This is a genomic window from Pseudomonas sp. 3HC3 (assembly GCF_044904505.1).
GTDB classification, from domain to species: domain Bacteria; phylum Pseudomonadota; class Gammaproteobacteria; order Pseudomonadales; family Pseudomonadaceae; genus Aquipseudomonas; species Aquipseudomonas putida_Y.
The window spans coordinates 57,672-113,883 of the sequence record NZ_JADDRH010000017.1 but is presented as its reverse complement, the minus strand read 5'-3'; the positions used below and the strand labels follow the sequence as shown (position 1 = coordinate 113,883).

Here is a 56,212-nt window from a genome sequence, read left to right as displayed (position 1 = left end):
GTTGAACAGGTAGGTCATGGGTGGATCCTCCGTACTGGAGTGGACAGCGTATCCAGCGGCTGGCCGGCAAAGTTGGACGAAAGCGGGGTTGGGTTGGACTATCCAAGGCACCTGTACCGGCCCTTTCGCGGCTAAAGCCGCTCCTGCAGGGATAGCGTCAAACCGGGGGGCAATACCGTCCCCCCGTAGGAGCGGCTTTAGCCGCGAAGAGGCCGGTACCGTCAATACACTCCCAGGCTCAGCCCGCAGTCTTCAGCTCGATGCGATACAGCTTCCCAAGCAGCAGCGAGTAAGACAGTGTGCCCATCAACGCCACACCACCGATGAACCAGAACGCCATGGCGAAAGAGCCACTGGCGTGCACGATCGCGCCGATCACGATCGGTGTGACGATGCCGCCGATGTTCGCCGCCAGGCTGGTAATGCCGCCGGTCAGGCCGATCAGCTCCTTTGGCGCCACTTCCGACACGGCAGCCCACGACGACGAGGCGATGCCTTGGGCGAAGAACGCCAGTGTCAGCACGGCGATGCACAGCACATTGGAGTCGGTGAAGTTCACCAGCACGATCGACATGCCCAGCATTGAGCCCACCACCAGTGGCAGCTTGCGGGCGAACGACAGCGAGTAGCCCTTGCGAATCAGCAGGTCGGAGACGATGCCCGCCAGGAGGATGCCGGCCGTGGCACCAATGAACGGCATGACCGCGAAGATGCCGACCTTGATCAACGTCAGCTGACGCTCTTCGATCAGATAGGTGGGGAACCAGGTGAGGAAGAAGTACAGCGCCGAAGTGCTGGCGAACTTGCCCAGGCAGATCGCCCAGATCTGGCGATAGCGGAACAGTTCGGCAACCTGGCGCCAGTCGAAGCGGGTACGTTCCTGGCTGCTTTTCACCAGGCCGCCGCCGTGCTCGATATAGGCCAGTTCTTCCTTGCTGACCTTCTTGCAATTGAGCGGGTCGCGATACAGGAACAGCCACACTGCACCGAACAGGATGCCGACCAGACCGGTGCTGTAGAACACGTGGCGCCAGTCATAGGTGGTCGCCAGCCACAGGAGCGCGCCGGTGAACAGTGCGGTGCCCAGGTACTGGCCACATACGTAGATGCTGCTGGCCATGCCGCGCTCGCGAGCGGGGAACCATACCGTAACCGCACGGCTGTTGGCCGGGAAGGCCGGGGCCTCCATGGCGCCGACCGCCAGGCGCAGGCCGAACAGCGAGGCGAAGCCACTGGCCAGGCCCTGGGCCACGGTGACCGCCGACCAGCTGATCAGCGACACGCCGTAGGTCAGGCGCGAGCCGAAGCGGTCGGCAATGAAGCCTGCCGGTACCAGGGCCAACGCGTAGGTCCAGGCGAAGGCGGAAAAAATCAGGCCCATCTCGACCTTGTCCAGGCCCAGGTCTTTGGCCATGAAAGGTGCTGCGATGGAAATGTTCACCCGGTCGACGTAGTTGATGATGGTCGCCACCAGCAGCAGCGACAGCATGAACCAGCGGCGGCGGGTAGGCAGGCGCTGGGCAGGGGCCGCGTCCAGCGTGTACGACGACGCGGCGCGAGGGGTAGGCGTGCTCGACATGAGTCGACCTCGTTTGTTGTTGTTGGTAGAGGTTGGGCTGCAGTCCCTTTTCTAAGGTGGTCGTACAACGCGGTGAATGCAACGGGGTATTTAGACCGTTTTTTTCATTGGAGGCGGGGCAGTGCTGTGCTGTCCAAGAAATTTCGCAGCCGGGGTTTTGCCTGAAATATTGGCTGAATAGCTCATTCTCAGAGGGCTGCGTGGATTTGCGGTTGCGCAGGTTTTTGCATAAGGGGTTAAATTGCAGAGTTTGGACGTCGTACAACTTAAAGCGCCCGTATTCCGGAGATTGCCCATGCCCCCCAAGCGCGAGGTTCCGACCTATGTCATGCAGCAGCGCAGCGAGCTGATGGATTTCTACATCCGCGACCAGCGCGGGCGTCCCGCCGAGACCGCGCCGCATCGTCATGAGTACTTCCAGATCCAGGTCAATCTCGGCGGCGACACGGTGCAACACATCGGCAGCGTGCAACGCCCATTCAGACGCAACACCCTGGCCTTCATCCTGCCGCACCGGGTGCATGTAATACCGCATCCGGCGGACAGCGACTTCGTGGTGATCAATTTCTCCCAGACGTTCCTGCTGCCGCACCTGGCCTGCGACCCGATGGACCTGGAGGAAGTGTCGATCCTGCAGGCGCCGGAGCTGTCGCCGTTCCGCTTTCAGGAGCATCTCGACTTCCACCTGAGTGAGCCGGACTTTGCCGAGGTACGGCAAACCCTCGAGCGCATGCGTGCGCTGGATGCCAACCGCCGTTTCGGCACCCGCGAAATCCTCAAAGGCCTGTTGCTGCAGCTGATCGGCCAGGTCTGTGGCCTGTATGCCGAGCCGCTGCGCGAACTGGCCGACAGCAACGCGGCCCAGCTCAGCCGCCGTGCCGCGCTGGGCCGCATGAGCGACTACCTGCGCCGGCATATCGACGACCCCGATCTGAACCTGCAGAAAGTCGCCGCCGCCACCTACCTGTCGCCGACCTACCTGACCCACTGGCTGCGCAAGGAAATCGGCAAGACCTTCAGCGAGCTGGTGCTGGAGCGGCGCATGCACGCCGCACGCAACTACCTGCTCAACGGCAGCCGCCCGGTGGGCGAGGTGGCGCGGCTTTGTGGCTTTGCGGACGAAGCTTACTTCTCTCGACGTTTCCGCCAGATCCACGGCCTGCCACCTGGCCAGTTCCGCCGCCAGCAACGCGACCCGGATACGCCGCAGGCGGCAATGCTTTAAGCCTGCCCGCTTCTGCCGTGGCGTACTACTGGTCCGGTTTCAGAGAGAGGGCGAGCAGGCAGGGGAGTCGGTAGCCCTGCTGTACGTCTTGCCCGCTCACCAGCATGCGCTGGTTGTCGGTATCGATTACCATCGAGTCGGTGTGAGTGATGAAGCCAAATTCCCCAAACAACGCTCCAAACTGACCGTAGCCATAAGGGGAGGCGAAACGAGTGTCAAGTTGGCCGCTTGAGTGGTAGCGCACCGCCATGTCGAAGGCATAGAAACCACCGTAACCGATCAGGCCACCCTCGGCTTCTTCAATATGGCTCCACCCGCCGTCGATGTGAAAACGCACTACCTGGCCCTGATTGAACTCAAGAGCAGGCTTACCTTCATAATCCAACCGGTAGAGGGTCGGTTTGCCGCTATCGTCGTCTTCCGAGTAGTGCTGGCCGTATAACGTGATGCGTTTGCTGCTGTCCTCTATGGAAAAGCCGTTATTGAGAATCCACGCGTCTGACCAGTGGTGACCCCCCTCGCCGAATGCGTCATCAAGTACCCCCGCCAGCGACAGGCCACTGGTTACTCCATACCAGTCCGGACCGCGTCGCAACGTAGTCGATATCACGATGCGCTGCACGCCGGCGGCTGGGGATATGACGGCAATGCCGTCAAGCGCGTGCGATGAACTTTCGGGAATCAGAGTGCTCAAGGCCAGCAGCCCATCTTCACCGAAACCGTGGTCCTTTCCACCGTGAGCGTCCAGGGCGACAACCACTGCTTTGAGCCCCCCCGCTTCGGATCTGACCGCAGTCGCCACCACCCCTTCCTGGTGGCAGGCCAGCCTCTCCAGCAGCAGATCCACACCGAACAAAGCGCGACTGTCGATATAGCCCTTCCCTTGACCAAAGCTCGGATCGGCTTCGCCTTGGGCTGTCAGCTTCCACAAGTGAGTGGTTGATTGCTCATGAGGCGCCACAGTCACCAGCAGATTGCCCGACATGTCTTCCGCTACCGCATTGGCGTCCAGATAGAAACCCGTGGACAACGTGTTGAAGTCGACCATACCGCTGCCATTGAACGTGATGTCAAGCTTTCCACTTGCGTCCAGGCAGGCAATGAAAACACTGTGTAGCCCATCGGGATCGGCTTTCTGGCCAGTCACGTAGAAACGGTCCGGCCGCACTTTGCTCCTCAGCACGCTGGTCGCTGCCCCTAAGGTGCCCGGGTCGCTTTTGGTGAAGTGGCCATGGCCGTTGTCGCCATAGCGGGTATCGATGGGGGCCTTGGGCTGCTGCTGAACAGCCTTGCGATACGGGTGCGCTGAATGGATTGAAGGGAAGTGATTCTTGACTCGGATCATGGCGTTGAGCTCCATTCACAATAAAACCGCTGAACGCCTATTGAGCGATGTTTCGGCAGGATCGGCTACTGGCAGAAGTGACAGGTGCGTCAACGATCTGGACATGCAGGGCAGCCAGGCCAGGGCGGCCGATATCCTGTCGAGCACTTAAGTCTTGATACGCGTTAATGCTGCGTTGAAAACAGCCTCGGGATGTCGGTTTACAGCCCGTAAACTCCGCTTCCTCGGCTGTTTTCGCATTGCCTGAACTTCGTCTCAAGACTTTTATGCAGTCTCTGGTGAAGTGCCAGTTCGTCTCATTTTTGTTGCTTCAATGAGAGAGCAATGACACAAGGGGTGGAACCCGTCTGTATTTCCCGCCCCGCTACGAGTAGACGTTGGCTTTCTGACATTACCGTCGCGGAATAGCTGTTACTATAGAATCCTGGTTCCGGCACGGTTGCCGTAAAAACACCGTAACCATTCGGCGGCACGAATGTAGTATCGAGTTGGCCGTCCAGACGGTAACGCACCGCCATGCCGCGAGTGAAAAATGAACCATAACCTACCAGTTTTCCATCGGCCTCTGTCATATAGTCCCAGCCACCCTGAATGGGGAACAATACGACACGACCCTCGTTGAATTCTTTAGCAGGTTTTCCTGTGTAGTCTAGCCGATAGATCATGGGAGTACTGGTCCCCTCGGACCACAACTCGCCGTGGACGGTGATGCGCTGACTGGCGTTATTTAGCGTGAAACCATAAATGATAAGGCCAGGCTTTGGCCAATAGACCCCGTTGTCAGCGAAGCGCTGGTCGAGCTCTCCGGACAATGTCAGTGCTGCGATTCCGTTTACGCTCCCCGAATCGGTGAAATAGCGAGTGGAGATGATGATGCGCACCTTCTCACCAACCTCCAGCATTTTAGGCGCCCAAATGACATATCGGAGGTTCGGAATAAGATCTTGCATCTTGAGGATGCCTAGCTTACCAAAGCTCTCGCGTGGGACACCTTCATGGGTGACCACGAAAAGGATTGGAGCGTCTTCGAGGGAACCTGAGAAGATATAGTCGTTCTTGTAAATGGTGAATTCGTAGAGCCTGATATCTTTAAAATTGAAAAAATTATTTAGGATGATGTAGCCGTTGTTGCTGCCGAAATCAGTGTCTGGCTTTCCGTTTGGCTTAAGCTTCCACAGGTGGGTGAAGCCTTGGGTTAGATCATTCATAGTGAGCAGGATGTGACCCTCCGCATCCTCGGCCATGTGCAGGTAACTATGATAATCAAAAACTGTGCTCAGGTCAGTCAGATAGACAAGACCTGTTTTGTTGAAAGACGTATCCAGCTCGCCATCTTTCAAGGTGCGCGCAATGAAAGGTTTCGTGCCGTTGTGGACGCCTCTCAAGTAAGTTCGCTCGGGATAGTAGTTACTTGCCAGGATTTGCGATACCGCGTTTCTATGATCCACGATAGGCTCGCCGATGTGAAGGTGACCTTTGTCGGCATAGGTTACGTCAATGGGCGCCTTGAGTTCCTGACGCTCGCCTTGATAATCACGGGGGGTGTGTTGAGTCTGAGTCTGGGCAAAAAAAACCATATTCGGATGCATGATATGACCTGTCACTTGGGGGAGTGGTTTTTGCGATCTCATTTAATGCGATCCGGATGGTTGCGGGTACTGGCAAAAATGATAGGCGTTGGTGGTCGATGGATAACGATCCGGTCTTGGCGCTTGGGCTGCAACGGGGGGCACCGGCTGGGGGGAACTGCTCAATGGCAGCTGCCCCCCGGTGGACGAGGTGGCGCGGCTTAGTGGCTTTGCCGACGAAGCCTGCTTTTCTCGGCATTTCCGCCGGATCCACGGCCTGCCGCCCGGGCCATCTCGCCACAAGCAACGCGACCCGGATACGCTGCAGGCGGTAATGCTTTAAGCCTGCCCGCTTCTACCGTGGCGCCCTAATGGACCGTTTTCAAAGAGAGGGCGAGCAGGCAGGGAAGTCGGTAGCCCTGCTGTACGTCTTCCCCGCTCACCACCATGCGCTGGTTCTCGGTATCGACTACTATCGAATTCTCGGCAGTATAGAAACCATACTGCTGCGAAAACGCGCCAAACTGACCGTAGCCGTGGGGGGAGACGAAGCGAGTGTCGAGTTGGCCGTCTGATTGGTAGCGCACTGCCAGGTTGAAGTCAAAGAAGCTACCGTACCCGATTAGCCCCCCCTCGGTTTCTTCAATATGGGCCCACTCGCCGTCGATGCCGAAACGCACTACCTGCCCTTGGTTGAACTCGCGGGCAGGCTCGCCAGCATAGTCCAGCCGGTAGAGGGTCGCTTGGCTGCGATCGTCGTCGATCGAGTAGTGCTGGCCGTACAACGTGATGCGCTGGCTGCTGTCTTCTACCGTGAAGCCGCTATTGATGATCCCTTCGTCTGACCAGTGGTGGCCCACCTCGCCGAATTTGTCGTCGAGACGCCCCGTCAGCGACAGGCCACTGGTTACTGAATACCAGCCCGAATCGCTTTTCATGTAAGTGCAGATCACGATGCGCTGCACCCCGGCTGTTGGGGATATGACGGCAATGCCTTCAAGGCTGTGCAGTGAGCCTTCGGGAATCAGATTGCTCAACGCCAGCAGCCCATTTTCACCGAACTGGGGGTCCCTTCTACCATTGCTGTCCAGGGCGACAACCACTGCTTTGAAATCCCCTGCTTCGTATCGAGCCGCGGACGCTACCAACCCATCCTGGTGGCAGGCCACTTTGTCCAGCACAAGATCTGCACCGAACAAGGCACGGGTGTCGATATAGCCCTTTCCTTGACCAAAGCCCAGATCGGGTTCGCCTTTCGCAATCAGCTTCCACAAATGAGTGGTACTTTCCCCAAAAAGCTCCACAGTCACCAGCAGATTGCCCGTCACGTCCTCTACTACTCCAGTGGCGTACCGGTAGCGATCCGTGGTCAGCGTGGTGAAATTGACCATGCCGCTACCATTGAACGTGGTGTCAAGCTTTCCATGCGCGTCCAGGCAGGCAATGAAAACACTGTGTAGCCCATCGGGATCGGTTTGATGCCCTGTCACATAGAACCGGGCCGGACGCACTTTGCTCCTCAGTACGCTTGTCGTCGACCCCAGGTAGCCGCGGCCGCTTTGGGTGAAGTGGCCATGGCCTTTGTCGCCATAACTGAGATCGATGGGGGCCACGGGTTGCTGCTGAAGAGCCTCGGGAGAAGGCGGCACTGGTTGGGTAGAAGGGGAGTGCTTCTTGAATCGGATCATGGCGTTGGGCTCCATTCACACTAAAACCGCTGAACGCCTATTGAGCGATGCTTGGCCAGGATCGGCTACTGGCAGAAGTGACAGGTGCGCCACCGGCCTGGATATGCAGGGGCAGGTGTGTACGGTGCGGCAGACCTGGATACGCCGCAGGTAGCGATGCGGTAAGCTTGCTGCCATGAACCTCGACACCCGCATCAAATACCGCCACCTGCTGTGCTTCCTGGAGATTGCCCGGCAGGGCAGCCTGGCGAGGGCGGCCGATATCCTGTCGATCAGCCAGCCGGCGATTTCCAAGACCCTCAAAGAGCTTGAGGACCTGCTCGAGGCGCGCCTGTTCGAGCGCAGCCGGCAGGGTGTCGAGCTGACCCCGGCCGGCACCCGCTTCATGCGTTACGCCGGGCCCAGTGTGCAGGCACTGCGCGATGGCGTCAGCAGCCTGCGCGGTGAAGCGCGGGCGCCGTCGCAGGTGCGCATTGGCGTGCTGTCCACGGTCGAAGGCCTGCTCATGCCTGAGGTGCTGTGCCGCCTGCATCAGCGCCATGAAGCGCTGGTGATCAGCGTGGTCACCGGGGTCAGCGCGCAGTTGCTTGGTCAACTTCACCTGGGGGAGCTGGAGCTGGTGGTGGGGCGCATGACCGACAGTCCGCAAATCCAGGGGTTGTCGTTCGAGCACCTGTACAGCGAGTCGATGAGCCTGGTGGTGCGCCCGGGTCACCCGCTGCTGGCCAGCACGCCCGTGGAGCGGGGGCAGGTGGGGCGTTACCCGCTGGTGCTGCCACCCGTCGGCACCACCATCCGCCAGCACGCCGACAGCCTGTTTGTGCAATGCGGCATCCAGATGCCGGCGCAGCGGCTGGAAACCCTGTCGCTGGCCCTGAGCCGGCGCTACCTGCTGGGCAGTGATGGCCTGTGGGTGGCGCCGCGTGATGCCGTGCTGCTCGACCTGCGCCGTGGTGAACTGGTCGAGCTTGACCTGGGTGTGCGCGAGCCGGGAGGGTCGGTGGGGATTTGCCGCAATGCCGCCTTGCCGTTGAGTTTGCCGGGGCAGTGGGTGGGCGAGGTGCTGCGGGAGGTGGCGGGGGAATATCGAGAGGGTCGGTATCCTTGAGGTTTTCCGAGGCCTGCCTGCCCTGATATTTCCGCCCTCAGAACCCGCAGAAATAAAAGGCCACAAAAGCCCGGCGAGCCCGGCACAAAGGGTCAATACTGGCCAATGGCTGCAACGCTTCGATGAAGAAGCTTTTAACGACTGAACTTCCTTACGAAAACCCGCTCCTATGCCGGTAGCCATTGGTCATGGCCGCCTGCTAAGCTCGCGGCTTTACCCTGATTGCCCTTATGGCGCATGAACAAGGAAATAGCATGAAACAGCATCGTTTGGCGGCTGCGGTTGCCCTGGTAGGCCTGGTACTGGCTGGCTGCGATCAACAAGCCAGCAGCCCCGAGCTGAAGACTCCGGCGCAGAAAGCCTCCTACGGTATCGGCCTGAACATGGGCAAGAGCCTGGCTCAGGAAGGCATGGAAGACCTTGATTCGAAAGCAGTCGCCCTCGGCATCGAAGACGCCGTTAGCAAGAAAGAACAACGCATCAAGGACGAAGAGCTGGTAGAAGCGTTCACCGCATTGCAGAAACGCGCCGAGGAGCGCCTGGCCAAGGCCAGCGAAGAAGCCGCCTCCGCCGGCAAGAAGTTCCTCGAAGAAAACGCCAAGAAGCCAGGCGTGGTCACCACTGCTTCGGGCCTGCAGTACGAAGTGGTCAAGAAGGCCGACGGCCCGCAGCCCAAGCCGACTGACGTGGTCACTGTCCACTACGAAGGCAAGCTGATCGATGGCAAGGTGTTCGACAGCTCCGTCGAACGTGGCAGCCCGATCGACCTGCCGGTCAGCGGTGTGATCCCTGGTTGGGTCGAAGGTTTGCAGCTGATGCACGTCGGCGAGAAGTACAAGTTGTTCATCCCGGCTGAACTGGCCTATGGCGCACAAAGCCCAAGCCCGCTGATCCCGGCCAACTCGGTACTGGTGTTCGATCTGGAACTGATCGCCATCAAGGACCCGGCCCAGTTGCAAGGCGCCGAGCCGCAAGCCGAAGCCCCTGAAGAAGCACCTGCCAAGTAACATTGGCTAGTTGTCGAAAACGCCCCACATTGATGGGGCGTTTTCGTTTGTGCCGATTGGACGAACCAGCAACAGCTGATACTGTCCGAAGAAATGCAGCGTGAAGAAGTAGGATGTTTCTGACGCAAATCGTTTGCGGCGCAGGTAGCCATGGCGTGAAACGACTGTGTAAAAAACGCCCGATCTGACTGGGCCCCTTGCCTGGCAGGCACCTGGGGTCGGAAACCTCGCCCTGTTCACAAGGTTATCCACAATAAATGTGGATAACCTTTTCCTCTCGGAGGCTCCATGAGCGCACCCTGGAATTTTGCCCGTTTCCTGCCATTGGCCGAGCGCCTGCTCAGCCGCGGTCGGTTGCCGGCCTTGCTGTTCGCGGTAGCGCGCAAAGGCCCGCGCCTCGGCCAACTGCGCGAAGACGTGAAGCTGCTGCAGTCGCTGTGCCTGGCCTGGTGGAGGGGGGAGTACCGCGCCATCAGCCCCAAGGCACTGGTCACTGTCGTGGCTGGCCTGCTGTATTTCGTCAGCCCCATCGATGCCATTCCGGACTGGTTGCTGGGGGTGGGTTTCCTTGATGACATCGCGGTGCTGGGCTGGGTGCTGAAAACCGTGGCCGACGAGTTGGCGCGCTTCAAGGCTTGGCGCGACAGCCTGGCACCCGAACGGCTACGCGTGGTCGAGCGCCTGCCGGCTACCCCGGAAGCGCTGCGGCTGGAACGCAACAGCTGATGAAACCGGCCTGAATCTCACCTCAACTGCACAGACCTCGGAGTTGGTAATATAATTGGCATAAGGGTTATGCCTACGGATTACATGCTGTAATCCTTTTTAAAGGGGTTTGTAATGGGTATTCAGGTCATCAGCCGGGACGGTCAACCCGAGTACGCCGTCGTTCCCTGGGAGCAATACCAGGCGTTGCTCAAGGCTGCAGGGCAGGCACCTGCCGAGGCGGTTTCCGGTGAGGCGCAGGGCGCTGTTGCCAGTGCCCCTCTGCCAGCCTTCAGCGAAGTCGCCCAGATTCGCCAGGCCAAGGGCATTGCCCCTGAGCAACTGGCGCGCAATGTCGGGGTGAGCCCGGCGTATCTGGCCATGATCGAATCGGGTGAACGCCAGCCAGATGCTGCCATCCGCCGCGCCCTGGCCTGGCATCTGGGGGTGGCTGGCTGGAGCGAGCCATCATGAGCCAGGTCAGGATCAGCCGTCAGCACTGGGATAACCTGCTGGGTGAGCTTGACCTGGCCCGCCGTCAACGTCACTTGCTGACCTACCGAGCACTGATCGAGCGCTTGCAGTTGCCCAGCCCGGCCATGCAAACGCTGACTGCCGCGCTGGAATACCTGGCGGTGCTGGATGCCCGTGCCGAGCAGCCATTGCGCAGTTCGCTGGTGATCAGCCAAGGCGCCAGCCGTTTGCCGCGTACTGGCTTCTTTGAGTGTGTCGAGCGCCTGGGGCGTTTCACCGGGCCGGTCGATGGCATGGAGGCCGCCTCGTGGCATGCTTCTGAGGTGGTTCGGGTGTTCGAGTACAGCTATCCCGAAACGGCCTGAAGTGTTATCCATTCGAGCCTATTCGCTACAGGTGGTGACCTTGAGCGAGAGGGCAGGGCCTGCTGGCCAATTTCCACCCGTCGTTCTCCGTTGCCGCCGCTACCGTATTCGCGGGTAAACCCGCTCCTACGCAGTTCGGTGGTGGACACGCATCAGGGGTCGGACTCAGGCTGTCGTAGGAGCGGGTTCACCCGCGAAAGGGCCGGGCCTGCTGGCCAATTTCCATCCACCGTTCACCGTTGCCGCCGCGACCGTATTCGCGGGTAAACCCGCCCCTACGCGGATCGGAGGTGGACACGCATCTGGGGTCGGACTCAGGCCGTCGTAGGAGCGGGTTCACCCGCGAAAGGGCAGGGCCTGCTGGCCAATTTCCACCCGTCGTTCTCCGTTGCCGCCGCTACCGTATTCGCGGGTAAACCCGCTCCTACGCAGTTCGGTGGTGGACACGCATCAGGGGTCGGACTCAGGCCGTCGTAGGAGCGGGTTCACCCGCGAAAGGGCCGGGCCTGCTGGCCAATTTCCATCCGCCGTTCACCGTTGCCGCCGCCACCGTATTCGCGGGTAAACCCGCCCCTACGCGGATCGGAGGTGGACACGCATCTGGGGTCGGACTCAGGCCGTCGTAGGAGCGGGTTCACCCGCGAAAGGGCCGGGCCTGCTGGCCAATTTCCATCCGCCGTTCACCGTTGACGCCGCCACCGTATTCGCGGGTAAACCCGCTCCTACCACGGTGGTGGGCACACATCGGGGGTTGGAATCAGGCTGGTGTAGGAGCGGGTTCACCCGCGAATAGGCCGGCACAGGCAGCGCATCCCTGTGAATCAACCCGCACCCTTTGCCATCGGCATCCACCACTTCCAATGCTTCCAGGTGCTGGTGCCGGCCAAACAGCTCCAGCAGCTGCCCGATCGTGGCATTCAAGCGCACGGTCGGTTGTTCGGCCAGTGGCACCTGCGTCAGTGCTGGTAAAAGCCCGTTGTCGTGTACCCCCAGCTCCTGTGGCCGCCCTAGCAAGTAGCCCTGCACCAGGTCCACGCCCATCTCCACCAGCACCGCCAGCTCTTCCGCCAGCTCGATGCCCTCGGCAATCACTTGTGCCTTCGACGCCCGGGCGATCTGCAGAATGGAGCCAACAAACTCGCGCTTGAGCGGGTCACGGTGGATGCCGTCAATGAAGTGCCGGTCGATCTTCACGTATTCGGGGCGCAGCTCCGACCACAGGCGCAGGCTGGAATAGCCCGCGCCCAAGTCGTCGATGGCAATCGAGAAGCCCATGTCGCGATAGTGGTGCAGGGCATTGGACAGCAGTTGGAAGTCGTCGGTGGGCGTGTGCTCGGTCAACTCGATCACCACCCGGCTAGGCGGCAGGCCAACCTGTTCGAGCAGTTTCAGGGTCAGGCCGGAGGGGTAGTGCGGCTCCAGCAGCGATTCGGGCGAGATGTTGAGAAACAGTTTGCCCTGCAGTTGCTGCTCGCTGAAGCGTCGGCAGGCGCTTTCTCGGCAAGCGGCTTCCAGCTCGGTCAGGCGGCCGGCCTGGCGGGCGATGGTAAACAGGTTGAGCGGCGCATGCAGCGGGCTGTTGGACGGGCCACGGCTCAGCGCCTCATGGCCGAACACCCTATGTTCACTCAGGCACACGATTGGCTGGAACAGACTGTGAATACTGCGTTGAGCCAGGATGGCACTCAAGGCACTGAGCTGTTCGGCAACGGTCATGACGTATTCCTGAAAATGAAAAGGCCGGGCATCTGCATGCCCGGCCCCCATATTTCACGACAGCACGATGACTGTTTGATGACAGGTCGCATTATTCTGCCATCATTGCTGAGGTGCTTTACTTCTTGGCCACCTTGGTGCTGGCACTGAGGTAGTCGATCAGGATGCGACCGGTCTCTGCGAGGTAAGCGTCGTCTTCCGGCTTGGTGTTTTCATCCTCGACCGGCAGAGCGTCTTCGTCCTCTTTCTTCAGTTCTTTCAGCGGTTCTTCACCCTTGGCCTTGCGGCGGATGTTTTCCAGTGCCAGTTGCTTGGTCTCGATGCTGTCGTGGCGTGCACGGCGTTCCTGCTCGTTGAGGCTGACGGTTTTCTCGTTCATCAGCTTCTGGGTCAGGGCCAGGCGGTCGCGGATGTAGGTGAACTCGGCATCCTTGACGCTACGTGCCTCATGCTGCGCCTTGAGCTGGGCCAGGAACGGCCTGAACGGATCGGCGGCAGGCTTGACCACCGGGCGTATGGTGTCCCACGGCATGGCCTCTGGCAGGGCGCTCTCGCCGATTTCCTTGGTGTCGATGATCGATGGGTAGTCGATGTCCGGCAGTACCCCCTGATGCTGGGTGCTCTGCCCGGAAACCCGGTAGAACTTGGCCAGGGTCAGCTTCAGCTCGCCATGGTTGAGCGGCTGGATGGTCTGCACGGTGCCTTTGCCGAATGTCTGGCCACCGATGATCAGCGCGCGGTGGTAGTCCTGCATGGCACCGGCGAAGATCTCCGATGCCGAGGCCGACAGGCGGTTGACCAGCAGTGCCAGCGGGCCCTTGTAGAAGGCCCCCGGGTTTTCGTCTTCCAGCACGTCGACGCGGCCGTCACTATTGCGCACCAGCACGGTCGGGCCTTTTTCGATGAACAGGCTGGTCAGCTCGGTGGCTTCCTGCAGCGAGCCGCCGCCGTTGTTGCGCAGGTCGATGACCACGCCGTCGACTTTTTCTTTTTGCAGTTCGGTGAGCAGCTTCTTCACGTCACGCGTGGTGCTCTTGTACTCCGGGTCGCCCGCGCGGTAGGCCTTGAAGTCCAGGTAGAAGGCCGGGATCTCGATGATGCCCAGCTTGTAGTCACGCCCGTCCTGTTTGAGCTTGAGCACCGACTTCTTCGCCGCCTGCTCTTCAAGTTTCACCGCTTCACGGGTGATCGACACAATCTTGCTGGTCTGGTCGCTAGGCGCATTGCTGGCCGGGATGATTTCCAGGCGTACCACCGAGCCTTTCGGGCCACGGATCAGCTTGACCACTTCGTCCAGGCGCCAGCCCACCACGTCGACCATTTCCTTGTTGCCCTGGGCTACGCCGATGATCTTGTCGGCCGGGGCCACCTGCTTGGTCTTGGCTGCCGGGCCGGCCGGCACCAGGCGCACGATCTTGACCTGGTCGTTGTCGCTTTGCAGTACCGCACCGATGCCTTCGAGCGACAGGCTCATGTTGATGTCGAAGTTCTCGGCGTTGTCCGGCGACAGGTAGTTGGTGTGTGGGTCGTAGGACTGGGCGAAGGTGTTGATGTAGGCCTGGAAGATGTCCTCGGCACGGGTCTGGTCCAGGCGCGCGAGCTGGTTCTTGTAGCGCTTGATCAGGGTTTCCTGGATCTGCTTGGGTTCCTTGCCGGCGATCTTCTGGCGCAGCACTTCGTCTTTAACGCGTTTGCGCCACAAGTCGTCGAGCTCGGCCTGGTTCTTCATCCACGGTGCGTCCTTGCGGTCGATCAGCAAGGTTTCCTTGGTGGTGAAGTCCATCTTGTCCACGCCCTTGTTCAGCTCGGCCAGGGCGAAGTCCAGGCGTTGCTTGACGCGGTCGAGGTAGCGTTTGTAGATGGTGAAGCCCGGGTCCAGGTTGCCGCTCTTGAGGAAATCGTCGAATTGCGTTTTCCATTTATCGAATTCGGCAATGTCGGCAGCGGTGAAGTAGCTGCGCGCCGGGTCCAGCAGCTTGATGTAGCTGTCGTAGATAATGACCGAACGGGCATCGTCCAGGGGGGGCTTGCTGTAGTGGTGGCGCTTGAGCAGCTCCACCACATTGAGGCTGGCGACGATCTCGTCGCGGTCCGGCTGCAGGCTGTCCCACTTGTTGGCGGCCACTGCATTGCCGCCGAGCGTGAGGCTGCCCAGGCCGATCATCACAGCCAGTGCGGTGCTTGGAAGGAAATGCTTCATGCTGATTCGACGTGGAGGCAATTGATCACGCATAGTAGGCCGTCTTTTCCGTTGCCGGTTCCATGGAGCCGGGCAAATACTGCAAAAGGCCTGAGGTAAGCGACCTCAGGCCCAGTCATGATTCAACTATGGAGGCACTGTGAAGGCATTGCAAGGCGTTGACGGACATGTGGAGTGGGTCGAGGCCGAACGCCCGACCTGTGACGCGGGCCAAGTGCGCATTCGCGTGGCCGCTGCGGGGCTGAACCGCGCCGACCTGCTGCAGATGAAAGGTTTGTACCCGCCACCGCCAGGTGCCAGCCCGTACATGGGGCTGGAGTGTGCCGGGGTGGTTGAAGAGGTGGGGGCTGGTGCCGATTGGCGAGTGGGTGATCGCGTTTGCGCCCTGCTGGCCAGCGGCGCCATGGCCGAGGAAGTGGTGGTGGATGCCCGTCATGTGCTGCCGGTGCCCGAGGGCCTTGGCCTGCATGAAGCGGCAGCGTTGCCGGAGGTGTATGCCACTGCCTGGCTGAACATCTTCCAGCTCGGTGCAGTGAAGGCTGGCGAGAAGGTGCTGGTGCACGCCGGCGCCAGTGGCGTTGGCTCGGCCGCTATCCAGCTGTGCAAGGCGTTCGGCAGCCCGGTCTGGGTCAGCGTCGGTTCGCAGGATCGTCTTGCCTACTGCCAGGCGCTGGGCGCTGTGGGTGGTGTGGTACGTAACGAGAACCTGGAAGAGCTGGAAGGTTTTGGCCCGTTCGATGTGATTCTCGACCCGGTGGGCGCTAGCTACGGTGAGCTGAACCTCAAGCTGTTGGCCCGTGATGGGCGCTGGGTGATCATCGGCCTGATGGGCGGACGCAAGTTTGAGCTGGACCTGGCCCAAGTGCTGGGCAAGCGTCTGGAAATTACCGGTTCCACCCTGCGCAACCGTGACGACGGCTTCAAGGCCGAGCTGCTGCGTGAACTGCAGCAGCAAGTATGGCCGCTGTTCGCCGAGGGGCGGTTGTCGCCGCAGCTGGTCGACACCTATCCGGTGGAGTTTGCCAAGGCGGCGTATGCCGAGCTGGAGACCAACCAGGTGTCGGGCAAGCTGGTGATGGTGATCGACCCTAGCCTGGTGTAAGCCGGCCTGGCCCCTTCGCGGGTAAACCCGCTCCTACATTAGGATCGCCACAATTTGAACATTGTGCGATGTAGGAGCGGGTTTACCCGCGAAGGGGCCGGCACAGCCCATAAAGACCTTCAGCTCCAGCTCAGAATCGGCCACCCGTTGATCTCGGCATGCTCGCGCAACACCGCATCCGGGTTCACCACATGTGGGTGATCCACCTTCAACAGCAACGGTAAGTCATTCCTCGAATCGGAATAGAAACTCGCGCCCTCCAGGTTCTCCTGCTCCTGATCCAGCCACTCCAGCAACCGGGTGATCTTGCCCTCACGATAGGTCAGCACCCCGTGGGTCTTGCCGGTGTACACCCCGTTCACTGCCTCCAGCTCGATGGCCAGGTATTCATCCACACCCAGTCTCGCGGCAATCGGCCCGACCAGGTGCGTGCCCGACGCGGAAATGATCAGGATGCGATCCCCACGCTTGCGGTGCTCGGCAATGCAGCGGCAGGCGTCACCGTAGATGATCGGTTCGATCACTTCTTCGACCCACGGTGCCACCAGGTGCTCGACTTCTTCCAGGGTGCGCCCGGCAATCGGCTCCAGGCTGAAAGCCATGTAGTCCTCCATCTGCAGGTGGCCCCTGCCATAGGCTTCCATCAGTTCATGGTCGCGGCGCAGGAAATCCTTGCCGTCGACCCAGCCCAACCGGGCCATCTGCTCGCTCCACAGTGAGGCGCAGTCGCCGTGGATCAGGGTCTCATCCAGATCGAAAATTGCCAGTGCCATTGTGTTGAGTCTCCTTAAGCCACTTCCCGCAGCGCAGTGGGGTCGATCGACACGCTTACCCGTTTCCCGTCCGCGTGCAAGTCGGCCGGCGAGCGGTTGAGCACATCGACCACCAGCTCCACTTCGCGCACCTGCACTCGGTAGCGGATCACGTTGCCCAGCAGACTGTGGCTGCGTACCTCGGCGTCCAGCTCGCCGTGCTCGCCAAGGGTGATCGACTCTGGGCGGATCGCCAGGCGGCTGGCCACCGGGCGCTGCAGCAGGCGGCTGGCGCTGTCGGCGTCGAGCAGGTTGTAGTTGCCGATAAAGCCGGCGGCAAACAGGTCCACGGGAGCGGTGTAGAGGGTTTCGGCATCGCCGCTCTGGACGATGCGCCCCTGGTTCATCAGGAAGATGCGGTCGGACATGGTCAGCGCTTCCTCCTGATCGTGAGTGACGAATATGGTGGTCAGCCCCAGTTCGCGCTGGATGGCGCGAATCTGCTCGCGCAGGTGCTTGCGGATACGCGCATCCAGCGCCGACAACGGTTCGTCGAGCAGCAGCAGGCGCGGGCGGGTGACCAGTGAGCGTGCCAGGGCCACGCGCTGGCACTGGCCACCGGAAAGCTGGTGCGGGTAGCGCCCGGCGAACTTGCCCAGCTCCACCAGCTCAAGCGCCTCGTGTACCCGCAGCTGGCTTTCATCGGCCTTGACCTTCTGCATGCGCAGGCCAAAGGCGACATTCTGCTCCACGGTCATGTTGGGGAACAGCGCGTAGCTCTGGAACACCATGCCGATGCCACGTTTTTGCGGGCTTAGCGGCACGATGTCGTGGCCGTCGAGCAGTATCTGCCCGCTATCCACCGAGGTCAGCCCGGCAATGCAACGCAGCAGGGTGGACTTGCCGCAGCCGGACGGGCCGAGCAGGGTGACGAATTCGCCGCGTTCGATGTGGCAGTCGATGCTCTCGAACACCGGGCTGCCGGCGTAGCTTTTCTGCAGTTTCTGTACGCTGACGAAGCTCATGTCAGGTCTTGTCCTTGTTCAGGCGGTTGGCGACCCAGGTCAGTACCAGCACGAAGGCGAAGTAGGAGATCACCAGCGCGCTGTTGAAGTGGCCACTGCTGTTGCGCATGTTGTTCAGGTACACCTGCAGGGTCTCGTAGCGGGTGCCGACCAGCAGGTTGGCAAACACGAATTCGCCGAACAGGAACGAGAACGACAGCAGCAATGCCACCATCAGGCCCTGGCGCAGGTTCGGCAGCACCACCAGCAGTGCGGCCTGCCAGGTGCTGGCGCCAAGCAGTTGCGCGGCGTCCATCAGGTCGCGCAGGTTGATGGCCTGCAGGTTGTTGGTGATGGCCCGGTACATGAACGGCAGGGCGATGGTGAAGTAGCAGCCGATCAGGATCCACGGTGTGCCGACCATGGCCATCGGCCCGCTGCCATACAGCTGCAGCAGCCCCACCGACGACACCACCGGCGGCACCGCGAATGGCAGCAGGATGAGGATGTTCATCAGCGCGTCGAGCCGCGGGAAGTGGTAATGCACCACGAACAGCAGTGGCAAGATCAGCGCCACCGACAGCAGCAGTGCGCCTACGCACACCAGCAACGACTGGCCGAAGGCCGCAAGGAAGCGCGGCTCGCTCCACAGTGCCGCATACCACTTGAGGGTCAGGCCGCTGGGCAGCAGGGTCGCCGACCAGCTGGTGGCCAGCGAGTAGAGGAGGGTGCCGGCCAGGGGCAGCAGCAGGATCAGGAACAGCAGGTAGACCACGAGGCGGTGGTACCAGCCGCCGGAACGGATGTCAGCGCGCATGGTAGCTCCTTTTCAGCAGCCATTGATGCACCACCGTGACCAGCGTCATCAGCCCCACCAACACCATCGCCAGGGCGCTGGCCAGGTTCGGATCGAGGCTGATGTCGCCTGCCACCAGGCCGGCGATGCGGATCGGCAGTACGTTGAAGTTGCCGGTGGTCAGTGCGTACACGGTGGCGTAGGCACCGAGTGCGTTGGCCAGCAGGATGACGAAGGTGCCCAGCAGTGCCGGGGCCAGTACCGGCAGGCCGATGTGTCGCCAGTACTGCCAGTGGTTGGCGCCCAGCAGCGCGGCTGACTCGCGCCAGTCTTCGCGCAGGGCGTCGAAGGCGGGGTACAGCAGCAATACGCCCAGCGGGATCTGGAAGTAGGTGTACACCAGGATCAACCCGCTTTTGGAATAGATACTGAAGTCTTCCAGCAGGCCGACCTGCTTCAGCAGCAGGGTCAGCGCGCCGTTGAAACCGAGCAGGATGATGAAGGCAAAGGCCAGCGGTACGCCGGCAAAGTTGCTGGTCATGTTGGCGAAGGCGCTGACGAAGTCGCGCAGCTTCGAGTCCACCTGGCGCAGCGAGTATGCACCGAGGGTAGCGATGACGATGCCGAACACGCTCGACCAGAAGCTGATTTCCAGGCTGCGTTGCAACGCCTGCAGGTAGAACTTGGAGGCGAACACCTTGCTGAAGTTGTCGATGCCCCAGCCGGCTTCCGATTGCAGGCTGTTGATCGCCACCCAGGCCAGCGGGGCGACCTGGAAGATGACGAAGAACACGGCGAACGGCAGCAGGCAGAGCAGGGCCAGGTAGCGGCCACGTATGCCGCCACTCACTTCAGCAGCTCCCGGCAAACCGTCTTGTCGTGCGCGGCGCCCAGCAGTTCACAGATGGTGCCGCACAGTTCGGTCTGCAGCGGTTTGGCGGCCGGGTCCAGGCTGAAGGCGTCGCCGAAGACGAACAGCGGCACTTCACGTTCTTCAGCCAGCAGGCCGTTGTGCGAGCGGTCGTTGTTCATGCCGTGGTCGGCGGTGACCAATACCTGATAGCCCTCTTCGAGCCAGCCGGGCAGGTAGTCGGCCAGCAGGATGTCGACGCTGCGCGCAGCGTTGCGATACTGGCTGCTGTCCAGGCCGTGGCGGTGACCCACGTCGTCAACGCTCATCGGATGTACCAGCAGGAAGTTGGGGGCGTGGCGGCGGCGCAGGTACTCGCCATCGGCCAGAAGGTGCGAATCGGGGTAACGGTCGTCCCAGTAGAACAGCCCGTGCTGGATCGGCAGCTTCGGCGCGTGGGTGTGGCGGTCGCGCTGCGGGTCGAAGGGCGAGCGGTTGTACAGCTCGCTCATCCAGTGATAGGCCGCCGCTGCAGTGCCCAGGTTGGCCTCGCGGGCGTAGTGAAACACGCTGCGCTGGTTGGACAGGCGGTTGATGTTGTTGTGCACGATGCCGCTGTCGATTGGCGGCACGCCGGTGAGGATGCATTCGTACAGCGGCCGCGACAGCGATGGCAGCTCGCATTCCACGCGGTACAGCGCGGCACGGTCGGCCTCGACGTAGGCGTGCAGGTGGCCCATCGCATGGTGGGCGACCTGGTAGTTGAGGCCGTCGAGCAGGACCAGGATGACGTTGTGTTGCATGTTTACTCCAGTCATGAACCGCGTTGGCATCTTCGCGGGTAAACCCGCTCCTACATGTATCGCGTATCCCTGTGTAGGAGCGGGTTTACCCGCGAAAGGGCCGGATCAGGCGCTACAAAGCCCAGCCCCTTACTCCATCTCGATGATCACCTGCTCCTGCCACATCTGCGGCAGTTTCTTCGAGGTGGCTTCCCAGGCCTCGGCATTCTTGATCGGTTGGGCGGCACCGTACTGATCGTTGGGCAGTAGCTTGGCCTGCACATCCGCCGGCAGTTTCAGGTGCTCGGCCCGGATCGGCCGCGCATGCCCCTTGGCCAGGTTGATCTGCCCGGCATCGCTGAAGATGTATTCACGGGTCAGCTTGGCCGCGTTGGGGTGCTTGGCGTACTTGTTGATGACCGTGGTATAGCCGGAAATCACCGAGCCGTCCGAGGGGATCAGCACTTCAAAACGCTTGGGGTCGATCTGTTCACGGTAGCTCAGGCCGTTGAAGTCCCACACCACGCCAACTTCCACCTCGCCCTTTTCCAGGGTCTGGATGGTCGGGTTGGCCAGCGACAGGCGCTTCTGCTGCGCCAGCTTGGTGAACAACTGCAGGCCCGGCTGGATGTTCTGCTCGTCACCTTTGTAGGCGATGGCCGCAGCCAGCACACCGTTGGCGGCCTGGGCGGCGGTGCCGACGTCGCCAATGGCAACCTTGTACTTGCCTTTTTCCAGGTCATGCCAGGTCTTCGGCCGTTCCTCTTCCTTGACCAGGTCCTTGTTGATGATGAAGGCGATGGTACCGGTATAGGCCAGCGCCCAGTGGCCGTCCTTGTCCTTGGCCCATTCCGGCACCTGGTCCCAGGTGCTTGGCTTGTAAGGCTGGCTGACGCCCTTGGTCACCGCGATCGGGCCGAAAGCGGCACCCACGTCACCGATGTCGGCGCTGGCGTTGTCCTTCTCGGCCTCGAACTTGGCCAGTTCCTGGGCCGAGCTCATGTCGGTGTCGCTGTGCTTGAGGCCGTACTTGCTGGCCAGGTCTTCCCAGGTGCCTTTCCAGTTGGCCCAGGCGTCGGGCATGCCCACGCTGTTGACAGTGCCTTCCTTGCGGGCGGCGTCTTCCAGGGCCTTGAGGTCAGTGCCGGCGGCCATGGCCGAGGTACACAACGCGATGGCCGAACCAAGCAGTGACGCCATGAAGAACTTTTTCATCCGAAGCTCCTTTGGGTGGGTGCCTTGCGATCATTATTCTGGGTAAAGCCGTTGCAAGCCTTTGACTGGCACCTTTGGTCTAGGTCAGCAAACCTTGAGCCAAGGTAGGCCGCTTGCGTGACAGTTTGATGTAGGCAGGGGGCCGGCAAGGGCCCTGAAGCTACAGCGTAGACCAGGTAATCGCCCCGGTTCTGCTGGCTTGGCGCGTTTCTGGCAGTGGCTGGCCTAAGCTTTGTCACAGGATGTTCATCAGCCCTGCATAGGCTTGCACTGTTCTCCAAATGCCCTGTGATGGGGCTGGACTAGTCCAGATAGGTAACCTTTTGATGCAGTCGACGCCCCCGCGTGCGGTAACAGCCATCTGCCATGCCCTGCAGGAGCAGATCGAGCATGGTCTGCTGGCGCCGGGCGGCAAGCTGCCGGCCGAGCGGCGGCTCAGCGAGGTGTTCGACACCACTCGCATTACCTTGCGTGAGGCGTTGGTGCAGCTGGAAGCCCAAGGCTTGATCTACCGCGAAGAGCGCCGAGGCTGGTTCGTTGCGCCGCAGCGCTTGACCTACGACCTGATCGAGCGCAGCCACTTCCATGCCATGGTGCGCGATCAGGGGCGGGTGGCCAGTACCGAACTGCTGTCGGCGAGGCTGCAGCCGGCTTCGGCGGCCACCTGTGCACGCTTGCAGTTGCCTGCGTTGTCCAGCGTGGTGCGCGTCTGCCGGTTACGGCGGATTGATGGGCGGGCGGTGCTGTATGCCGAGCATTACCTCAACCCCCGGTACTTTCCCGGCATTCTCGAACACGACCTGGCGCAGTCACTGACCGAGATTTATGGGCGGGTGTATGGCATCGCATACGGGCAGGTGTGCTTCGAGATCCTGCCGACAGCGTTGCCGGTGGAGGCGGCCAGTGCCTTGAAAGTGTCGGCGGGCAGCCCGGGGCTGCACATTACCCGGGTCAACAGTGACCAGCATGGGCACTTGATCGACTGCGACCTCGAGTATTGGCGGCATGATGCGATCCGCATTCGTGCCCAGGCTGGATGAGGTGTTGCCTTCTTCGCGGGTAAACCCGCTCCTACGAACCGGCCTCCGTCATCCCACCCCCACCGGCTGTCACCACTTGCACCGACAATCGCGGCGTCGCCAGGTCAAGCCCGGCCTCATCCAGTTGCCGCTTCAAGGCCAGGTTGAACGCCCGCGACACCTCCCACTGCTTGATCGGCGCGGTCTTGAACCGTGCCCGCAAGATCGCCGAACCTGACTCGAAGCTCTCCACCCCCTGCAGCTCCAACGGTGACCAGATGTTGCGGCGCATCAGCGGGTCATTGCGCAGCTTCTGCCCCACTTCGCGAATCAGCGTGATCGCCTGGTCGATGTTCATGCTGTGCGGTATTGCCACGCGGAAGATCGCGTAGCCGAACTCCCGCGAGTAGTTCTTGATGCTCTTGATCTCGCTGAACGGGATGGTATGCACAATGCCGTCGATGTCGCGCAGGCGCACGGTACGAATGGTCAACCCTTCCACCGTGCCCAGGTGGCCGCCGACATCCACGTAGTCGTCGATGGCCAGCGAATCCTCGATGATGATGAACAGGCCGGTGATCAGGTCGGCCACCAGCGACTGCGCGCCAAAACCGATGGCCAGGCCGATCACACCGGCACCGGCCAGCAGCGGGGTGACGTTCATGCCCATGTTGGCCAGTGCGACGATGACCGCGATGATGAAGATGACCACGAACATCACGTTGCGGATCAACGGCATCATGGTTTGCGCGCGGGCGTTGGCCAGCCCCCGGCGCGAGCCCACCAGGGCATGGTGTACGGCGGTGTCGGCAAGGATCCACACCAGCCAGGCCACCATCAGCGTGCCGGCCAGGCCCAGTAGGCGCAGGCTGACGTCATGGCCGTCGCCCTCGGCGAAGCTGATCATCGACACGCCCCACACGCGCAGGCCCAACTCGATAAACACCAGCCAGATGAACAGGTGCACCAGCAGGTAGCCGAAGTTGCGCAGGCGCTCGGTGTACACCGCCTGGCGCTTGCTGGCCCGCTTGGGGTTGGCAGTATGGCGGCGCACCAGGCCATTGAGCACCATGCACACCACCACCAGCACCGTGCACATCAGCGACTGGCGTAGGGCGGTGCTGGTGTCGCCGGCGGAGACGAAGGTGGCGAACAGCGAAATGGCCACAAGGATCAGCGCCGGAATGAACCAGAAGCTGCCGAGGATCTCGATGGTATCGCTGAGGGTGCGTCGGGTCAGGCGCCTCGACAGTGGCTGGTTGCGGATCAGGTGGGCGATCGGGCGGCGGAAGCGCAGGATGAACAACCCGGTGCACAGCGCCGCAATCACATTGGCCAAGGTCGCCAGGGCGTGGGCCAGGTGGGTACCGAGGGCCACCAGCATGCGTGGATCGCTCATCGCCTCGCCAAACGCGGCGAAGCTGCCGATCAGCCACAACGGGCGAAACGCCTGGCGCCGCAGGATGTGCAGGGCACGGTGGCGGTGTGGGCCGTCCAGCAAGGAAAAGGCGATGACGCAAATGGCCGAAAAGCAGGTACCGACCACCAGGGCGTAGGCCAGCACCATGGCCAGGGATTTGCCCAGCGATGGCGGCAGCACGAAACTCAGGTACACCGTGAACACCAGCGCGACCAACCATGGGCCGAGCTTGCGCAAGGCAAAGCGCACCAGGTCCCAGGTACGCGGGTGCTGTGGCAGTTCTTCGCTCAGGCCAAAGCGCAGGCGTACCCGATGGCCGACCCAGTTGAAGGCGTAGGCCAGCACGCTCCACACGGCAATCACTGCAGCAAAACCGAACAGGATCGCCGGCCACTGGTGCACGGGCACCATCAGTTCGGTCAGTTCGGCCTGGGCCTGTTCGATTTCTGCGGCCCAGCGGTGGAATGGACTGGCATCGCCGCTGAACTGTTTTTCAAAGTCATGCAGGGCACCGCCGATCAGGCCGAGCACACCCTGTTCAACACTGGGTTGCGATTGCCGGGTGGCGTCGCGCAGTTTTTTCAGGTCGGCCAGCAGCTTGGCCCGTTGCTGGTCGTTTTCGAGGTTCTTGATCACCTCGTCCAGCGATTTGCCCAGCGGCTCGGTGGCCTCTGGCTGGGCGGGCGCGCTGCCGCCCAGCAAGCCAGGCAGGCCCGCCGCTTGTGCCGGGGCAATGAAAAGCAATAGCAGCAGGAACAGGTAACGCAGGAGGGCAGGCACTGGAAAATCTACCTCAGGTCAAACGATTGACCGAGTGTAGAGGTTTATGTCGGCAGTTTCTCGAGGATCTTCCAGCAGGTGAGGCCGAAAATACCCAAGGTGCCGATCCACATCATCAGTACACCGATGTTGCGTTCGCGCATACTGAAGCCGATGGTCAGCAGCATCAGGAACAGGAACACCGGCACGAACAGAGACAGGAACGGGGACATGGACAGCAATCCTTTTGCAGTGGGGCCATGTAACAAGCATAGCGCTTGGCAAGCGAGGCGTGATTGACCTTGAGCATGTGTAAGCAGGCTTGGCCTGTTCGAGGCGTCGAACCGCCGCGAACAGGCCGGGCCTGCTTACATCAAGGCAGTTCGCGGCTACGGTAGAACGCGGTCAGTACCTTCACCAGGTGCGCCAGGTCATGGCTGCCGCACAGCTCGCGAATGGAATGCATGGCAAATGTCGGCAAACCGATGTCCACCGTGCGCACACCCAGGTGGCTGGCGGTGATCGGCCCGATGGTCGAGCCACAGCCCATGTCGCTGCGCACCACAAAGCTCTGCACCGGTACTTCCTCGGCCATGCACAAGTGGCGGAAGAACCCGGCCGTCTCGCTGTTGGTGGCGTAACGCTGGTTGTTGTTCACTTTGATCACGGGCCCGGCGTTGAGCTTCGGCCCGTGGTTGCCGTCATGCTTGTCGGCGTAGTTGGGGTGCACGCCGTGAGCGTTGTCGGCCGACACCATCAGCGAGCGCTGGAGGGTGCGCACATAGGTGTCGCCACCGGGCAGCAGGCGCTGCAGGGTCTGCTCCAGCATCGGGCCATCGGCACCGCAGGCCGAGCAACTGCCGACTTCTTCGTGGTCGTTGCACACCAGCACACAGGTTTCGTCGCTGTCGGCGGCCAGCAGGGCCTGCAAACCGGCGTAGCACGACAGCAGGTTGTCCAGGCGGGCGCCGGCGATGAAGTCACCATTCAGGCCGATCAGCGCGGCGTCCTGCGTGTCGTAGAAGCTCAGCTCGTAGTCCAGCACCACGTCGGCGATCAATTCGTGCTCGCGGGCCAGTTGCTCGGTGAGCAGGGCGCGGAAGTCAATGCGCTCGTCACCAGCCACTTGGGCGAGGATGGGGGGCAGTTCGTTCTGCGGGTTGATCGCCCAGCCTTCGTTGGCGGTGCGGTTCAGGTGGATCGCCAGGTTGGGGATGATCGCGATTGGCAGCTTGAAGTCGATCAGCTGGCTTTCGACCTTGCCGTCGCGGCGGTAGGTGACGCGGCCGGCCAGCGACAGGTCGCGGTCGAACCAGGGTGCCAGCAACGCGCCGCCATACACTTCTACGCCCAGTTGCAGGAAGCCCTGGCGCTGAAGCTCGGGCTGAGGCTTGACCCGCAAGCACGGGCTGTCAGTGTGGGCGCCGACCATGCGGATGCCATTGAGCAGCGGCGACTGCTTGCCCAGTTTGATGGCGATGATTGAAGAATCGTTGCGGGTGACGTAGTAGCGGCCGCCACCCTCGGGGTCCCAACTGTCGCGCTCGTCCAGGCGCTTGTAGCCGGCCGCCTCAAGGCGCTGGACCAGGCTGGCGGTGGCGTGGAAGGGCGTGGGGGAGGCCTTGAGAAAGTCGATAAGGCCGGTATTCAGTGCATCGCGCATAGCTCACTCCAGACAGCAGTGGCGCGAGTTTAACGCACAATGTCGACAATTGGTGTCTGCATCTTCGCGGCCAAAGCCGCTCCCACAGGTATTACACAGCCCCTGAGAGCGGCGCGGTACCTGTGGGCGCGGCTTTAGCCGCGAAGAGGCCGGTACAGGCCCTGCGAAATCAGAACGGCGCCGGGCACTCGAACTTCAACCGCTGCCCGGACACCGGGTGGGTAAAGCTCAGCATCGAGGCATGCAGACAAAGCCGCTCATGAGCTGCCAGGGCTTGCGGGTTGGCGTATAACCGATCACCCAGCAGCGGGTGCCCGATCGACAGCATGTGCACGCGCAGCTGGTGCGAACGCCCGGTAATCGGTGTCAGCTCCACCCGACAGTGATCGCCGCAGCGCTCGACGATACGCCAGAAGGTCAGGGCGTGCTTGCCCTGCTCGTGGTCCACCACATGCCGTGGTTTGGTCGGTGGGTCGTAACGCAGCGGCAGGTCGATGCTGCCGCTGTCGAGCGCCGGCTGGCCCCAGCACAGTGCGGTGTAGGCTTTTTCGGTTTCACGGTCGTGGAACTGGCGCGACAGCTCGCGGTGGCTGTCGGCATCGCGTGCCAGCAGGATGATGCCGGAGGTTTCCCAGTCCAGACGGTGCACGATCAGCGCATCGGGGTAGCCGTTTTCCTGCAGGCGGGTGATCAGGCAGTCCTTGTTGTCCTCGGCACGGCCAGGGACCGACAGTAGCAGGGTCGGTTTGTTGATCACCAGGATGGCGGCGTCTTCGAAGAGGATCTGGACATTCGACAGCGGCATTACAGGTCTCACGAAAATAGCAGTAAACGCTGGGGCCGCTTTGCGGCCCTTCGCGGGCAAGCCCGCTCCTACAGCGGAATGCATAACCTTTGTAGGAGCGGGCTTGCCCGGAAGGGCTGCAAGGCAGCCCCAAATTGTCGACTACGCGGATCAGCGATCCGGCAGGGTGATGTTCAGCTCGAGAATCGAGCAGCTGCCCTGATTTTCCAGCTCGATATGCACATCATCGTTGCCGATGTTCACATATTTGCGGATCACTTCCAGCAGTTCTTTCTGCAGCTCGGGCAGGTAGTCCGGTTCGCTGCGTTGGCCGCGCTCGTGCGCCACGATGATCTGTAGACGCTCTTTCGCTACCGACGCGCTGGTCTGTTTCTGTCTGCCACGAAAGAAGTCAAAAAGGTTCATGGTTTATTTGCTCCCGAAAATGCGCTCGAAGAATCCCTTCTTCTGTACATCGATGAAGCGCATCGGCTTCTCTTTGCCCAGCAGGCGGTCGACCGCATCACTGTAGGCCTGGCCGGCATCGCTCTGGTCATCGAGAATGACCGGGATACCTTGGTTGGACGCCTTGAGGACGGCCTGCGACTCCGGGATCACACCCTTGAGCTTGATCGACAGGATTTCTTCCACGTCGGCCACGCTCAGCATTTCGCCCTTGACGACGCGCTCTGGGTGGTAGCGGGTGATCAGCAGATGCTCCTTGATCGGCTCTTCGCCGTTTTCGGAGCGGCGCGACTTGCTCGACAGAATGCCCAGCATACGGTCGGAGTCACGTACCGACGAAACTTCCGGGTTGGTCACCACGATGGCTTCGTCAGCGAAGTACATGGCCAGGTGAGCACCTTTTTCGATACCGGCCGGCGAGTCGCAGATGACGTACTCGAAGTCCTTCTTCAGGTCCATCAGTACCTTTTCCACGCCTTCCTGGGTCAGCGCGTCCTTGTCACGGGTCTGGCTGGCGGCCAGCACGTACAGGTTCTCGAGGCGCTTGTCCTTGATCAGGGCCTGCTGCAGGTTGGCTTCGCCGTTGACCACGTTGACGAAGTCGTACACCACGCGGCGTTCGCAGCCCATGATCAGGTCGAGGTTACGCAGGCCCACGTCGAAGTCGACAATGACGGTCTTGTGGCCGCGCAGTGCGAGGCCGGTACCAATGGCGGCGCTGGTAGTGGTCTTGCCCACACCCCCCTTGCCGGAAGTAACCACGAGAATCTTGGCCAAGGTGTTTCACCCCTAAAATTAGTCGGGACACTTGTCCCTGCAAAAAACTGAAATAGCTAAATAAAGGCAACGGTAAAAAAAGTTGCTCTAAAAATGCTGGCAAGTATCCGTTAAAGACGGGTGATGTTCAACACGTCACCAGACAGGCTGACTTGCACGCTGGTACCCCACAGCGGATCCCGGCGCAGGTCTTCGCAGACCTTGTACTGGCCGGCGATCGAGACCATTTCGGCGGTCATCTGCTGGCAGAAGATACGCGCCTTGGTGTTGCCTTTGATGCCGGCAAGGGCGCGGCCGCGCATGGCGCCGTACACATGGATGTTGCCATCGGCCAGAAGTTCCGCACCTGGGCTGACCGAGGCGGTAACAATCAGGTCCCCCCCCTGAGCATAGATCTGTTGGCCACCGCGTACTGGCGAAGTAATGATGCGGGTCGGGCGCACCTCGGGTTCGGGGGGCGGTGGTGGCGCCGGGGCCGGTTCGGGCTTTTTGACCACCTCGGGCTCGGGCTCCAGCGGCCGTTCGCGGGCCCCTGACGGCGGCAGCACCGGCAGGTCGATGGCGATGGCGGCGGCGATGTCCTCGATGCGGTTGGCGCGGATGGCCAGGGTACGCAGGCCGTGGTGTCGGCAGATCCGCATCAAGCCGGGCAGGTCGACCGCCCCTTCGTCGGCCGGCAGCTTGTCCAGCGCCAGCACCAGCGGTGTATTGCTGAAGAAGTTAGGGGCCTGGGCGACTTTGGCCGCCAACTGGCGGTCGAGGGCTTCAAGGTCATTGCGTGCCAGTTCCAGTACCGTAATGGCGAGCATGCTGCCCTTGAGCTGGAACACGGAGGCGGTGTCGGGTGTGTGGTTTGGGCTCATGGTCTGCATAGACGGCTTGTTGCGAAAAAAGTGCCCTGACTTATAACGAGAACACCGGTTGCCCGCAACATGCGCTGATCCGTTGTAGAATGCGCGGCCTTTGTCTTTCCGGATGCTTCAATGGAACGCCCGCGTTTTCGTCCCTATTACCTTCACCCCAAGTTCTGGGGCCTGTGGCTGGGCCTGGGCCTGCTGTGGCTGGTAGTCCAGTTGCCGTACCGGGTGCTGCTGAAAGTCGGTGCCGCGCTGGGCGCCGTCATGTATCACTTTGCCGGTGAACGTCGGCGCATTGCCGCGCGCAACCTGGAGCTGTGCTTCCCGGAGCTGTCGGTCGACGAACGGCAGCGTTTGCTCAAGGCCAACTTCGCCTCAACCGGCATTGCCTTCTTCGAAATGGCCATGAGCTGGTGGTGGCCCAAGGCCAGGTTGGCGCGCCTGGCCCATATCGAGGGCCTTGAGCACCTGCAAGCCGCCCAGCAGGCGGGGCAGGGCGCGATCCTCATGGCGGTGCACTTCACGACCCTGGAAATCGGCGCCGCGCTGCTCGGCCAGCAGCACACCATCGACGGCATGTACCGCGAACATGGCAATGCACTGTTCGATTTCATCCAGCGCAGCGGCCGCGAGCGGCACAACCTCGACTCGCTGGCGGTGGAGCGTGAAGACGTGCGCGGCATGCTCAAGCTGCTGCGTTCGGGCCGGGCGATCTGGTACGCACCGGACCAGGACTATGGCGCCAAGCAAAGTATCTTCGTACCACTGTTCGGCATCCCGGCAGCGACGGTAACGGCCACTACCAAGTTCGCCCGGCTGGGGAAGGCGCAGGTGATTCCGTTCACCCAGAAGCGCCTGGAGGATGGTAGCGGCTATCGCCTGGTCATCCACCCGCCGCTGGCGGATTTCCCCGGTGAAAGCGAAGAGGCCGATTGCCTGCGCATCAACCGGTGGGTCGAAAGCGTGTTGCGCGAGTGCCCCGAGCAGTACCTGTGGGCGCATCGCCGGTTCAAGTCTCGGCCCGAAGGGGCGCCGCGGCTGTATGACAAGAAAAAGCGCTGAACCTTGTAAGCAGGCCTGGCCTCTTCGCGGGTAAACCCGCTCCTGCAGGATTACCACAGGTTCTGCATATTGCGGGGCCCTGTGGGAGCGGGTTCACCCGCGAAGAGGCCGGGCATGAAAGCACCTTGACCCCAGGAAGGACTCCATGGCTCCACCCCCGGTAACCGGTCTCATCCTTTCTGGCGGCGGCGCCCGCGCCGCCTATCAGGTCGGCGTGCTGGCAGGTATCGCCGAGTTGCTGCCCGCCGGCGCGCACAACCCGTTCCCGGTTATCGTCGGTACCTCCGCCGGGGCCATCAACGCCGTCACCCTGGCCAGTGGTGCCGTGCACTTCAATGAGGCCGTGCAACGGCTCACTGCCTTCTGGCAGAATTTCCGCAGCCATCTGGTCATCCGCAGCGACTGGCCCGGGGTCGTGCGCCAGGCCAGCCGCTTCGTCGGCCACAGCCTGCTGGGTCTGGGCGGCAAGGCGCCCGTGGCGCTGCTCGACAGCAGCCCTTTGCGCAGCCTGCTGCAAACGCACCTGAACCTGGATGGCATCGGCCACGCCTTGGCCGCCGAGCAACTGCGCGCCGTGGCAGTGACCGCCTTTGGCTACGAGTCTGGGCAGGCGGTGACCTTCTACCAGGGCCGCGGCACGATCGAGGCCTGGCTGCGTCACCGGCGTATTGGCGTACCTGCACCGCTGACCATCGACCACCTGCTGGCCAGCGCGGCGATTCCGCTGCTGTTCGCCCCGGTGCAACTGGGCGGTGAATATTACGGCGACGGTGCGGTGCGCCAGTCGGCGCCGATCAGCCCGGCCTTGCACCTGGGCGCCAGCCGGGTGCTGGTGGTCGGGGTCAGCGGAAACCCGCAACGGCCAGCGCCACCGGTGCCGCCCCAACGTGTGTTCAGCGGGCAGCAGCCGAGCCTGGCGCAGATCGGCGGGCACATGCTCAACAGTACATTCATCGACAGCCTGGAAGACGATATCGAACTGCTGCAGCGCCTCAACCACTTGAGCGGGCTATTGCCGGCGCACCTTGATGCCCGGCGCCTGGGGTTGGCACCGATCGATGTTCTGGTGGTGGCGCCCAGCCAGCCGCTGGATGAGATTGCCGCTCGGCATCGCCGCGAGTTGCCGGCGGCGTTGCGCCTGTTTTTACGTGGGCCGGGGGCAACGCGCACCAGCGGGGCGGGGGTGTTGAGCTATTTGCTGTTCGAGGCCAGCTATTGCAGTGAACTGATCGAGTTGGGGCGGCGCGATGCCCTGGCCAAGAAGTGCGAGCTTTGTGAATTCCTGGCAATTTGATGTTGTCTGTGCGGGCCCTTTCGCGACAAGGGGGTGCGCCAATACCTGTGTAGGCGCGGGTTCACCCGCGAAAGGGCCGCAGCAGGCTTACTCGGCTATCTGCAACTTGCGCGCCTGGGTATACACATACCGCACCTTTTCATACTCGAACGGCGAGTTGAGCTGGCCATAGCGGAATTTGGTCGTATAGCGCTTGTCCACCACGCGCAGGGCGAAGATTTCCGGGTGGTCGCTGCTGACTTCAGCCACGTTCAGGTAGTTGACTGCCTGCTCTCCCGCATAGTCCACCACAATCCCGGTGGTATCGCGCAGGTTCGATGGCCCTAGCACCGGCAGCATCAGGTACGGCCCCTCCGGCACGCCATAGAAGCCCAGGGTCTGGCCAAAGTCCTCGCTCTGGCGCGGCAGGCCCATGCTGGTCGCCGGGTCCCACAGCCCGCCCACGCCGATAATCGTGTTGAACATCAGCCGCGCAGTGATTTCTGCCGAGCGCTTGGCTTTGAGCTGCAACACGCTGTTGAACAGGTTCGGTATATCGCCAAGGTTGTTGAAGAAGTTGCTCACCCCCGTGCGCACGAAGCTTGGGGTGACATACTGATAGCCATTCACCAGCGGCAGCAGCACCCATTGGTCCAGTCGGTAGTTGAAGTGATAGATGCGCCGGTTGATCGACTCCAGCGGGTCGTACACGTTCAGCGCCTCCAGGGTTGAGCGCTCGAACTCGCGCTGGTCCAGCCCAGGGTTGAATTTCAGCTCACGCAGCGGGTCGAGGAAGCCATCGGCTTCAGGCACCAGGGGCGCGGTACCGATCACTTGCGGGTCGGCCTCGACCACGCTGGCTCGCGGTGCGGTTTCGGCGGCCAGGGTGTGACCAGCGGCAAGCAGGGCAGTGGCGAAGAGGAGTTTGTTAACCACGGAAGAACTCCAGCATGGCGTCACTGTTGACGCGATAGTTGAGGTTGCCGCAATGGCCGCCATGGGGGTAGAGGGTCAGTCGGTCACCGAACACCTTGCGCAAAAAGCCAATGTCACCCGGGCCGAGAATGACGTCGTCGGCGTTGTGCATCACGGCGATCTTGTCACTGCTGCGCAGGTAGTCTTCCAGCGCATACAGGCTGACCTGGTTGACCAACTGCAGGATGCTGTTGCCGTCGGTGCGGGCGCGCCACATCGGAATCACCTGTTCGGTCATATAGCAGTCGAAGTCGCACTGCAGGGCGCGCTTGAAGAACGGCGTGAGGCTGCTGCCTTCGGTGATCGGGAACTTCGGCGGAATGATCAGGCCGCGGCGGTTGATCAGGTCGGAGGTAAAAGCAATGTCTGCTGCCGAGAAGCGGAACGAAGTACCGATCAGCATGGCCATCTGTTCGTTGGACAGGTGCTGGCGCGACTGCTGGAAGTCGTACAGCAAGGCGTCGTTCAGGTCGATGTAGCCCTTGTCCTGGAAGTAGCGGGTGAGTTTTTCCAGCATCAGCTCATAGAACGTGGTGCTGCGGTCGATGCCCTTGACCTGGGTTTGCACCAGTTTGTCGAGGTTGTTGATCGAGGTGTAGAGGTTGACCGGTGGGTTGAGCAGCAGCACACGCTTGAAGTTGAAGCTGCGGCGGGTCTCGTCCAGGTGGCTGACGAAGGCGGCGTCGAGCGCACCCAGGCTGTAACCGGTGAGGTAGAAGTCACTGACCGGCAGGCGTGGATGCTGGGCGCGCACGGCCTGCATCACCCGGTACATGTCTTCGGCGTCTTCCTGGCTGATGCCGGGGGTGGCAAAGCGTGAGGCTGCACTCATGAAGTCATAGCTGGTGGGCGATGACAGTTGCACCACGTGGAAACCCGCTTGGTAGAACAGCTTTTTCAGGTATTCATTGATGCTGCTGCTGTACGGCGCGCCGGTGCCGGCGATGATGAAGATCAGCGGCGCTTCGCGATCCTGGCGAGCCAGGCGGTACTTGAGTTTCTTCACGGCCCAGAAGTTGTCGGGCAAGGTGAACTCACGTTCCGGGCGCAAGTTCAGGCTGTAGTCGGACTGATTGATTTCATCGTCGCTGGGCAAGTCAGGGCGTTTGTCCGGCGGCGTGGTGGCGATGGTCGCCTCGAACGGGTTGGTCAAAGGGTAGCCATAGCTGGCAGCGTCGATATCCCGCGCTGAAGCGGCCACAGCCATGAGCAGGCTGCCGAGCAGGGCAGCGAGGCGCAAAGATCGAAGCATTTAATCCCCCAAAAGAACGCAAGGTCGAGCAGTGTGCAGGCTAGGACCACAGCCAGGCGGGCAAAGTTGCCCGCTGCGGTGGCCTTTGGCGTACTTGCTATTTGCAACATAGCTGCCGGGGTGTGATTTTGCCTTACAACCGGGCATAAGCGATCATGGATGCTTTCGATTGCCGCTATTGGAGAACAGGATGTCTCGTTCGCTGCCGACGGCGCTGCTGGTGCTGTTTCTGGGGCTTTGGCTCGCGGCCAGTTATGGCGTGCGTTACGGCCTCATGGAGGATGACCAGTGGGTAGGGCTGTGCACAGTGCCAACGGCGTACTGGCAGTGCGAAGTGCGTGCGCTGCTGGGGTTGGGTATTCACCATCAGGTAATGGCCTGGGGCGGTCTGGGCCTTGCACTACTGGCCCAGTTCGTTTCCGCGCGTGTCGGCTGGTGGCTGGCAGTGTTGGCTTTGGTGTTCGCGGTGCCGGCGCTGGTGCTGTATACCGCCAGCATTGCGGTGTTTGCGCTGGTGCTGGCGGGGTTGCGCCTGGTCAGGCAACCCCCATTGTAAGCAGCTGCGCTCCCACAAGGTCCGCGCCGGGCTCGAGGGATATGCAGTATCAAGCCTGGCGCATCCGCAAGCTTCGCCACAACGCCGCTGTCATCAGCACACTCACCACCGCCCAGCCCCAGGCCTGCTGGTTCTCCAGCCCTTCCATGAACAACTGCGGCGCCACCCCTGCGCCGACGATGAACGCCAGCAACGCCACCTCTGCCCGCCGCGCCCGCACCGGCCACAGCACATACACCAGCGCCGGCAACGCCAGCGCCGCACTGGGGAAGCTGCGGTAGCGTGGGTCGAACACCATTGCCAACATGCTCACCGCCGCAGCAAAGCCCGCCGCCAGCAACAGCCAGCCAGCTTGAACCTGCAGCCAGGCGAACAAGCGCTCACGCCAGCCGGCCCGCCTTGCCAGCGCCAACAACGCATGGGCCAGCACCAGCAGGTTCAGCCCGGCCAGCATCAGTGCCCATAACCACTCCCCGGCAAAGCGCGCGTGGGTACGCATCAACTCGCCCCACAAGCCCAGGCAAGCAGCGCCAAACGCCGCCAGTAATGGCAGCAGCAAGGCCGCCATCGGTGTAGCGGGGCGCCCGGCCAGCACCAGCATGATCACCATCAGCACGGCACTGGCCAGCAGCCACTGAGGCCAGTCATGCAGGTTGCTCACTGGCCCTTCGAGCACACCCTTGTCTTGCCGGTCCGCGTCGTATAGCCCCCAGTAGCCACCCACCGCGCCCTCATTGACGCGTTTCCACGGCTGATCGAAGGCTTCGATCAGGTTGTAGTGCCAGCCATTGCGTTCGGCCATAGCCACAAAGCCGCGGATAAAGCGCGCCTCATTGACCCGGCTGGGTACCGCAGTTTCGCGTTGGCGGCCTTCGCTGGGCCAGCCGGTTTCGCCAATCAGTATGTCCTTGGGCGCGAAGCGTGTGCCGAATACCCGGCGCACATCGGCGACGTGGGCCAAGGCTTCGTCGATGCCTCGCGGGTCGTCCTCCCAGTAGGGCAGCAGATGGATGGTCAGGAAGTCCACTGCAGGGGCCACTTGCGGGTGCTGAAGCCAGAACTCCCAGACATCGGCGTAGGTCACCGGTACCTTGACCTGGCTCTTCACCCGCGCGATCAACTTGGCCAGGTGGGCACCGGTCACCTCCTTGCGCAACAGTGTCTCATTGCCGACGATCACCGCGCTGACCACGTCAGGGTTGGCGTTGGCAGCGGCGATCAGCAGGTTGATTTCCCTCTCGGTGTCGGCCGGGTGGGCATTCACCCAGGCGCCCAACATCACCTTCAGGCCATGCTTGCGTGCCAGCGCCGGGATTGCCTCAAGACCGCTCATGGAATAGGTCCGAATGCACTGAAACCGCTCGGCCAGTAACGCCAGGTCGGCGTCCATCCGCGCCGGGCGCAGGCGAAACGGCTGGTCATAAGGCGACTGGTCTTTGTCAAACGGCGTGTACGAGGCGCATTGCAGCTTGTGTGCAGGGCTGGCCGCATCGGGCAGGTGCACTGGCTTGCCCAGCCCGTACCAGAGCCCCCCCAGCCCGAACAGGGCCAGCAGGCAGGCAAGCAGGTACAACGGTAACAACAGGCGGCTACAACTGGGCATCGGGCGGTCCATCGTCTGGCACAAAAGGTTAGATAGTAGCCCGGCGCCAAACCTTTGGCATGCAAGGATCGCGCAGGCCGCTGCCGGCCGATGGCGCTAATGGCATAGTGCTGTCGCATATGGGGCGGGTACAGGTCGCAGCTGGATCAGGTCGTCTTGTGTTGCAGGAAGATGATGGAATCTCCAAGACCTGACGAGGGGATGCTTTGATGGCAACTTTGAAGAAAATGCGACGTTTACTGGGTGTGGGCACCGCCCTGGTAATGGCCATGAGCGCTGCACAGGCTATGGCCAAAGAAGTAAGCATTGGTTACGTGGATGGTTGGGCCGACAGCGTGGCGACCACCAACGTGGCTGCCGAAGTAATCAAGCAAAAACTCGGCTACGACGTGAAGTTGCAGGCCGTTGCCACGGGGATCATGTGGCAGGGTGTGGCAACTGGCAAGCTCGATGCCATGTTGTCGGCCTGGTTGCCGGTGACCCATGGCGAGTACTGGGCCAAGAACAAGGACAACGTGGTCGACTACGGCCCGAACTTCAAGGACGCCAAGATCGGCCTGATCGTCCCCGAGTACGTCAAGGCAGTGAGCATCGCCGACCTCAAGACCGATAACAGCTTCAAGGACAGGATCGTCGGCATTGATGCAGGCTCCGGTGTGATGCTCAAGACCGACCAGGCAATCAAGGACTATGACCTGACGGGTTATAAATTGCAGGCCAGTTCGGGCGCTGCGATGACTGCGGAACTGGGCCGTGCCTATGCCAAGCACCAGTCGATTGCGGTGACCGGTTGGGTTCCGCACTGGATGTTCGCCAAGTGGAAGCTGAAGTTCCTCGAAGACCCGAAAGGCGTGTATGGCGCGTCGGAAACCGTGAACAGCATCGGCAGCAAGGAACTGGCAAGCAAGGCACCGGAAGTGGCGGAGTTCCTGAAGAAGTTCAACTGGCAGTCCAAGGACGAGATTGGCGAGGTGATGCTGGCGATTCAGGAAGGGGCCAAACCTGAAGCGGCAGCCAAAGACTGGGTAGCCAAGCACCCTGATCGCGTCAAGGAGTGGACTGGCAAGTAATAGTCTTCCAGGACCAATGTTGTTTCTTCGCGGGTAAACCCGCTCCTACAGGCGTGTGCAAGCCGTTGTAGGAGCGGGTTTACCCGCGAATAGGTTTTCACTTTGTTACGCAATCGGTAAAACACCGTTGCATCTAAGACTAAGGTCGTCTGGTTGGCGTCCGGCAGCCGCATAAAGTAAGGGTGTGGGTTCTTCCCCTACCTGTGCTGCTAGGACAAAAACAATGAACGACAGCATTTACCTCTCGATACAAAACAGCCCCCGTTTCAAGGAGCTGGTCACCAAACGCGAACGGTTCGCCTGGATTCTCTCGGCGATCATGCTCGGCCTGTACTGCACCTTCATCCTCCTGATCGCCTACGGTCCTCATTTGCTGGGCGCCAAGCTCAGTCCTGAGTCATCGATTACCTGGGGCATTCCCCTGGGCGTCGGCCTGATCGTTTCGGCATTCGTCCTGACCGCCATCTACGTGCGCCGCGCCAACGGCGAGTTCGATGAGCTGAACAAGGAAATCCTGAAGGAGGCGCAACAATGACTCGCTCTGTCAAAGCCTTGGCCGTACTGGCCTGCGGAGCCTTTGCACCCGCCGTGTGGGCCGCAGATGCCCTGACCGGCGAGGTGCAGAAACAACCGCTGAACGTTTCCGCCATCGCCATGTTCGTGGCCTTCGTCGCCTTCACGCTCGGCATCACCTACTGGGCCTCCAAGCGCAACAAGTCGGCATCGGACTACTATGCTGCCGGCGGCAAGATCACCGGCTTCCAGAACGGCTTGGCGATCGCTGGCGACTACATGTCAGCCGCCTCGTTCCTGGGTATTTCCGCGCTGGTGTTCACGTCTGGTTATGACGGCCTGATCTACTCGATCGGCTTCCTGGTCGGCTGGCCGATCATTCTTTTCCTGATTGCTGAACGCCTGCGCAACCTGGGCAAGTACACCTTTGCCGACGTGGCCTCGTACCGCCTCGGGCAAAAGGAAATCCGCACCCTGTCGGCCTCCGGTTCGCTGGTGGTGGTGGCGTTCTACCTGATCGCGCAAATGGTCGGCGCCGGCAAGCTGATCGAGCTGCTGTTTGGCCTGGACTACCATGTAGCGGTGGTCATGGTGGGTATCCTGATGTGCCTGTACGTGCTGTTCGGTGGCATGCTGGCCACTACGTGGGTACAGATCATCAAGGCTGTGCTGCTGCTGTCCGGTGCCAGTTTCATGGCGCTGATGGTCATGAAGCACGTGGGCTTTGACTTCAACACGCTGTTCACCGAAGCGATCAAGGTACACGCCAAGGGTGAGGCGATCATGAGCCCCGGCGGCCTGGTCAAGGACCCGATCTCGGCATTCTCCCTGGGCCTGGCACTGATGTTCGGTACTGCCGGTCTGCCGCATATCCTGATGCGCTTCTTCACCGTCAGTGACGCCAAGGAAGCGCGCAAGAGCGTGCTGTATGCCACCGGCTTCATCGGCTACTTCTACATCCTCACCTTCATCATTGGCTTTGGCGCGATCCTGCTGGTCAGCACCAACCCGGACTTCAAGGACGCGGCAGGCGCCCTGCTGGGCGGCAACAACATGGCTGCGGTGCACCTGGCCAATGCGGTGGGTGGCAGTGTGTTCCTCGGCTTCATCTCGGCGGTGGCCTTTGCCACCATCCTGGCGGTGGTGGCTGGCCTGACCCTGGCCGGTGCCTCGGCGGTGTCCCACGACCTGTACGCCAGCGTCTGGCGCAAGGGCAAAGCCAACGACAAGGACGAGATCCGCGTATCGAAGATCACCACTGTCGCCCTGGGTGTGCTGGCGATTGGCCTGGGGATCCTGTTCGAGAAGCAGAACATCGCCTTCATGGTCGGCCTGGCGTTCTCCATTGCCGCCAGCTGCAACTTCCCGGTACTGCTGCTTTCGATGTACTGGAAGAAGCTGACCACCCGCGGCGCCATGATCGGCGGCTGGCTGGGCCTGGTGAGTGCGGTGACGCTGATGATCCTTGGCCCGACCATCTGGGTACAGATTCTCGGCCACGAGAAGGCCATCTACCCGTACGAGTACCCGGCGCTGTTCTCGATGGCCATTGCCTTCGTCAGCATCTGGTTCTTCTCGGTCACCGACAAGTCCAAGGCGGCTGAGGATGAGCGCGCGCTGTTCTTCCCGCAGTTCGTGCGTTCGCAGACTGGCCTGGGTGCCAGCGGGGCGGTCTCGCACTAACGTCAATCCCCTGCATTGAAAAACGCCCCGCCTGTCGGGGCGTTTTTTGTTTTATGCAGTCAGAAACAGCCTACATACAGAGTGAGGCTCTGCCCATAAAGTTCCCTCATGTCGTAAGTGCTCTATAGATGCCGGCACATTTGGGGAATATTCAATGAAGTTACGCTGTTTGATCACCTTCGCTCTCCTTGGCGTGGCGGGCGCTGCTGGGGCAAAGGAAATACCGCAGGACATCAGTGTCCAGGCTGTCGTGTCGGTACCTGAATTTCAGGTGAACTCGGTTGGCAATTGGTGGGAAGACGTACTTCACGCTGAATATGACCCGGACAGGGGGGTCTTCAAGCAAATTGAAAAAGAAGTGTTTGTAAAAAGTTCCTACGGCCCGATTTACGCGAAAACAGATCGTTCGGAGTATCGGTTTACACGGGTAAATGGCGGAGAAGCGCCCCGTCGATACCACATCATGTTGAATCGCATAAGAATGGGCACGGCGCCGGTTGAAATCGTCAGTGCTGCTGAAGCCGCTCAGGGGAAAACCATTCAGTTCAGGTTCTATCCGATGGGGGAATCGGCGTCGACTCGCGTGCCCGGCACCTATGTCACGCAAGCCACCTTGATGTTTGAAACAGGGGCGCCCTGATTCGCAATTTCATTCGGGTGCCCCAGGGTCCCCGCTATTTGATGTGCAACCGTTAAAGGAAGTTTGATGTGAAATCCTATGTATTGGCTGTCCCGTTCCTTGCATTGTTTGCCGGTGCCGCTGTCGCGTCCGCCCCTGAGCCGATCACCCAGAGTATTTCAGTGACGGCGGTCATTCCCGGGAATGATTTTTCAGTGACCCCTGTAGGGGGCTGGCTGGAGAAAGGCGTGACGCTTGAATATGAGCCGGAGCGCGAAGACTTCAAGGCGGTCAGTGAAAGGTTCTCGGCGCAGAGTGATGTCGGCGCTATTCAGGCCCACCTGCTGCACACAGCATCGCTGCAAGACCAGCAAACCGACAAGAAGATTGATCTTATCATCACTGTTGGGGATAAAAAGATGGAGTTGACGCCCACGGAGGTCATGAACGCAGAAGATGCTAAAGCCGGCAAAGAACTTCCCATTACGTTTAATGCCATAAAGCCCGAAAATGGTTATGTGAAGGGTGATTATACCGGGACAGTGAGCGTGTTGTTTGAAACTTCCTCCACCAGCCTTTGACTGAAGCAGTGCCGCCTGCCTCAACTTACTGGATGTTTACCAGTGTAGGGGTAGGTGTTGAAGTGGATTGAATCATGTTCCAGTTTGCTGCATCCGGCAGGGCAGTTGCTGTCTGGCTGCTGGGTGCTGCCTGCCTTTTGCCCTTCGAAGTGTCGGCCGAGCGCGCGTCCGGTGCCATTGACCTGAATACATTCGGGCGTTTGCCAGAAGACTTCGAGGCGCATTTTTTCGATGTGCCACTTGCCGTGCGGGTGGAGCTGGATCAACGCTACCTTGGTGATGCCATGGTGGTACTGAGCCGTGATAACCGTGTGCAGTTGCTGGCATTTACCGACACTGAGCAGAGCGCAGAGCCGGCCACACTCAGGCAGTTATGGCAACAGCGCCTGGAGGGCGGGCGCATGCTGGGCGACTGCCTGCAAAACTGCCCGGACGGGTTGCAGGCTATCCATTACAGCCTGGCCAATTCCCAGTTGTCATTGCTGACCTCCAATGCCGAGAAGCTGGAGCAGGACACGCTCTTCCACCGCCTCCCGGAGCAGAGCGACGCTGGGTTGCTGCTGCGTAACCAGCTCAACCTGGTCAATGATGGCAATCAGACCACGGGCAGAATCGGCCTGCTCGGTCAGGGCAATCTGCATAACTGGACGACGCTTGCCGATGCACGCGTGGATCGTAGCCCATCTGAGCAAGGCGATATGCGTTACCGCATGAACCAGCTTTACGCAGAGAGCATGCACGAAGCGCATTTCTTTCGGCTGGGTTACTTCTCTACTGGCGCAGAAGGCCTCGTGCGCCAGCCAACCCTCCTGGGGCGTCGCCCTGATAGCACGCTTGGCTTGATGCTGGGCAGCAGTGACAGCCTGCTGGTCGACAATGGCCAAGCCAGCGCCATCCCGGTCTACGTCACGCCGAACCGCCCGGGTATCGTCGAAATCTATCGCAATGGTTCGCTGATCAACAGTCAGCCGGTACAGCCCGGTTTACAGGCGCTCGACACGCGGGTATTGCCCGGCGGCATCTATGATGTGGAGCTGCGTTTGCTCGAAGACGGCCTGGAGACCTCGCGCAGCGAAGTGTCCATCTACAAGCCCAGCCGGTGGCAGAACATGGATAACCGCTGGCGCTACAACCTTTATCTGGGCCAGCAGGTCGAGCTGCTGAGCAACGGGGATGGCGATCGTGAACAGAGCCCGGTGTTCGGTGCCCTTTCCAACTACCTGATGCATCCTGCTGCAGTACTGGGGCTATCACTGCAACAAGTTGATGCTGACCTGCAGTTGGGAACCTCGCTGGACTGGGACGTGCATGAACGGTTCAAGCTTTACGCCAGCCTCAATCAGACCCAGGGCCTGGGCAACGGCGGCGATCTGCAGTTGACCTACACCCATCCTTGGGGCTCGTTGTTGCTGAGCCACAACCAGACCTGGCTGGAGCCTGGCAGTAGCGGTCGCGACGATACTTCACAGCGCCAGGTGCGCAGCCGCACCGCCTTTTCGATCAACCAGCGGATAACCGCGCGCAGTTCAGCGACGCTGCGCCTGGAACACAGTGCGGGCTCGGCAAGCGGCCTGGGTGCCGACCTGAGCTGGGCGTTCTACGGGAAACTGCGGGGGCATCAGAGCAGTGTTCGCCTGTCACTTTTCGACAGGCCTGGAACGCGCAGCAGCGCCGGTGTCCGCAGCCGCGGCGTCAACGTTGCTGTAAGCATGAAGCTCGAGCGCGATGGCAGGCAGCTTGGGGTCGATGTGGGTAGCCGCGCCTCGCGTGAGGGGGGCAATGACCCCTACGCTTCGCTGTGGTATCGGCAGAACGTCGACCTGGGCCCCGTGCACAGCCTGGGGGGCAGCGCGACGCTCGACGGCTATGGCACCAGCCTGGCGGCCAATGGGCGGTTCCACAGCCAGGCGCTGCAGGGCGATGCCTATGCCCAGAGTTCCTCTTTCAACAATAACCTCAGCGGTGGCCTCAACCTGGAAAGCACCCTGGCGTTGGGCGACGGGAAGCTGGCCATGGGTGGCAGCAGCCTGCCGTTCGAAGCCGGCCTGATCATCGATGTCGAAAGCGATCTGCACGGTGTGAAGCTGCGCGCCAACGATGGCCAGGGCATGAGTGCAGTGCTGCACCCCGGGCGCAATATCGTGCCGGTGACGGCGTTCAAGTCTGGTCATGTGCGCTTCGACTTCGACACGAAGGACGTGCCGCCGGCACAGATCCAACCCCTCGCTGTCGACTATCACCTCAACCGCGGTGGGGTGGGGTACCACTCAGTGAAGGTCATGCGAACGGTGACTGTATTTGGCCGGTTGCTCGACGGGCAAGGCCAGCCACTGCACGGCGCGCATGTGGTCAATGACGCCGGGCGCACGGTTGTCGAGGTGGATGGCTATTTCAACGTGGAAATGAGTGAGTCACGGCCCACCTTGGAAATTCGCCATGGCACGGCAGGCAACTGCCTTCTGACATTACCGCCGGACAACTTTGATCGCGAGGATGACTTGCTGATCGTGGGTGATCAGCGGTGTGTGCCCAGTGTGGGCTGAGCCGGCATTCGGCATGACGCTGTAGAGGGCCCGATTCCCGGGTCGATGGATTCGATATTGAGTAAACAGAGGTTGAAGATGCACAGGTTCACATTTCACTTGTCACCCTTGTTGTTCGTAGCGCTGATGCTGCCGTGGTTTGCCCAGGCCGGGCCACAGCTGGATGTCGGCGCGCTCTATGACTACCTCGAACCAGGCAAGGGCACCTATGCCAAACGCATCTACAACCGGGGAGACAGTACTGCGTTCGTCAAGGTCAGCGTGCTGGAGCTGGTCTACGACGGCCAGGCCGAACCCCGTGAGGTGGACGTCGATGAGCTGCCCTTCGACCAGCGCAGCGTTGTTGCCAGCCCAGCACGGATGATCATCCCGGCACGTGGCATGCAGGCCGTACGGCTGCTGTATCGCGGTGAACGAGACCAGGAGCGTTACTACCGGTTGCGTTTCATCCCGGTAGTACCGGAACGGGATGACAGCTTCGCGCTGGATGAAACGGAGCTTGAGTCTTACCGCAAAGAACTCAGTGCAGGTGTGCAGTTTCTGGCTGGCTACGGCACCATTTTGATTACCAAACCTGCTGCCACGCGGTATCAGACCTCGATCGAGCGAGTGGGTGGGAAATGGACCGTGCGCAACGAGGGCAATGCGACGGTGCTGCTCGACAACGTCCAGGTCTGTGTGCTGAACGAGGAAGAGTGTGAGCCTCCGGCCAAGCACCATCTTCGCCCCGGGCGTAAGCGTGAGTTCGTCGAGAAGCCTGGTGTTGAATATCGCTTCGAACGGGTGGAAGGCGATGCACGCAAAGCCATGAGCTTCAAGGCAGAGTGAGAGGTAGGGGCATGTTTCGCAAGTGTGCAATGCTGGTACTGCTGTCTGGCGTGTTGGGTTCGTCGTGGGCGCAAGCGGCCGATATTACGCTCAAGCTGCGTTACCGCGGCGAGACCCGGCAGTTTGAAAACCTGACGCCCCGGTCGTCCCCTGTCTGTACTCAGTTGCCGCAGCTTTGTGGCGATCCGCTGCAGGATCTGCTGGATGTGGGGGTCGAGTACTCGAAAACAGTCGATGGCGAAGGCGCCGATGGCTTCTACCTCTCGGCCCCTGTCCAGCCGACTACGCTACTGATGGTCCGTGACCAGACCGGTGAGCAAGTCAGCATGGACTTTGCCATTACCCACCTGGGCGGTGCGGTAACTTCGGACGATGGGGCGCCGACGCTTGCGGCGCGCACGGGCCTGGACTCGAGTGCTTGCCAGGTTGCGTTGGCCAGCGCGGCCCATCGCCTGTTTCTGTGGTCGCCAGCCAGCAACGGGTGCTGGGCCAACGTCAACGCGGCGAATGCGAGCACTTATCACGTGAGTCACCTTACGCTGGGCTACAGGCTGAAGACGCCTTTACCGGCGAGCTTGAAATCGGGCGTGTACCGAGGGCGCGTGGTCTATTCGATAGGGCCTGACAGGGATATAGGCCTGGGCTCGAGCCGAACGGTCTCAGGGCTCACGGCCGATTCAGTGGCGATCAACGTCGAACTGGAGGTGGTGCATGACCTTGAGGTGCGTTTTGAACCGGGTTCCGAGCAGGTGGCTCTGGTGGCCCGGCAGGCGCAGTGGCATGGGAGCCGAGGGCGGGGTGCGGCAGACAAGCTGGAAAAAGACGTCACCTTCAGCCTGACTGCCAGTGGGCCGTTCAACGTCTGGGCGCTGTGCAGCACGGGGCTGGATAGCACGTGCAATCTACGGTCGGCCAAAGGCCATGGTATACCGCTGTATCTGGCCATTACCTTGCCAGGTGTTTCCTACAATGGCCGTTCGCTCTATCGGCAGGCAATGTCCTTTGGCGGGGCTGAGAACGCCATGAGCCTGGAAGTTCCGCCAGAGGGTGTGACCGGCAGCCAAGGGCAGTTGCATTTTCATGTATACCCTCGCGGCCACACCCAGGAACAAGACATGCTGCCTGGTGTCGAGTATCACGCCGTCGTGACAATGGTGTTTGATGCGAACCTGTAGGACGGCAACCGGGTGTTGCGACCCGCTTGCCATTCCTCAGCTGGTTAGTTGAAGTGGCTATCCGCAGCGCGTCATATCATCCCAAGCAACAGTAGAACCAGCAGAATCACCAACACCACGCCGATTATGCCGGAAGGGCCATAGCCCCAACTGCGCGAGTGGGGGAAGACCGGTAAGCCACCGATCAGCAGCAGAATCAGGATGATGATAAGGATCGTGGTCATGTCAAAGTCCTTGCGTGATTAGGGGGCAAGAGCCTGAGAATGCTGGCCTCTCGATAATTCGGACCGGTGCGGGTTGGTAAAGATTCCATCCCCGTGCAGCCGTCTACCCAATCATGCCCGCCCATTCACTACCCTGATGAATCCTGCCGGATGGCGACGCCTTGATTAGACTCACCGGACTACTTGTCAGAACAAGGCCTGCGACCATGCAAAAACGCATCATGATCACCGGCGCCGGGTCTGGCCTCGGCCGCGAGATCGCCCTGCGCTGGGCGCGTGAGGGCTGGCGCCTGGCACTGGCCGATGTCAACGAAACCGGCCTGCGCGAAACACTGGAGCAGGTTCACCAGGCCGGTGGCGACGGCTTCGTCCAGCGCTGCGATGTGCGCGACTATAGCCAGCTGACGGCCCTTGCCCAGGCCTGCGAAGAGAAGTTCGGTGGGGTCGATGTGATCGTCAACAACGCCGGCATCGCTTCGGGCGGGTTCTTCGCCGAGCTGTCGCTGGAAGACTGGGACTGGCAGATCGCCGTCAATCTGATGGGCGTGGTCAAGGGTTGCAAGGCGTTCCTGCCGCTGCTGGAGCGCAGCAAGGGGCGCATTATCAACATCGCCTCGATGGCTGCACTGATGCAGGGCCCGGGCATGAGCAACTACAACGTGGCCAAGGCCGGCGTGCTGGCATTGTCGGAAAGCCTGCTGGTGGAGTTGCGCCAGATTGAGGTGGCGGTGCACGTGGTGTGTCCGTCGTTCTTCCAGACCAACCTGCTGGACTCGTTCCGCGGGCCGAACCCGGCGATGAAGGTACAGGTTGGCAAGCTGCTTGAAGGTTCGCCGATCAGTGCGGCGGACATTGCCGACTATATCCATCAGCAGGTCGCTGCAGGCGAGTTCCTCATCCTGCCCCATGAGGCAGGGCGCCAGGCCTGGCAACTGAAACGCCAGGCCCCTGAGCGGCTGTATGACGAGATGGCCGAAATGGCAGTGAAAATGCGGGCAAAAGCCCAGTCGCGATGATTGGTCTGTAGGAGAAGTTACTCAAAAGCGTAAGGTGCTTCTGAATCGCAGTGGAGCTATTGAGTAGCTGAATACCTACGAGGCAGGCTCCGGTTTTCCCTTTCGCAGGAGGATCGGAACATGCTGGTAATTGGGCGCGAAGTTGGGGAGGTCATCATGATTGGCGATGATATCCGGATCGTCGTGGTGGAGACCCGGGACGGCGTGGTGCGCTTTGGTGTGGATGCTCCGCGTGAGGTGCCGGTGCATCGAGCCGAAGTTCACAAGCGCATCAAGGCGTCCAAGCAGAGCAAGGCCTGAACAGGCCTGGCCGGCTATTCGAGCAGCTCGCGGGGCACATCATGCTTGGCCAGCAACTGGCACTGCTGGCTTTCCAGGTCGAACAGGATGAAAGCCTGGCCTTTGGCCAACGCCTGGCGTACCCGCAGCACGCGGGTTTCCAGCGGGGTGTCGTCGCCGTTGTCAGTGCCGTCGCGGGTGACGAAGTCCTCGATCAGGCGGGTCAGGGTTTCGGCTTGCAGTTGGTCGTAGGGGATCAGCATGGTCGGGTGGTGTCTGAAATAGGTATGGGCATGCTACGCGAAACATTCGAGGTGTTGGGGCCGCTTTGCAGCCCCAAGGGCGTTTAGCCTTTGTTTCCGACCAGGCTGTCCACCGCCGGTACCCGCGTGTCGCTTTCCATCTGCGCATCATGCTCCAGCTGGTGGCTGAAGCGCTCGAGCGATGCATTGGCCGGCTGCGAGTCGCTGGCAAACACTGGAGGGCTCAGCAGGTAGGCTGACAACAACCGGCTCAGCGCTGCCAGGCTGTCGATATGGGTGCGCTCGTAACCATGGGTGGCATCGCAACCAAAGGCCACCAGCGCGGTACGAATATCGTGCCCGGCGGTCACTGCCGAATGGGCATCGCTGAAGTAATAGCGAAACAGGTCGCGCCGCACCGGCAAGTCGTGGTCGCCGGCCAGTTTCAGCAGGTGCCGGGACAGGTGGTAGTCGTAAGGCCCCGACGAGTCCTGCATGGCCACACTGACCGCATGCTCGCTGGACGCCTGCCCAGGCGCCACCGGGGCGATGTCGATGCCGACGAACTCGCTGACGTCCCAGGGCAGGGCGCCGGCTGCACCCGAGCCGGTCTCCTCGGTGATGGTGAACAGCGGGTGGCAGTCGATCAGCGGCTGGCGGCCGCTTTCCACCACGGCCTTCAATGCTGCCAGCAATGCGGCTACGCCAGCCTTGTCGTCCAGGTGACGGGCGCTGATGTGGCCGCTTTCGGTGAACTCGGGCAAGGGGTCGAAGGCCACGAAATCGCCAATGCTCACGCCCAGTGCCTCACAGTCGGCGCGCGTGGCGCAGTAGGCATCCAGGCGTACTTCCACGTGGTCCCAGCTGATCGGCATCTGGTCGATGGCCGTGTTGAAGGCATGCCCGCTGGCCATCAGCGGCAGCACGCTACCACGGAATACCCCGGTATCGGTGAACACGCTAACCCGGCTGCCTTCGGCAAAACGGCTGGACCAGCAGCCGACGGGCGCCAGGGCCAGGCGGCCATTGTCCTGCAACTGGCGCACGCTGGCGCCGATGGTATCCAGGTGGGCAGAGACGGCGCGGTCGGGGGTGGCCTGCCGGCCTTTGAGGGTGGCGCGAATGGTGCCGCGGCGGGTCAGCTCGAAGGGGATGCCAAGTTCGTCAAGGCGTTCGGCCACGTAGCGCACGATGGTGTCGGTGAAGCCGGTGGGGCTGGGGATCGCGAGCATTTCCAGCAGCACGCGCTTGAGGTAGTCGAGATCGGGTTCGGGGTGTCGCTCGGACATATTGGGGGCTCCTTTACTCCTGTGTCGGCCTCTTCGCGGGTAAACCCGCTCCTACAGGTACAGTGCTGCCTTCGCGGGAAATCTGCTCCTACAGGTACAACGCAACCTTCAAGGGCGGTGATATCCCTGTGGGAGCGGGCTTGCCCGCGAAGAGGCCGGCACGGGTTTACGCCAAAGGCCGGCTATGGGGAAACAGCAGGTCGATAAAACGCTCGGCCGTGGGCTGTGGTTCATGGTTGGCCAGGCCAGCACGTTCGTTGGCCTCGATGATCACGTACTCCGGCTGCCCGGCATCACGCACCATGAAGTCCAGCCCCACCACCGGAATTTCCAGTGCGCGTGCCGCGCGCACGGCAGCATCGGCCAGCACCGGGTGCAGGCGTTCGGTGACGTCTTCCAGGGTGCCGCCGGTGTGCAGGTTGGCCGTACGTCGCACGGCCAAGCGCTGGCCGGCTGGCAACACGTCGTCATAACCAACGCCCGCTGCGCGCAAGGTGCGCTCGGTTTCGTCGTCCAGCGGAATGCGGCTCTCGCCACCGGTGGCGGCCTGGCGTCGACGGCTCTGGGCTTCGATCAACTGGCGCACGCTGTGTTTGCCGTCGCCCAGCACCTGCGCCGGGTGGCGGATGGCGGCGGCCACCACCTCGTACCCGATTACCACGATGCGCAGGTCGAACCCGGCATGGAAGCTTTCCAGCAGCACGCGGCTGTCGAATTGGCGGGCGTGCGCCACGGCGCGGGTGATGTCGTCGATGCAGGTCAGGTTCACCGCCACGCCCTGGCCTTGCTCGCCATCGACCGGCTTGACCACCACCGCGCCATGCTCGTCGAGAAACGCCAGGTTGTCATCGGCATTGCCCGCCAGTTGTTGCGCGGGCACCTGCAGCCCAGCGTTTTGCAGGGCGTGCTGGGTCAGGCGTTTGTCCTGGCACAGGGTCATGGTCACGGCACTGGTCAGGTCGCTGAGCGATTCCCGACAGCGAATGCGCCGCCCGCCCAGGCTGAGGGTGAACAGGCCGCCAGCGGCGTCATCCACCTGCACTTCGATGCCCCGGCGTAGCGCCTCGTCGACGATGATGCGAGCGTAGGGGTTGAGGTCGGCCTGCGGGCCAGGCCCGAGGAACAACTGCTCGTTGATACCGTTCTTGCGCTTGACTGCGAAGGTGGGCAAGTTGCGAAAACCCAGTTTCTGGTACAGGCGCTTGGCCTGGCGGTTGTCGTGCAGCACCGACAGGTCCAGGTAGGCCAGGCCACGGCTCATGAAGTGTTCGATCAGATGGCGCACCAGCACCTCGCCCACGCCCGGGCGGGTGCAGTGTGGGTCCACCGCCAGGCACCACAGGCTGCTGCCATGCTCGGGATCATCGAACGCCTTGGTGTGGTTCAGGCCCATGACGCTGCCGATCACCGAGCCGCTGTCTTCGTCCTCTGCCAGCCAGTACACCGGGCCACCCAAGTGGCGGGGGGTAAGCAGCTCGGCGTCGACGGGGAGCATCCCGCGCGCCTGGTACAGGGTGTTGATTGCCTGCCAGTCGGCGGGGTTCTGTGCCCGGCGCACGCGGAAGCCGCGAAATACCCGCTGCGCCGGGCGGTAGTCGGTGAACCACAGGCGCAGGGTGTCGGACGGGTCGAGGAACAGCTGCTGTGGGGCCTGGGCCAGCACCTGCTGCGGTGCGGCCACGTATAGGGCGATGTCACGTTCGCCCGGGTGCTCGTCGAGCAAATCCTCGGCCAGGGAAACCGGGTCGGGGTAGGTGTGGCCTATCAGCAGCCGGCCCCAGCCGCAGTGCACGGCACGCGGTTGGTCGTGGGGCTGGCTGCCGTCGCCGGCCAGGCGCGCTTGCAGGCGCTCGTAGGACGGCGCCTGGCCGCGCAGCAGGCGCTGACCATAAGCGATTTCATGGGCTTTCATCGGTCAGATTCCTTGTTCGCTCAACCACAGGTTAAGCGCCGCCAGTTGCCACAGCTTGGAACCGCGCAATGGCGTCAGTTGGCCGTGCGGGTTGCTTAGCAGGCGGTCGAGCATGGCCGGGTTGAACAACCCTCGGTCCTGGCTGGGGTCGGTCAACAGCTCGCGTACCCAGCCCAGGGTGGCACCTTCCAGATGCTTCAGGCCCGGTACCGGGAAGTAACCCTTCTTGCGGTCGATCACCTCATGCGGAATCACCCGTCGCGCCGCCTGCTTGAGCACCTGCTTGCCGCCGTCGGGCAGCTTGAAGCGTGCGGGAATGCGTGCCGACAGTTCCACCAGGCGGTAATCGAGGAACGGCGTGCGCGCCTCCAGGCCCCAGGCCATGGTCATGTTGTCCACCCGTTTGACCGGGTCGTCGACCAGCATCACGGTGCTGTCCAGGCGCAGGGCCTTGTCCACGGCAGCCGGTGCCCCGGGGCGCGCGAAGTGTTCGCGTACGAAGTCGCCGGCGGCATCGGTTTCCAGCAGCCAGGGGGCCTGCACGGTGTCGCGGTACTCGGCGTGGCTGCGGTCGAAGAACGCATCACGATAGGCAGCATAGGCATCGTCGGCGCCGTCCACCTGCGGGTACCAGTGGTAACCGGCAAATAGCTCGTCGGCACCCTGGCCGCTCTGTACGCCCTTGCAGTGCTTGGCCACTTCCCGCGACAGCAGGTAGAACGCGATGCAGTCGTGGCTGACCATCGGCTCGCTCATGGCGCGAAACGCGGCCGGTAACTGGTCGATGATCTCGTGTTCTGCAATGCGCAGTTGGTGGTGGCGGGTGCCGTAGTGCCTGGCGATCAGGTCGGAGTACTGGAACTCATCGCCGCGCTCGCCGCCGGCATCCTCGAAGCCGATGGAGAAGGTCGACAGGTCTTCCACCCCCACTTCGCGCAGCAGGCCGACCAGCAGGCTGGAATCGACCCCACCGGACAGCAATACGCCAACATCCACAGCAGCCCGTTGGCGGATGGCTACGGCGTCCCGGGTGGCGTCAAGCACGCGGGTGGTCCAGCCTTCCAGGTCCAGCTCACGCTCGTCGGCGTGAGGGCCGTAGTGCAGTTGCCACCAGACCTGGCGCTCCACTTCGCCATGCCGGTCGATGCGCATCCAGGTGCCAGGCTCCAGTTTCTGCACGTTGGCCAGCAGGGTGCGCGGTGCCGGTACCACGGCGTGGAAATTCAGGTAGTGGTTGAGTGCCACCGGGTCGAGCATCGGGTCGATGTCGCCGCCCTTGAGCAGTGCCGGCAGGGTCGAGGCAAAGCGCAGGCGCTCGCCGTTGCGCGACAGGTACAGGGGTTTGACGCCGAGGCGGTCGCGGGCCAGGAACAGGCGCTGGTTGTCGCGCTCCCAGATGGCCAGGGCAAACATGCCGTTGAGCTTGGGCAGTAGGGCTGCGCCCCAGGCGTGGTAGCCCTTGAGCAGCACCTCGGTGTCGCCGTCGGACCAGAAGCTGTAGCCCAGCGCCTGCAGTTCCTCGCGCAGTTCGGGGAAGTTGTAGATGGCACCGTTGAAGGCCAATGACAGGCCCAGGGTGTTGTCGACCATCGGCTGCGCCGAGCCGTCGGACAGGTCCATGATCTTCAGGCGCCGGTGGCCCAGGGCGATCGGGCCTTGGCTATGGAAGCCCCAGGCATCCGGGCCACGCGGGGCCAGGTGATGGGTAATGCGCTCTACCGCAGCCAGGTCGGCTGGGCGAGGGGCTTGGTCGATGGGGGTGAAACGTAATTCTCCTGCTAATCCGCACATAAGTCCTTACCGGTTTTTCCGTTGGGGAGGTGATGCCCCGGATTAGGGCACCTTAATGAACTGACCTGTTTGCTTTTTTAGAGTTTTAGAACAGTTTGTTATATAAGGTTGAGGTGGCAGGTTATTGCCTGGGATCTCGCAGTATTGCAGAAATCGAGCGCCGCGTGCGCGGCGCATCGCGAGCTGCGCTCGCTCCTACGTTTGTTTCGGGCCAGTAACGCCTGTGACAGGCGCGCGCGACCGCCTTGCTCGTACGACGCAATACAGAGTCATACACCAAAGCGTTCGCGCGCAAATCCCCCAGGAATAATTGGCCCGAAACAAACGTAGGAGCGAGCGCAGCTCGCGATGCGCCGCGCGGGCGGCGCTCGATCTCACCGGCGCAATAAATTCAACGCCATGCGCCCGAAGCAATCACTTACCCCGGATCAGCCTGCGCAAGGCAAACCGGTTCGGATGACACGCCTGCGCCACCTCCCGCGGCAACGGCAACGGCTCGCCGCACACCCAGGCGGCCACCAGTTCCCCGCTCAAAGGTGCCGTGATCAACCCGCGCGACCCATGCCCGCTGTTCACATACAACCCCTCCAGCCAAGGGCAGGCCACATCCGGCACCTGCCGGGCATCACGCCCCAACACGGCATAAGCTTCGGCAAACGCCTGCGCGTCAGCCATCGGCCCGACAATCGGCAAATAATCCGGGCTGGTACAACGGAACGCCGCGCGCCCTTGCAGTTGCTCGGGGTTCAGCTCGGCCACGCCCAGGCGCCGGGTCAGGTCAGTAGAAATCTCATCCAGCAACGCCAGGTTGCCCCGGTGCTCGGCCACCGTCGGCGCAAGGTCTTCACTGTGGAAGTCAAAACTTGCCCCCAGTGTATGTTCACCCTCGCGCGGCGGTGCCACATAGCCCTCCGCGCACACCACGGTGCGCAGTACCTGGCTGCTGGCGGTGGCCGGCAAGCGGGTGATCTGCCCACGGATGCGCTTGAGTGGTAACTGCGCGCAAGGGGCGAAGCGCCGCACATCCGCTGCACCGGCCAGGACCACCACTGGAGCGCTGGCTAACAGCTGGTCGCCAGCCCAGGCCTGCCACTGTTCACCCACTTTGCGCAGTTCGAGCACTTCCTGGTGGGTCACCAGCTGAATACCTGGGTGCTGCAACTGCTGCTGACACAGTGCCGGCGGGTGCACCCAACCACCTTCGGGGTAGAACAACCCGCCGCCAGGCAACGCCACGCCGGCGATGGCTTCGGCCTCGGCGCGCGCCAGGCAGTGCAGCAAGCCGTGGTCGAAAGCGGCAGCCAGCTTGCCCTGGCGTTCGGCCTCCTTGCTGTCGAAGGCCAGTTGCAGCACTCCGCAGGCATCCCAGTCACGGCCACGCTGCAGGCGCTGCAGCTGGCGCCGGGTGTAGCCGAACCCGGACAGGATCATCTGCGACAGCGCGGTGCCATGGGCAGACAGCTTGAGGTACAGCACCCCTTGCGGGTTGCCCGAAGCTTCCTGGGCCGGGGCTTCGTGGCGCTCCAGCACGGTAACCTGCCAGCCACGCCGGGCCAGGCTGGCGGCGCTGCTGCTGCCGGCAAGTCCGGCACCGATCACCAGCGCCTCGCGTGGCCCCTGCGCAACAGCGGGGCGTGCATACCAAGGCGCGCATGGGCCGGGCAGGGGGCCGACGTAGGCGCCGCTCATCACCTCCCACTTCTTGCCGATGCCTGGCACCTTCTTCATGGCGAAGCCGGCTTCTACCAGGCTGCGGCGTACCCAGCCGGTAGTGGTGAAGGTGCCCAGCACCGTGCCCGGATGCGATAGCCGCGCCAGTTGCGCAAACAGCGCCGGGGTCCACATGTCGGGGTTCTTGGCGGGGGCGAAGCCGTCGAGGAACCACACATCGACCTGCGCATCGAGCTGCGGCAGCTGTTCCAGCACATCGCCTATCAACAGGGTCAGGGTGACCCTGCCATCGGCGAAGGTGAACTGCTGAAAGCCCGGGTGCACCGCCACGTACTGCTCCAGCAGCGGCTCGGTATAGGCGGCCAGTTCAGGCCACAGGTTCACTGCGCGGGCCATGTCGGCGTGGGCGAGGGGGTACTTTTCGACGCTGACGAAGTGCAGGCGCGCGTCGCTGTGTGCGTGCTGGTCAAACAGCTGCCAGGCGCAGAAAAAATTCATGCCGGTGCCAAAGCCGGTTTCGCCGATCACCGTACAAGCATGCGGCGCCAGGTTTGCAAAACGTTCGGCCAGGCGGGTCTGGCCGAGAAACACGTGCTTGGTTTCTTCGATGCCTTCGTTGACTGCGAAATAGACGTCGTCATAGTGCCGCGAATGGGGGCGGCCCTGTTCATCCCAGTCGATCTGGGCGTGCTGGAGGAGGGTGGGCATGGTTGGCTCGGTTGCAGCGGATGGCGGGATTTTATGTCATCCGGATGAGCTGTGGGAGCGCGTTCACTCGGGAAGAGGCCCGTACAGGCAGAAATGAAATCCGCTAGTCTTGCTTATCCATTGAAGGAGCCAGTGCATGTTCGAATCTGCCGAAATCGGCCACAGCATCGACAAGGAGGCTTACGACGCCGAGGTACCCGCTTTACGCGAGGCCCTGCTCGAAGCCCAGTACGAACTCAAGCAGCAAGCGCGTTTTCCGGTGATCGTGCTGATCAACGGCATTGAAGGCGCCGGCAAGGGTGAGACGGTAAAACTGCTCAACGAGTGGATGGACCCGCGCATGATCGATGTGCTCACCTTCGACCAGCAGACCGACGAAGAGCTGGCCCGCCCGCCCGCCTGGCGCTACTGGCGGGCCTTGCCACCCAAGGGGCGGATGGGTGTGTTCTTTGGCAACTGGTACAGCCAGATGCTGCAGGGGCGTGTGCACGGGGTGTTCAAGGATGCCGTCCTCGATCAGGCCATTACCGGTGCCGAACGCCTGGAGGAGATGCTTTGCGATGAAGGTGCGCTGATCATCAAGTTCTGGTTCCACCTGTCCAAGAAACAGATGAAGGCACGGCTGAAATCGCTCAAGGACGACCCGCTGCACAGCTGGAAGATCAGCCCGCTGGATTGGCAGCAGTCGCAAACCTACGACCGCTTCGTGTGCTTTGGTGAGCGCGTGCTGCGCCGCACCAGCCGCAACTATGCGCCATGGCACATCATCGAAGGGGTAGACCCGAATTACCGCAGCCTGGCGGTGGGGCGCATTCTGCTGGAAAGCCTGCAAGCCGCGCTGGCCAATAATCCCAAGGGCAAGCACCAGGGCAACGTGGCCCCGCTGAGCCACAGCATCGACGACCGCAGCCTGCTTGGCGCCCTGGACATGACGTTGCGGCTGGACAAGGCCGACTACCAGGAACAGTTGATCACCGAACAGGCCCGCCTGGCTGGCCTGCTGCGTGACAAGCGCATGCGCCGGCACGCGCTGGTGGCGGTGTTCGAAGGCAACGACGCCGCCGGCAAGGGGGGCGCCATCCGTCGCGTGGCGGCGGCGCTGGATCCGCGTCAGTACCGCATCGTGCCGATTGCCGCACCCACTGAAGAAGAGCGCGCCCAGCCGTACCTGTGGCGGTTCTGGCGGCACATCCCGGCACGTGGCAAGTTCACCATCTTCGACCGCTCCTGGTATGGCCGGGTGCTGGTGGAGCGGGTGGAAGGTTTCTGCAGTCCGGCTGACTGGATGCGTGCCTACAGCGAGATCAACGACTTTGAAGAGCAGTTGGTGGATGCCGGCGTTGTGTTGGTCAAGTTCTGGCTGGCGATCGACCAGCAGACCCAACTGGAGCGTTTCGAAGAGCGTGAGCAGATTCCGTTCAAACGCTACAAGATCACCGAGGATGACTGGCGCAACCGCGACAAGTGGGGTGAGTACACCCAGGCCGTGGGCGACATGGTCGACCGTACCAGCAGCGAGATTGCCCCGTGGACGCTGGTGGAGGCCAATGACAAGCGCTGGGCGCGGGTGAAGGTGTTGCGTACCATCAACCAGGCGCTGGAAGCGGCGTTTGCCAAGCGCAAAAAATAGCCGCAGGTGATGTTGCCTGTTCTGGCCCTTTCGCGGGTAAACCCGCTCCTACAGGGGTACGCGATCCTTTGTAGGAGCGGGTTTACCCGCGAAGAGGTCAGCACAGGCAACACCTCCCTCCAGCCATGCCCCAAAAGAATGACCTGATGAATTCTTTTCTCGGCACTCTCCACCGTCCTGGTCCTCCAACCCCGTAGAATTCAATCACCCCCACCACGGGCTTGATCGAGGATTCTATGCACACCACTTCTGGCCGCTGGGGCTATGGGCTGTTCCTGGCACTTCTGACGGCGCTGCTCTGGGGCATCCTGCCGATCAAGCTCAAGCAGGTATTACAAGTGGTCGACCCGATCACCGTCACCTGGTACCGGCTGCTGGTCTCCGGCGGCCTGCTGTTCGCCTGGCTGGCGGCTCAGCGGCGTTTGCCGTCCATCCGCAAGCTGGCGCCCAGGGGCAAGGGCCTGGTGCTGGTTGCGGTGTTCGGCCTGATGG

52 protein-coding genes and 1 pseudogene (2 of these 53 only partly in view) are annotated in these 56,212 nt (G+C 61.8%); 24 read left to right on the top strand and 29 right to left on the bottom strand.

All coding sequences use genetic code 11. The annotated features are described in order from the left end of the window. Both INQ47_RS20060 and INQ47_RS20055 read right to left on the bottom strand, forming a co-directional pair. Nucleotides 1–18, bottom strand: the 5' portion of a protein-coding gene (locus INQ47_RS20060; RefSeq protein WP_252458956.1) for a fumarylacetoacetate hydrolase family protein. It extends 693 nt beyond the left edge of the window; the window shows 18 of its 711 coding nt (coding positions 1–18); it begins with the start codon at nt 16–18; its stop codon lies beyond the left edge, outside the window. A 220-nt stretch (nt 19–238) separates the two neighbouring features. After that, complete coding sequence (locus INQ47_RS20055) at nt 239–1,579, bottom strand: MFS transporter (RefSeq protein WP_404702416.1); 1,341 nt, start codon at nt 1,577–1,579, stop codon at nt 239–241. Nucleotides 1,580–1,874: 295 nt separating this feature from the next. On the opposite strand from INQ47_RS20055, the gene INQ47_RS20050 reads away from it, so the two are divergent. Further along, nucleotides 1,875–2,804, top strand: coding sequence for a helix-turn-helix transcriptional regulator (locus INQ47_RS20050; RefSeq protein WP_404702415.1), 930 nt, complete (start codon nt 1,875–1,877; stop codon nt 2,802–2,804). Nucleotides 2,805–2,829: 25 nt separating this feature from the next. Here INQ47_RS20050 and INQ47_RS20045 read toward each other — a convergent pair whose 3' ends face one another. After that, on the bottom strand, nt 2,830–4,149 hold the full coding sequence (locus tag INQ47_RS20045) for a hypothetical protein (protein ID WP_404702414.1): 1,320 nt from the start codon (nt 4,147–4,149) through the stop codon (nt 2,830–2,832). 296 nt (nt 4,150–4,445) lie between these two features. Next, nucleotides 4,446–5,738, bottom strand: coding sequence for a hypothetical protein (locus INQ47_RS20040; RefSeq protein ID WP_404702413.1), 1,293 nt, complete (start codon nt 5,736–5,738; stop codon nt 4,446–4,448). A gap of 157 nt (nt 5,739–5,895) precedes the next feature. Between INQ47_RS20040 and INQ47_RS20035 the strand changes: the two are divergent. After that, nucleotides 5,896–6,060: pseudogene (locus INQ47_RS20035) on the top strand (AraC family transcriptional regulator); the annotation flags it as partial. A 25-nt stretch (nt 6,061–6,085) separates the two neighbouring features. Here INQ47_RS20035 and INQ47_RS20030 read toward each other — a convergent pair. Further along, entirely contained in the window at nt 6,086–7,405 is a 1,320-nt protein-coding gene (locus INQ47_RS20030; RefSeq protein ID WP_404702412.1) for a hypothetical protein, read from the bottom strand. Between the two features lie 175 nt (nt 7,406–7,580). Here INQ47_RS20030 and pcaQ point away from each other — a divergent pair, with 175 nt between their 5' ends. From pcaQ to INQ47_RS20005, 5 genes are all read left to right on the top strand, one after another. Further along, nucleotides 7,581–8,513: a pca operon transcription factor PcaQ gene (gene pcaQ, locus INQ47_RS20025; RefSeq protein WP_404702411.1), complete on the top strand. Its 933-nt coding sequence runs from the start codon at nt 7,581–7,583 to the stop codon at nt 8,511–8,513. Nucleotides 8,514–8,767: 254 nt separating this feature from the next. Beyond that, on the top strand, nt 8,768–9,520 hold the full coding sequence (locus INQ47_RS20020; protein ID WP_010952765.1) for an FKBP-type peptidyl-prolyl cis-trans isomerase: 753 nt from the start codon (nt 8,768–8,770) through the stop codon (nt 9,518–9,520). Nucleotides 9,521–9,808: 288 nt separating this feature from the next. Continuing rightward, a complete protein-coding gene (locus tag INQ47_RS20015; RefSeq protein WP_404702410.1) occupies nt 9,809–10,246 on the top strand; it encodes a YkvA family protein in 438 nt (145 codons plus the stop codon). A gap of 114 nt (nt 10,247–10,360) precedes the next feature. Next, nucleotides 10,361–10,699, top strand: coding sequence for a helix-turn-helix transcriptional regulator (locus tag INQ47_RS20010; protein ID WP_252458952.1), 339 nt, complete (start codon nt 10,361–10,363; stop codon nt 10,697–10,699). Next, nucleotides 10,696–11,064: a hypothetical protein gene (locus INQ47_RS20005; protein WP_003252539.1), complete on the top strand. Its 369-nt coding sequence runs from the start codon at nt 10,696–10,698 to the stop codon at nt 11,062–11,064. The genes INQ47_RS20010 and INQ47_RS20005 overlap by 4 nt, the downstream gene beginning before the upstream one ends. A 612-nt stretch (nt 11,065–11,676) precedes the next feature. Here INQ47_RS20005 and INQ47_RS20000 read toward each other — a convergent pair. Together INQ47_RS20000 and INQ47_RS19995 are read right to left on the bottom strand one after the other, a co-directional pair. After that, a complete protein-coding gene (locus INQ47_RS20000) occupies nt 11,677–12,780 on the bottom strand; it encodes an EAL domain-containing protein (protein WP_404702409.1) in 1,104 nt (367 codons plus the stop codon). 118 nt (nt 12,781–12,898) lie between these two features. Then, complete coding sequence (locus INQ47_RS19995; protein ID WP_172402795.1) at nt 12,899–14,980, bottom strand: carboxy terminal-processing peptidase; 2,082 nt, start codon at nt 14,978–14,980, stop codon at nt 12,899–12,901. Between the two features lie 139 nt (nt 14,981–15,119). Between INQ47_RS19995 and INQ47_RS19990 the strand changes: the two genes are divergently transcribed. Continuing rightward, on the top strand, nt 15,120–16,082 hold the full coding sequence (locus tag INQ47_RS19990) for an NAD(P)H-quinone oxidoreductase (RefSeq protein WP_252458972.1): 963 nt from the start codon (nt 15,120–15,122) through the stop codon (nt 16,080–16,082). 119 nt (nt 16,083–16,201) lie between these two features. Here INQ47_RS19990 and INQ47_RS19985 read toward each other — a convergent pair whose 3' ends face one another. The 6 genes from INQ47_RS19985 to INQ47_RS19960 all read right to left on the bottom strand — a co-directional run bounded on the left by INQ47_RS19985 (nt 16,202) and on the right by INQ47_RS19960 (nt 21,481). Beyond that, nucleotides 16,202–16,855, bottom strand: a complete 654-nt coding sequence (locus INQ47_RS19985; protein WP_019436775.1) for an HAD family phosphatase — start codon at nt 16,853–16,855, stop codon at nt 16,202–16,204. A 14-nt stretch (nt 16,856–16,869) separates the two neighbouring features. Further along, nucleotides 16,870–17,859 carry an ABC transporter ATP-binding protein gene (locus INQ47_RS19980; RefSeq protein WP_209964110.1) on the bottom strand — a complete coding sequence of 330 codons (990 nt, stop codon included), beginning with the start codon at nt 17,857–17,859 and terminating at the stop codon, nt 16,870–16,872. 1 nt (nt 17,860) lies between these two features. Then, nucleotides 17,861–18,655, bottom strand: a complete 795-nt coding sequence (locus INQ47_RS19975) for an ABC transporter permease (protein ID WP_209964113.1) — start codon at nt 18,653–18,655, stop codon at nt 17,861–17,863. After that, nucleotides 18,645–19,484 (bottom strand): ABC transporter permease subunit, encoded by an 840-nt coding sequence (locus INQ47_RS19970; RefSeq protein WP_103469327.1) that lies wholly within the window; start codon nt 19,482–19,484, stop codon nt 18,645–18,647. The genes INQ47_RS19975 and INQ47_RS19970 overlap by 11 nt, the downstream gene beginning before the upstream one ends. Then, entirely contained in the window at nt 19,481–20,287 is an 807-nt protein-coding gene (locus INQ47_RS19965; protein ID WP_003252558.1) for an alkaline phosphatase family protein, read from the bottom strand. The genes INQ47_RS19970 and INQ47_RS19965 overlap by 4 nt, the downstream gene beginning before the upstream one ends. Before the next feature lie 129 nt (nt 20,288–20,416). Then, the gene (locus tag INQ47_RS19960) at nt 20,417–21,481 is read right to left on the bottom strand and encodes an ABC transporter substrate-binding protein (RefSeq protein WP_252458973.1); all 1,065 of its coding nucleotides are present in this window, start codon (nt 21,479–21,481) and stop codon (nt 20,417–20,419) included. 326 nt (nt 21,482–21,807) lie between these two features. Here INQ47_RS19960 and INQ47_RS19955 point away from each other — a divergent pair, with 326 nt between their 5' ends. Then, nucleotides 21,808–22,521 carry a UTRA domain-containing protein gene (locus INQ47_RS19955; protein WP_404702408.1) on the top strand — a complete coding sequence of 238 codons (714 nt, stop codon included), beginning with the start codon at nt 21,808–21,810 and terminating at the stop codon, nt 22,519–22,521. A gap of 31 nt (nt 22,522–22,552) precedes the next feature. On the opposite strand, the gene INQ47_RS19950 is transcribed toward INQ47_RS19955, so the two are convergent. From INQ47_RS19950 to minC, 7 genes are all read right to left on the bottom strand, one after another. Continuing rightward, nucleotides 22,553–24,700, bottom strand: a complete 2,148-nt coding sequence (locus tag INQ47_RS19950) for a mechanosensitive ion channel family protein (protein ID WP_404702407.1) — start codon at nt 24,698–24,700, stop codon at nt 22,553–22,555. A gap of 44 nt (nt 24,701–24,744) precedes the next feature. Further along, nucleotides 24,745–24,912, bottom strand: a complete 168-nt coding sequence (locus tag INQ47_RS19945) for a hypothetical protein (RefSeq protein WP_016501052.1) — start codon at nt 24,910–24,912, stop codon at nt 24,745–24,747. Nucleotides 24,913–25,052: 140 nt separating this feature from the next. After that, nucleotides 25,053–26,342, bottom strand: coding sequence for a M18 family aminopeptidase (locus INQ47_RS19940; RefSeq protein ID WP_209964122.1), 1,290 nt, complete (start codon nt 26,340–26,342; stop codon nt 25,053–25,055). Between the two features lie 169 nt (nt 26,343–26,511). Next, nucleotides 26,512–27,147, bottom strand: a complete 636-nt coding sequence (locus INQ47_RS19935) for an RluA family pseudouridine synthase (RefSeq protein ID WP_019436776.1) — start codon at nt 27,145–27,147, stop codon at nt 26,512–26,514. A gap of 150 nt (nt 27,148–27,297) precedes the next feature. Next, the gene (minE, locus tag INQ47_RS19930) at nt 27,298–27,552 is read right to left on the bottom strand and encodes a cell division topological specificity factor MinE (RefSeq protein WP_009682849.1); all 255 of its coding nucleotides are present in this window, start codon (nt 27,550–27,552) and stop codon (nt 27,298–27,300) included. Nucleotides 27,553–27,555: 3 nt separating this feature from the next. Further along, a complete protein-coding gene (gene minD / locus INQ47_RS19925) occupies nt 27,556–28,368 on the bottom strand; it encodes a septum site-determining protein MinD (protein ID WP_003252574.1) in 813 nt (270 codons plus the stop codon). Between the two features lie 110 nt (nt 28,369–28,478). Further along, nucleotides 28,479–29,240: a septum site-determining protein MinC gene (gene minC, locus INQ47_RS19920; protein ID WP_021782475.1), complete on the bottom strand. Its 762-nt coding sequence runs from the start codon at nt 29,238–29,240 to the stop codon at nt 28,479–28,481. A gap of 111 nt (nt 29,241–29,351) precedes the next feature. Between minC and INQ47_RS19915 the strand changes: the two genes are divergently transcribed. Together INQ47_RS19915 and INQ47_RS19910 are read left to right on the top strand one after the other, a co-directional pair. Next, entirely contained in the window at nt 29,352–30,287 is a 936-nt protein-coding gene (locus INQ47_RS19915) for a lipid A biosynthesis lauroyl acyltransferase (protein ID WP_252458975.1), read from the top strand. A gap of 145 nt (nt 30,288–30,432) precedes the next feature. Then, nucleotides 30,433–31,581 (top strand): patatin-like phospholipase family protein, encoded by a 1,149-nt coding sequence (locus INQ47_RS19910; protein WP_404702406.1) that lies wholly within the window; start codon nt 30,433–30,435, stop codon nt 31,579–31,581. Nucleotides 31,582–31,668: 87 nt separating this feature from the next. On the opposite strand, the gene INQ47_RS19905 is transcribed toward INQ47_RS19910, so the two are convergent. Then, nucleotides 31,669–32,496, bottom strand: coding sequence for a VacJ family lipoprotein (locus INQ47_RS19905; protein ID WP_252458977.1), 828 nt, complete (start codon nt 32,494–32,496; stop codon nt 31,669–31,671). Then, entirely contained in the window at nt 32,489–33,787 is a 1,299-nt protein-coding gene (locus tag INQ47_RS19900; protein ID WP_252458978.1) for a serine/threonine protein kinase, read from the bottom strand. The genes INQ47_RS19905 and INQ47_RS19900 overlap by 8 nt, the downstream gene beginning before the upstream one ends. A 190-nt stretch (nt 33,788–33,977) precedes the next feature. Between INQ47_RS19900 and INQ47_RS19895 the strand changes: the two genes are divergently transcribed. Continuing rightward, nucleotides 33,978–34,343 carry a hypothetical protein gene (locus INQ47_RS19895; protein ID WP_252458979.1) on the top strand — a complete coding sequence of 122 codons (366 nt, stop codon included), beginning with the start codon at nt 33,978–33,980 and terminating at the stop codon, nt 34,341–34,343. A gap of 49 nt (nt 34,344–34,392) precedes the next feature. Here the strand turns inward: INQ47_RS19895 and INQ47_RS19890 are convergent, their stop codons facing one another. Then, a complete protein-coding gene (locus tag INQ47_RS19890; protein ID WP_404702405.1) occupies nt 34,393–35,958 on the bottom strand; it encodes a beta (1-6) glucans synthase in 1,566 nt (521 codons plus the stop codon). A gap of 197 nt (nt 35,959–36,155) precedes the next feature. Between INQ47_RS19890 and INQ47_RS19885 the strand changes: the two genes are divergently transcribed. The 8 genes from INQ47_RS19885 to INQ47_RS19850 all read left to right on the top strand — a co-directional run bounded on the left by INQ47_RS19885 (nt 36,156) and on the right by INQ47_RS19850 (nt 44,958). Then, a complete protein-coding gene (locus tag INQ47_RS19885; protein ID WP_252458981.1) occupies nt 36,156–37,016 on the top strand; it encodes a glycine betaine ABC transporter substrate-binding protein in 861 nt (286 codons plus the stop codon). Nucleotides 37,017–37,239: 223 nt separating this feature from the next. Next, on the top strand, nt 37,240–37,551 hold the full coding sequence (locus INQ47_RS19880; protein ID WP_252458982.1) for a DUF485 domain-containing protein: 312 nt from the start codon (nt 37,240–37,242) through the stop codon (nt 37,549–37,551). Then, nucleotides 37,548–39,212, top strand: a complete 1,665-nt coding sequence (locus INQ47_RS19875) for a cation acetate symporter (protein WP_404702404.1) — start codon at nt 37,548–37,550, stop codon at nt 39,210–39,212. The genes INQ47_RS19880 and INQ47_RS19875 overlap by 4 nt, the downstream gene beginning before the upstream one ends. A 154-nt stretch (nt 39,213–39,366) precedes the next feature. Then, entirely contained in the window at nt 39,367–39,852 is a 486-nt protein-coding gene (locus tag INQ47_RS19870) for a hypothetical protein (RefSeq protein ID WP_129932305.1), read from the top strand. A 68-nt stretch (nt 39,853–39,920) separates the two neighbouring features. Continuing rightward, nucleotides 39,921–40,412 (top strand): CS1 type fimbrial major subunit, encoded by a 492-nt coding sequence (locus INQ47_RS19865; protein WP_252458984.1) that lies wholly within the window; start codon nt 39,921–39,923, stop codon nt 40,410–40,412. 74 nt (nt 40,413–40,486) lie between these two features. After that, nucleotides 40,487–42,955, top strand: coding sequence for a CS1-pili formation C-terminal domain-containing protein (locus INQ47_RS19860; RefSeq protein ID WP_404702403.1), 2,469 nt, complete (start codon nt 40,487–40,489; stop codon nt 42,953–42,955). Nucleotides 42,956–43,033: 78 nt separating this feature from the next. Continuing rightward, nucleotides 43,034–43,783: a molecular chaperone gene (locus INQ47_RS19855; protein ID WP_404702402.1), complete on the top strand. Its 750-nt coding sequence runs from the start codon at nt 43,034–43,036 to the stop codon at nt 43,781–43,783. Nucleotides 43,784–43,794: 11 nt separating this feature from the next. Further along, nucleotides 43,795–44,958, top strand: a complete 1,164-nt coding sequence (locus INQ47_RS19850; protein ID WP_404702401.1) for a hypothetical protein — start codon at nt 43,795–43,797, stop codon at nt 44,956–44,958. Nucleotides 44,959–45,029: 71 nt separating this feature from the next. On the opposite strand, the gene INQ47_RS19845 is transcribed toward INQ47_RS19850, so the two are convergent. Beyond that, nucleotides 45,030–45,182, bottom strand: coding sequence for a DUF3309 family protein (locus INQ47_RS19845; protein ID WP_003252624.1), 153 nt, complete (start codon nt 45,180–45,182; stop codon nt 45,030–45,032). 206 nt (nt 45,183–45,388) lie between these two features. Between INQ47_RS19845 and INQ47_RS19840 the strand changes: the two genes are divergently transcribed. Together INQ47_RS19840 and csrA are read left to right on the top strand one after the other, a co-directional pair. After that, entirely contained in the window at nt 45,389–46,198 is an 810-nt protein-coding gene (locus INQ47_RS19840) for an SDR family oxidoreductase (RefSeq protein ID WP_404702400.1), read from the top strand. Nucleotides 46,199–46,318: 120 nt separating this feature from the next. Then, nucleotides 46,319–46,498, top strand: coding sequence for a carbon storage regulator CsrA (csrA, locus tag INQ47_RS19835; RefSeq protein WP_176685033.1), 180 nt, complete (start codon nt 46,319–46,321; stop codon nt 46,496–46,498). A gap of 14 nt (nt 46,499–46,512) precedes the next feature. Here the strand turns inward: csrA and INQ47_RS19830 are convergent, their stop codons facing one another. The 5 genes from INQ47_RS19830 to mnmC form a co-directional block, all read right to left on the bottom strand. Continuing rightward, a complete protein-coding gene (locus INQ47_RS19830) occupies nt 46,513–46,740 on the bottom strand; it encodes a YheU family protein (RefSeq protein WP_004575803.1) in 228 nt (75 codons plus the stop codon). Nucleotides 46,741–46,823: 83 nt separating this feature from the next. Next, on the bottom strand, nt 46,824–48,008 hold the full coding sequence (locus INQ47_RS19825; protein ID WP_021782458.1) for an osmoprotectant NAGGN system M42 family peptidase: 1,185 nt from the start codon (nt 48,006–48,008) through the stop codon (nt 46,824–46,826). A gap of 166 nt (nt 48,009–48,174) precedes the next feature. Next, entirely contained in the window at nt 48,175–49,920 is a 1,746-nt protein-coding gene (gene ngg, locus INQ47_RS19820; protein WP_404702399.1) for an N-acetylglutaminylglutamine synthetase, read from the bottom strand. A 3-nt stretch (nt 49,921–49,923) separates the two neighbouring features. Beyond that, nucleotides 49,924–51,711 (bottom strand): N-acetylglutaminylglutamine amidotransferase, encoded by a 1,788-nt coding sequence (locus INQ47_RS19815; protein ID WP_404702398.1) that lies wholly within the window; start codon nt 51,709–51,711, stop codon nt 49,924–49,926. Between the two features lie 414 nt (nt 51,712–52,125). Next, nucleotides 52,126–54,090, bottom strand: coding sequence for a bifunctional tRNA (5-methylaminomethyl-2-thiouridine)(34)-methyltransferase MnmD/FAD-dependent 5-carboxymethylaminomethyl-2-thiouridine(34) oxidoreductase MnmC (mnmC, locus tag INQ47_RS19810; RefSeq protein ID WP_404702397.1), 1,965 nt, complete (start codon nt 54,088–54,090; stop codon nt 52,126–52,128). A 136-nt stretch (nt 54,091–54,226) separates the two neighbouring features. Here mnmC and pap point away from each other — a divergent pair, with 136 nt between their 5' ends. Beyond that, a complete protein-coding gene (pap, locus tag INQ47_RS19805) occupies nt 54,227–55,720 on the top strand; it encodes a polyphosphate:AMP phosphotransferase (protein ID WP_252458990.1) in 1,494 nt (497 codons plus the stop codon). Between the two features lie 236 nt (nt 55,721–55,956). After that, nucleotides 55,957–56,212: the beginning of a DMT family transporter gene (locus tag INQ47_RS19800; RefSeq protein ID WP_404702396.1), read on the top strand. Its footprint extends 698 nt past the window's final position; 256 of the gene's 954 nt are visible here — the first part of the coding sequence; the start codon lies at nt 55,957–55,959; its stop codon lies beyond the right edge, outside the window.

Excerpts from the sequence above, each read along its gene's own strand:
- minE (WP_009682849.1), bottom strand. The coding sequence starts at position 27,552 with ATGAACCTTTTTGACTTCTTTCGTGGCAGACAGAAACAGACCAGCGCG.
- INQ47_RS20000 (WP_404702409.1), bottom strand. The coding sequence starts at position 12,780 with ATGACCGTTGCCGAACAGCTCAGTGCCTTGAGTGCCATCCTGGCTCAA.
- INQ47_RS19900 (WP_252458978.1), bottom strand. The coding sequence starts at position 33,787 with ATGCTTCGATCTTTGCGCCTCGCTGCCCTGCTCGGCAGCCTGCTCATG.
- INQ47_RS19870 (WP_129932305.1), top strand. The coding sequence starts at position 39,367 with ATGAAGTTACGCTGTTTGATCACCTTCGCTCTCCTTGGCGTGGCGGGC.
- INQ47_RS19945 (WP_016501052.1), bottom strand. The coding sequence starts at position 24,912 with ATGTCCCCGTTCCTGTCTCTGTTCGTGCCGGTGTTCCTGTTCCTGATG.
- INQ47_RS20015 (WP_404702410.1), top strand. The coding sequence starts at position 9,809 with ATGAGCGCACCCTGGAATTTTGCCCGTTTCCTGCCATTGGCCGAGCGC.
- INQ47_RS19885 (WP_252458981.1), top strand. The coding sequence starts at position 36,156 with ATGGCAACTTTGAAGAAAATGCGACGTTTACTGGGTGTGGGCACCGCC.
- INQ47_RS20050 (WP_404702415.1), top strand. The coding sequence starts at position 1,875 with ATGCCCCCCAAGCGCGAGGTTCCGACCTATGTCATGCAGCAGCGCAGC.
- INQ47_RS19980 (WP_209964110.1), bottom strand. The coding sequence starts at position 17,859 with ATGAGCTTCGTCAGCGTACAGAAACTGCAGAAAAGCTACGCCGGCAGC.
- pap (WP_252458990.1), top strand. The coding sequence starts at position 54,227 with ATGTTCGAATCTGCCGAAATCGGCCACAGCATCGACAAGGAGGCTTAC.
- INQ47_RS19935 (WP_019436776.1), bottom strand. The coding sequence starts at position 27,147 with ATGCCGCTGTCGAATGTCCAGATCCTCTTCGAAGACGCCGCCATCCTG.
- csrA (WP_176685033.1), top strand. The coding sequence starts at position 46,319 with ATGCTGGTAATTGGGCGCGAAGTTGGGGAGGTCATCATGATTGGCGAT.
- INQ47_RS19940 (WP_209964122.1), bottom strand. The coding sequence starts at position 26,342 with ATGCGCGATGCACTGAATACCGGCCTTATCGACTTTCTCAAGGCCTCC.
- pcaQ (WP_404702411.1), top strand. The coding sequence starts at position 7,581 with ATGAACCTCGACACCCGCATCAAATACCGCCACCTGCTGTGCTTCCTG.
- INQ47_RS19995 (WP_172402795.1), bottom strand. The coding sequence starts at position 14,980 with ATGAAGCATTTCCTTCCAAGCACCGCACTGGCTGTGATGATCGGCCTG.
- INQ47_RS19830 (WP_004575803.1), bottom strand. The coding sequence starts at position 46,740 with ATGCTGATCCCCTACGACCAACTGCAAGCCGAAACCCTGACCCGCCTG.
- INQ47_RS20030 (WP_404702412.1), bottom strand. The coding sequence starts at position 7,405 with ATGATCCGATTCAAGAAGCACTCCCCTTCTACCCAACCAGTGCCGCCT.
- INQ47_RS19910 (WP_404702406.1), top strand. The coding sequence starts at position 30,433 with ATGGCTCCACCCCCGGTAACCGGTCTCATCCTTTCTGGCGGCGGCGCC.
- INQ47_RS19860 (WP_404702403.1), top strand. The coding sequence starts at position 40,487 with ATGTTCCAGTTTGCTGCATCCGGCAGGGCAGTTGCTGTCTGGCTGCTG.
- INQ47_RS19915 (WP_252458975.1), top strand. The coding sequence starts at position 29,352 with ATGGAACGCCCGCGTTTTCGTCCCTATTACCTTCACCCCAAGTTCTGG.
- INQ47_RS19875 (WP_404702404.1), top strand. The coding sequence starts at position 37,548 with ATGACTCGCTCTGTCAAAGCCTTGGCCGTACTGGCCTGCGGAGCCTTT.
- INQ47_RS20005 (WP_003252539.1), top strand. The coding sequence starts at position 10,696 with ATGAGCCAGGTCAGGATCAGCCGTCAGCACTGGGATAACCTGCTGGGT.
- INQ47_RS19850 (WP_404702401.1), top strand. The coding sequence starts at position 43,795 with ATGTTTCGCAAGTGTGCAATGCTGGTACTGCTGTCTGGCGTGTTGGGT.
- INQ47_RS19895 (WP_252458979.1), top strand. The coding sequence starts at position 33,978 with ATGTCTCGTTCGCTGCCGACGGCGCTGCTGGTGCTGTTTCTGGGGCTT.
- INQ47_RS19815 (WP_404702398.1), bottom strand. The coding sequence starts at position 51,711 with ATGTGCGGATTAGCAGGAGAATTACGTTTCACCCCCATCGACCAAGCC.
- INQ47_RS19845 (WP_003252624.1), bottom strand. The coding sequence starts at position 45,182 with ATGACCACGATCCTTATCATCATCCTGATTCTGCTGCTGATCGGTGGC.
- INQ47_RS19890 (WP_404702405.1), bottom strand. The coding sequence starts at position 35,958 with ATGGACCGCCCGATGCCCAGTTGTAGCCGCCTGTTGTTACCGTTGTAC.
- INQ47_RS20010 (WP_252458952.1), top strand. The coding sequence starts at position 10,361 with ATGGGTATTCAGGTCATCAGCCGGGACGGTCAACCCGAGTACGCCGTC.
- INQ47_RS20045 (WP_404702414.1), bottom strand. The coding sequence starts at position 4,149 with ATGATCCGAGTCAAGAATCACTTCCCTTCAATCCATTCAGCGCACCCG.
- INQ47_RS19840 (WP_404702400.1), top strand. The coding sequence starts at position 45,389 with ATGCAAAAACGCATCATGATCACCGGCGCCGGGTCTGGCCTCGGCCGC.
- INQ47_RS20055 (WP_404702416.1), bottom strand. The coding sequence starts at position 1,579 with ATGTCGAGCACGCCTACCCCTCGCGCCGCGTCGTCGTACACGCTGGAC.
- ngg (WP_404702399.1), bottom strand. The coding sequence starts at position 49,920 with ATGAAAGCCCATGAAATCGCTTATGGTCAGCGCCTGCTGCGCGGCCAG.
- INQ47_RS19960 (WP_252458973.1), bottom strand. The coding sequence starts at position 21,481 with ATGAAAAAGTTCTTCATGGCGTCACTGCTTGGTTCGGCCATCGCGTTG.
- INQ47_RS19975 (WP_209964113.1), bottom strand. The coding sequence starts at position 18,655 with ATGCGCGCTGACATCCGTTCCGGCGGCTGGTACCACCGCCTCGTGGTC.
- INQ47_RS19855 (WP_404702402.1), top strand. The coding sequence starts at position 43,034 with ATGCACAGGTTCACATTTCACTTGTCACCCTTGTTGTTCGTAGCGCTG.
- mnmC (WP_404702397.1), bottom strand. The coding sequence starts at position 54,090 with ATGCCCACCCTCCTCCAGCACGCCCAGATCGACTGGGATGAACAGGGC.
- INQ47_RS19880 (WP_252458982.1), top strand. The coding sequence starts at position 37,240 with ATGAACGACAGCATTTACCTCTCGATACAAAACAGCCCCCGTTTCAAG.
- INQ47_RS20020 (WP_010952765.1), top strand. The coding sequence starts at position 8,768 with ATGAAACAGCATCGTTTGGCGGCTGCGGTTGCCCTGGTAGGCCTGGTA.
- INQ47_RS20040 (WP_404702413.1), bottom strand. The coding sequence starts at position 5,738 with ATGCATCCGAATATGGTTTTTTTTGCCCAGACTCAGACTCAACACACC.
- INQ47_RS19965 (WP_003252558.1), bottom strand. The coding sequence starts at position 20,287 with ATGCAACACAACGTCATCCTGGTCCTGCTCGACGGCCTCAACTACCAG.
- INQ47_RS19985 (WP_019436775.1), bottom strand. The coding sequence starts at position 16,855 with ATGGCACTGGCAATTTTCGATCTGGATGAGACCCTGATCCACGGCGAC.
- minC (WP_021782475.1), bottom strand. The coding sequence starts at position 29,240 with ATGCAGACCATGAGCCCAAACCACACACCCGACACCGCCTCCGTGTTC.
- INQ47_RS19825 (WP_021782458.1), bottom strand. The coding sequence starts at position 48,008 with ATGTCCGAGCGACACCCCGAACCCGATCTCGACTACCTCAAGCGCGTG.
- INQ47_RS19955 (WP_404702408.1), top strand. The coding sequence starts at position 21,808 with ATGCAGTCGACGCCCCCGCGTGCGGTAACAGCCATCTGCCATGCCCTG.